This window comes from Myxococcus sp. AM010 (assembly GCF_013372585.1).
Taxonomy (GTDB): domain Bacteria; phylum Myxococcota; class Myxococcia; order Myxococcales; family Myxococcaceae; genus Myxococcus; species Myxococcus vastator.
In genome coordinates, this window is sequence record NZ_JABXEO010000002.1 from 115,090 (window position 1) to 171,745 (window position 56,656).

Annotated in this window: 48 protein-coding genes (2 of these 48 running past the window's edge); 30 read left to right on the forward strand and 18 right to left on the reverse strand. The window is 70.4% G+C overall.

Annotated elements, in window-relative coordinates; genetic code table 11:
- Positions 1–2,407, forward strand: the 3' portion of a protein-coding gene (locus HV826_RS02070) for a choice-of-anchor D domain-containing protein (protein ID WP_176415332.1). 539 nt of this gene lie to the left of the window's left edge; the window shows 2,407 of its 2,946 coding nt (coding positions 540–2,946); the start codon falls outside the window, past its left edge; its stop codon occupies positions 2,405–2,407.
- 126 nt (positions 2,408–2,533) lie between these two features.
- On the opposite strand, the gene ogt is transcribed toward HV826_RS02070, so the two are convergent.
- Together ogt and HV826_RS02080 are read right to left on the reverse strand one after the other, a co-directional pair.
- Positions 2,534–3,046, reverse strand: a complete 513-nt coding sequence (ogt, locus tag HV826_RS02075) for a methylated-DNA--[protein]-cysteine S-methyltransferase (protein ID WP_176415333.1) — start codon at positions 3,044–3,046, stop codon at positions 2,534–2,536.
- On the reverse strand, positions 3,000–4,592 hold the full coding sequence (locus HV826_RS02080; RefSeq protein ID WP_176415334.1) for an AlkA N-terminal domain-containing protein: 1,593 nt from the start codon (positions 4,590–4,592) through the stop codon (positions 3,000–3,002). Before HV826_RS02080 ends, ogt begins: the two co-directional genes overlap by 47 nt.
- A gap of 195 nt (positions 4,593–4,787) precedes the next feature.
- On the opposite strand from HV826_RS02080, the gene HV826_RS02085 reads away from it, so the two are divergent.
- Positions 4,788–5,696: a metallophosphoesterase gene (locus HV826_RS02085; RefSeq protein WP_176415335.1), complete on the forward strand. Its 909-nt coding sequence runs from the start codon at positions 4,788–4,790 to the stop codon at positions 5,694–5,696.
- Between the two features lie 20 nt (positions 5,697–5,716).
- Here the strand turns inward: HV826_RS02085 and HV826_RS02090 are convergent, their stop codons facing one another.
- Positions 5,717–6,625 (reverse strand): phosphatase PAP2 family protein, encoded by a 909-nt coding sequence (locus tag HV826_RS02090; RefSeq protein WP_176415336.1) that lies wholly within the window; start codon positions 6,623–6,625, stop codon positions 5,717–5,719.
- An 87-nt stretch (positions 6,626–6,712) separates the two neighbouring features.
- Between HV826_RS02090 and HV826_RS02095 the strand changes: the two genes are divergently transcribed.
- The 6 genes from HV826_RS02095 to HV826_RS02120 all read left to right on the forward strand — a co-directional run bounded on the left by HV826_RS02095 (position 6,713) and on the right by HV826_RS02120 (position 17,812).
- Positions 6,713–7,534, forward strand: coding sequence for a GNAT family N-acetyltransferase (locus HV826_RS02095; RefSeq protein WP_176415337.1), 822 nt, complete (start codon positions 6,713–6,715; stop codon positions 7,532–7,534).
- Between the two features lie 162 nt (positions 7,535–7,696).
- Positions 7,697–10,936: a PD-(D/E)XK nuclease family protein gene (locus tag HV826_RS02100; protein ID WP_176415338.1), complete on the forward strand. Its 3,240-nt coding sequence runs from the start codon at positions 7,697–7,699 to the stop codon at positions 10,934–10,936.
- Positions 10,933–14,595 (forward strand): UvrD-helicase domain-containing protein, encoded by a 3,663-nt coding sequence (locus HV826_RS02105; RefSeq protein ID WP_176415339.1) that lies wholly within the window; start codon positions 10,933–10,935, stop codon positions 14,593–14,595. Before HV826_RS02100 ends, HV826_RS02105 begins: the two co-directional genes overlap by 4 nt.
- A gap of 12 nt (positions 14,596–14,607) precedes the next feature.
- Entirely contained in the window at positions 14,608–15,918 is a 1,311-nt protein-coding gene (locus HV826_RS02110) for an adenylosuccinate synthase (protein ID WP_176415340.1), read from the forward strand.
- 92 nt (positions 15,919–16,010) lie between these two features.
- The gene (locus HV826_RS02115; RefSeq protein WP_176415341.1) at positions 16,011–17,315 is read left to right on the forward strand and encodes a tetratricopeptide repeat protein; all 1,305 of its coding nucleotides are present in this window, start codon (positions 16,011–16,013) and stop codon (positions 17,313–17,315) included.
- Between the two features lie 62 nt (positions 17,316–17,377).
- Positions 17,378–17,812, forward strand: a complete 435-nt coding sequence (locus HV826_RS02120; protein WP_176415342.1) for a PH domain-containing protein — start codon at positions 17,378–17,380, stop codon at positions 17,810–17,812.
- Positions 17,813–17,820: 8 nt separating this feature from the next.
- Here HV826_RS02120 and HV826_RS02125 read toward each other — a convergent pair whose 3' ends face one another.
- From HV826_RS02125 to HV826_RS02135, 3 genes are all read right to left on the reverse strand, one after another.
- Entirely contained in the window at positions 17,821–18,681 is an 861-nt protein-coding gene (locus HV826_RS02125) for an FHA domain-containing protein (protein WP_176415343.1), read from the reverse strand.
- 132 nt (positions 18,682–18,813) lie between these two features.
- Positions 18,814–19,584: a YqjF family protein gene (locus HV826_RS02130; RefSeq protein ID WP_176415344.1), complete on the reverse strand. Its 771-nt coding sequence runs from the start codon at positions 19,582–19,584 to the stop codon at positions 18,814–18,816.
- Positions 19,585–19,749: 165 nt separating this feature from the next.
- A complete protein-coding gene (locus HV826_RS02135; RefSeq protein WP_240358752.1) occupies positions 19,750–20,373 on the reverse strand; it encodes a hypothetical protein in 624 nt (207 codons plus the stop codon).
- Between the two features lie 167 nt (positions 20,374–20,540).
- Between HV826_RS02135 and HV826_RS02140 the strand changes: the two genes are divergently transcribed.
- Entirely contained in the window at positions 20,541–21,743 is a 1,203-nt protein-coding gene (locus HV826_RS02140; RefSeq protein WP_176415345.1) for a carbohydrate-binding family 9-like protein, read from the forward strand.
- Between the two features lie 12 nt (positions 21,744–21,755).
- Here the strand turns inward: HV826_RS02140 and HV826_RS02145 are convergent, their stop codons facing one another.
- Together HV826_RS02145 and HV826_RS02150 are read right to left on the reverse strand one after the other, a co-directional pair.
- On the reverse strand, positions 21,756–22,010 hold the full coding sequence (locus HV826_RS02145) for a hypothetical protein (RefSeq protein ID WP_174258753.1): 255 nt from the start codon (positions 22,008–22,010) through the stop codon (positions 21,756–21,758).
- Positions 22,007–24,475: a DNA internalization-related competence protein ComEC/Rec2 gene (locus HV826_RS02150; RefSeq protein WP_176415346.1), complete on the reverse strand. Its 2,469-nt coding sequence runs from the start codon at positions 24,473–24,475 to the stop codon at positions 22,007–22,009. The genes HV826_RS02145 and HV826_RS02150 overlap by 4 nt, the downstream gene beginning before the upstream one ends.
- Positions 24,476–24,658: 183 nt before the next feature.
- On the opposite strand from HV826_RS02150, the gene HV826_RS02155 reads away from it, so the two are divergent.
- A complete protein-coding gene (locus HV826_RS02155) occupies positions 24,659–25,153 on the forward strand; it encodes a CarD family transcriptional regulator (protein WP_163787447.1) in 495 nt (164 codons plus the stop codon).
- An 89-nt stretch (positions 25,154–25,242) separates the two neighbouring features.
- Positions 25,243–25,890 carry a hypothetical protein gene (locus HV826_RS02160; RefSeq protein WP_176415347.1) on the forward strand — a complete coding sequence of 216 codons (648 nt, stop codon included), beginning with the start codon at positions 25,243–25,245 and terminating at the stop codon, positions 25,888–25,890.
- Here the strand turns inward: HV826_RS02160 and HV826_RS02165 are convergent.
- On the reverse strand, positions 25,868–27,400 hold the full coding sequence (locus HV826_RS02165; protein WP_255217005.1) for an FHA domain-containing protein: 1,533 nt from the start codon (positions 27,398–27,400) through the stop codon (positions 25,868–25,870). The genes HV826_RS02160 and HV826_RS02165 overlap by 23 nt on opposite strands.
- A 98-nt stretch (positions 27,401–27,498) precedes the next feature.
- Between HV826_RS02165 and cysS the strand changes: the two genes are divergently transcribed.
- From cysS to HV826_RS02195, 6 genes are all read left to right on the forward strand, one after another.
- A complete protein-coding gene (gene cysS, locus HV826_RS02170; RefSeq protein ID WP_176415349.1) occupies positions 27,499–28,992 on the forward strand; it encodes a cysteine--tRNA ligase in 1,494 nt (497 codons plus the stop codon).
- A gap of 47 nt (positions 28,993–29,039) precedes the next feature.
- Positions 29,040–30,719 (forward strand): M28 family metallopeptidase, encoded by a 1,680-nt coding sequence (locus tag HV826_RS02175; protein ID WP_303623413.1) that lies wholly within the window; start codon positions 29,040–29,042, stop codon positions 30,717–30,719.
- Positions 30,720–30,772: 53 nt separating this feature from the next.
- Positions 30,773–32,887 (forward strand): excinuclease ABC subunit UvrB, encoded by a 2,115-nt coding sequence (uvrB, locus tag HV826_RS02180; protein ID WP_176415350.1) that lies wholly within the window; start codon positions 30,773–30,775, stop codon positions 32,885–32,887.
- Positions 32,888–32,899: 12 nt separating this feature from the next.
- Positions 32,900–34,840, forward strand: coding sequence for an excinuclease ABC subunit UvrC (gene uvrC, locus HV826_RS02185; RefSeq protein ID WP_176415351.1), 1,941 nt, complete (start codon positions 32,900–32,902; stop codon positions 34,838–34,840).
- 137 nt (positions 34,841–34,977) lie between these two features.
- Entirely contained in the window at positions 34,978–35,496 is a 519-nt protein-coding gene (locus tag HV826_RS02190) for a DUF507 family protein (protein WP_013939209.1), read from the forward strand.
- Between the two features lie 67 nt (positions 35,497–35,563).
- Positions 35,564–37,021, forward strand: a complete 1,458-nt coding sequence (locus HV826_RS02195; protein WP_176415352.1) for a hypothetical protein — start codon at positions 35,564–35,566, stop codon at positions 37,019–37,021.
- 127 nt (positions 37,022–37,148) lie between these two features.
- Here HV826_RS02195 and HV826_RS02200 read toward each other — a convergent pair whose 3' ends face one another.
- The 4 genes from HV826_RS02200 to HV826_RS02215 all read right to left on the reverse strand — a co-directional run bounded on the left by HV826_RS02200 (position 37,149) and on the right by HV826_RS02215 (position 41,094).
- Positions 37,149–37,523, reverse strand: coding sequence for a hypothetical protein (locus HV826_RS02200; RefSeq protein ID WP_176410758.1), 375 nt, complete (start codon positions 37,521–37,523; stop codon positions 37,149–37,151).
- A gap of 138 nt (positions 37,524–37,661) precedes the next feature.
- Positions 37,662–38,558 (reverse strand): DUF3108 domain-containing protein, encoded by an 897-nt coding sequence (locus HV826_RS02205; protein WP_176415353.1) that lies wholly within the window; start codon positions 38,556–38,558, stop codon positions 37,662–37,664.
- A 17-nt stretch (positions 38,559–38,575) separates the two neighbouring features.
- On the reverse strand, positions 38,576–40,264 hold the full coding sequence (locus tag HV826_RS02210) for a DUF4091 domain-containing protein (RefSeq protein WP_176415354.1): 1,689 nt from the start codon (positions 40,262–40,264) through the stop codon (positions 38,576–38,578).
- Between the two features lie 26 nt (positions 40,265–40,290).
- A complete protein-coding gene (locus HV826_RS02215) occupies positions 40,291–41,094 on the reverse strand; it encodes a DUF3108 domain-containing protein (RefSeq protein ID WP_176415355.1) in 804 nt (267 codons plus the stop codon).
- Between the two features lie 306 nt (positions 41,095–41,400).
- Between HV826_RS02215 and HV826_RS02220 the strand changes: the two genes are divergently transcribed.
- Positions 41,401–41,622 (forward strand): hypothetical protein, encoded by a 222-nt coding sequence (locus HV826_RS02220; RefSeq protein WP_176415356.1) that lies wholly within the window; start codon positions 41,401–41,403, stop codon positions 41,620–41,622.
- On the opposite strand, the gene HV826_RS02225 is transcribed toward HV826_RS02220, so the two are convergent.
- Positions 41,609–42,292, reverse strand: coding sequence for a YggS family pyridoxal phosphate-dependent enzyme (locus HV826_RS02225; RefSeq protein WP_176415357.1), 684 nt, complete (start codon positions 42,290–42,292; stop codon positions 41,609–41,611). The two genes, HV826_RS02220 and HV826_RS02225, sit on opposite strands and share 14 nt — an antisense overlap.
- Positions 42,289–42,885 carry a nucleoside triphosphate pyrophosphatase gene (locus HV826_RS02230; protein ID WP_176415358.1) on the reverse strand — a complete coding sequence of 199 codons (597 nt, stop codon included), beginning with the start codon at positions 42,883–42,885 and terminating at the stop codon, positions 42,289–42,291. The genes HV826_RS02225 and HV826_RS02230 overlap by 4 nt, the downstream gene beginning before the upstream one ends.
- A 53-nt stretch (positions 42,886–42,938) precedes the next feature.
- On the opposite strand from HV826_RS02230, the gene HV826_RS02235 reads away from it, so the two are divergent.
- Positions 42,939–44,033, forward strand: coding sequence for a diguanylate cyclase (locus tag HV826_RS02235; protein ID WP_176415359.1), 1,095 nt, complete (start codon positions 42,939–42,941; stop codon positions 44,031–44,033).
- Between the two features lie 106 nt (positions 44,034–44,139).
- Here HV826_RS02235 and HV826_RS02240 read toward each other — a convergent pair whose 3' ends face one another.
- Positions 44,140–45,705: a SurA N-terminal domain-containing protein gene (locus HV826_RS02240; protein ID WP_176415360.1), complete on the reverse strand. Its 1,566-nt coding sequence runs from the start codon at positions 45,703–45,705 to the stop codon at positions 44,140–44,142.
- Positions 45,706–45,916: 211 nt separating this feature from the next.
- Here HV826_RS02240 and mreC point away from each other — a divergent pair, with 211 nt between their 5' ends.
- The 5 genes from mreC to HV826_RS02265 all read left to right on the forward strand — a co-directional run bounded on the left by mreC (position 45,917) and on the right by HV826_RS02265 (position 51,261).
- Positions 45,917–46,777 (forward strand): rod shape-determining protein MreC, encoded by an 861-nt coding sequence (gene mreC / locus HV826_RS02245; protein WP_163780063.1) that lies wholly within the window; start codon positions 45,917–45,919, stop codon positions 46,775–46,777.
- Positions 46,774–47,274, forward strand: a complete 501-nt coding sequence (locus HV826_RS02250; RefSeq protein ID WP_163780062.1) for a hypothetical protein — start codon at positions 46,774–46,776, stop codon at positions 47,272–47,274. Before mreC ends, HV826_RS02250 begins: the two co-directional genes overlap by 4 nt.
- Positions 47,271–49,310 carry a penicillin-binding protein 2 gene (gene mrdA, locus HV826_RS02255; protein WP_163780060.1) on the forward strand — a complete coding sequence of 680 codons (2,040 nt, stop codon included), beginning with the start codon at positions 47,271–47,273 and terminating at the stop codon, positions 49,308–49,310. The genes HV826_RS02250 and mrdA overlap by 4 nt, the downstream gene beginning before the upstream one ends.
- A 7-nt stretch (positions 49,311–49,317) precedes the next feature.
- The gene (rodA, locus tag HV826_RS02260; RefSeq protein ID WP_176415402.1) at positions 49,318–50,445 is read left to right on the forward strand and encodes a rod shape-determining protein RodA; all 1,128 of its coding nucleotides are present in this window, start codon (positions 49,318–49,320) and stop codon (positions 50,443–50,445) included.
- A gap of 126 nt (positions 50,446–50,571) precedes the next feature.
- Positions 50,572–51,261, forward strand: a complete 690-nt coding sequence (locus HV826_RS02265) for a PilZ domain-containing protein (RefSeq protein ID WP_176415361.1) — start codon at positions 50,572–50,574, stop codon at positions 51,259–51,261.
- 55 nt (positions 51,262–51,316) lie between these two features.
- On the opposite strand, the gene HV826_RS02270 is transcribed toward HV826_RS02265, so the two are convergent.
- Positions 51,317–51,652: a hypothetical protein gene (locus tag HV826_RS02270; RefSeq protein ID WP_176415362.1), complete on the reverse strand. Its 336-nt coding sequence runs from the start codon at positions 51,650–51,652 to the stop codon at positions 51,317–51,319.
- A gap of 210 nt (positions 51,653–51,862) precedes the next feature.
- Here HV826_RS02270 and HV826_RS02275 point away from each other — a divergent pair, with 210 nt between their 5' ends.
- Positions 51,863–52,531, forward strand: coding sequence for a polyphosphate kinase 2 family protein (locus tag HV826_RS02275; protein WP_368670820.1), 669 nt, complete (start codon positions 51,863–51,865; stop codon positions 52,529–52,531).
- A 74-nt stretch (positions 52,532–52,605) separates the two neighbouring features.
- Here HV826_RS02275 and trxA read toward each other — a convergent pair whose 3' ends face one another.
- On the reverse strand, positions 52,606–52,938 hold the full coding sequence (trxA, locus tag HV826_RS02280) for a thioredoxin (RefSeq protein ID WP_163780053.1): 333 nt from the start codon (positions 52,936–52,938) through the stop codon (positions 52,606–52,608).
- A 103-nt stretch (positions 52,939–53,041) separates the two neighbouring features.
- Here trxA and HV826_RS02285 point away from each other — a divergent pair, with 103 nt between their 5' ends.
- The 5 genes in view from HV826_RS02285 to HV826_RS02305 are tightly spaced (at most 34 nt apart) and all read left to right on the forward strand, a layout consistent with a single transcriptional unit that may run on beyond the window.
- Positions 53,042–53,503, forward strand: a complete 462-nt coding sequence (locus HV826_RS02285; RefSeq protein ID WP_176415364.1) for a hypothetical protein — start codon at positions 53,042–53,044, stop codon at positions 53,501–53,503.
- Positions 53,504–53,537: 34 nt separating this feature from the next.
- Complete coding sequence (locus tag HV826_RS02290) at positions 53,538–54,353, forward strand: inner membrane protein YpjD (RefSeq protein WP_176415365.1); 816 nt, start codon at positions 53,538–53,540, stop codon at positions 54,351–54,353.
- Positions 54,354–54,355: 2 nt separating this feature from the next.
- On the forward strand, positions 54,356–55,681 hold the full coding sequence (hemA, locus tag HV826_RS02295) for a glutamyl-tRNA reductase (RefSeq protein ID WP_176415366.1): 1,326 nt from the start codon (positions 54,356–54,358) through the stop codon (positions 55,679–55,681).
- Positions 55,678–56,622 carry a hydroxymethylbilane synthase gene (hemC, locus tag HV826_RS02300; protein WP_176415403.1) on the forward strand — a complete coding sequence of 315 codons (945 nt, stop codon included), beginning with the start codon at positions 55,678–55,680 and terminating at the stop codon, positions 56,620–56,622. The genes hemA and hemC overlap by 4 nt, the downstream gene beginning before the upstream one ends.
- A gap of 12 nt (positions 56,623–56,634) precedes the next feature.
- Positions 56,635–56,656 carry the 5' portion of a uroporphyrinogen-III synthase gene (locus tag HV826_RS02305; protein ID WP_176415367.1) on the forward strand. The gene runs 749 nt beyond the window's last position, so only the first 22 of its 771 coding nucleotides appear in the window; it begins with the start codon at positions 56,635–56,637; its stop codon lies off the right edge, out of view.

Sequence of the window (56,656 nt, forward strand, 5' to 3'; positions counted from 1 at the left end):
CGCCGGGCAGGGGCTGCCCTCCTCGCTGGCGCCGGGCGAGGCGTTGATGGTGCCGGTGGCCTATGCCCCGCGCCGGCTGGGCGCGGCCGAGGCGGCGCTGCACGTGGTGGTGTGCGACGGGTGTGAGCCGGCGGTGGTGCCGCTGATGGGCACGGGCGTGGCGTCCAAGCTGGAGGTGACGCCGCTGCGCGTGGACTTCGGGCGCGTGGCGCTGGGGGCCACGGCGGAGCAGGTCATCACCGTGCGCAACCAGGGCACGCAGCCGTTGAGCTTCTCGGGCTCGCAGCTCGTGGACAGCTCGGAGGGCGTCTTCCACATCGCCAATGAGCCGGTGGTGGCCAACGGGCAGTTGGCACCGGGCGCGGCGGTGGAGCTGCGCGTGGCCTTCACGCCCGCGGCGGTGGGCAAGGTGCGCGACGGGCGGGTGGAGATTGGCGTGCGCGAGCAGGGCTCCAGCGCCCCGGGCCCCAAGGTGTCGCTGGCGGGCGAGGGCGGCGGCTCGTGCGTGACGGTGCTGCCCCGGCGGCTGGCGTTTGGCACGGTGGCGGAGGGCATGACGGCGACGCGGGAGGTCACCGTCTACAACCGCTGCCGCGAGGACGTGAGTGTCACCGACCTCCAGCTCGACACGCAGCAGGGCGGCTACTTCACCCTGGCCCAGGCGCCCGCCAGCGTGATGGTGCCCGCGGGGCAGAATGCCCGGGTGAGCGTCACCTTCCGGCCCAAGGCGGGGAACCCGGACGCCAGCCAGGGACAGCTCTCCGTCACGGTGCGTGACAGCGGCTCCGCGGCCACGGAGGCGGTGGCGCTGGAGGGCCGGGGCCAGGTGTTCGCGCCGTGCCAGTACGCGCTGCCCCAGCAACTGGACTTCGGCAAGGTGCCGGTGGGCGCGGAGGTGGCGCTGGGGGTGACGCTGCGGAACACGGGCGCGGAGGCGTGCTACCTGGCGTCGATGCAGCTCGCCCAGGGGTCTGACGGGGGCTTCTCCGCGGCTCCGGTGCGCAACGGCGTGCTGGAGCCGGGCGCGAAGGCGACGCTGGTGGTCCGCTTCAAGCCGTCCGAGGAGGGCGGCTTCTCCGGGCTGGCCGAGGCCTGGGTGAACAGCCCTACGCAGGGGCACCCGCTGGTGGAGCTGCGGGGCGAGGGCGTGGTGGGATGCTTCGCGGTGCAGCCCACCACGGTGGACTTCGGCGTCACCAAGCTGGCGTGCGGCCCGCGCACGCGGGAGTTGGTGGCCGTGAACTCGTGCGTCGGGCCCGTCCAGGTGAGCCAGGTCGCGTTCGACGCGGACGCGGGCGAGTTCTCTCTGGACGGTAGCGGCAATGCGCCTTGGACGCTGACGGGCCAGGGCACGCGAACGCTGACGGCGACGTATGCGCCGGTGGATGAGGGCCATGACGCCGCGGCGCTGCGCTTCACCCTGGCGGATGGCTCCGTCTACACGGCGGGCATGGTGGGGCAGGGCGTGACGAAGGCGGAGCAGACGGACCGCTTCTTCCAGGAGTCACAGGCGAAGGTGGACGTGCTCTTCGTGGTCGACAACTCGGGGTCGATGATGGAGGAGCAGCAGAGCTTGGGGCAGAACTTCGCGGCCTTCTTGAGCGCGGCGGACGGCGCCGCGGTGGACTACCGCATCGGTGTCACCACCACGGGGCTGGACCCGTCTCCGGGTGGCTGGTCCGAGTGCCCGGGCGGCGCGCAGGGCGGGGAGAATGGCCGCCTGTTCCCCGTGGATGGCTCCCGGCCGCGCATCATCACCCCGGCGACCCCGGATGCCGCGGGCGTCTTCGCCAACAACACCCGCGTGGGCGTCTGCCATTGGAACGAGCAGGGGCTGGAGTCCGCCTACCGCGCGCTGGCGGATCCGCTGCTCTACCACGAGGATGACCCGCGCACCGCGCAGCCCAACGACGGCAACGGCGGCTTCCTGCGCGAGGACGCCCGCCTGGCCATCATCTTCGTGTCGGACGAGGAGGACTTCAGCGCGCAGCCGGTGTCCTTCTATGAGACGTACCTGCTGGCGCTGAAGGGCAACGACCGCTCGAAGCTGAGCGTCAATGCCATCGTCGGGCCGTCGGACCTGGCCAGGTGCCCCACGTCCAGCAGCTCGGGCAGCCGCTACAGCCAACTGGCGGAGGCCACGGGCGGCGTGGTGGACAGCATCTGCACGCCGAACTGGGCCAGCTCGCTGGAGAAGCTCTCCGACAGCACCTTCGGCGCGAACCGCAAGTTCCCCCTGTCCGAGACGCCGGAGGACCCGGGCCGCGTCGTCGTCGACGTGGACGGCGTCCGCGTGACGTCCGGCTGGGAGTACGACGCCCGCGAGAATGCCATCCTCTTCGACCGCCCCGCTGCGCCCGAGGCGGGCTCCCTGGTGGAGGTCACGTACCCGCTGGGCTGCGGCTGAGCCGGAGCACGGTGCCGCCGGGTGGCTTGTCCTCAGGACGAGGCGTCCGACGGCATCAGCGCGTTGATGGCCGCGTAGTCCATCCGGCCCTGGCACAGCGGTTCGGCGCGTCCGTCGTGCCGCGCCTCAGGCCACGGAGCGCGATGCATGGCGGCGCTCGTGGTCGAGCAGCCACTGCTTGCGCTCCAGCCCGCCGCCGTAGCCCGTCAGTGACGCGTTGGCCCCCACCACCCGGTGGCAGGGGACCACCACGCCAATGGGGTTGGCGCCGTTGGCCATGCCCACGGCGCGCACGGCCTTGGGGCGGCCGATTCGCTGGGCCAGTTGGCCGTAGCTCGTGGTGGCGCCCGCGGGGATGTCGCGCAGCGCGTGCCAGACCTCTCGCTGGAAGGGCGTGCCCGCGGTGGCCACGGGCAACGCGTCGATGATGCTGACGTCTCCGCGCAGATAGGTCTGCAGCGCCGTCGTCCGGCCAAACGGGTCGCTCGCGGGCTCGAGCACATGGCCGTTCGCGCCGTAGTGGAGCCGCAGCAGCCGGAGCATCCGGGGTTCGTACTCCTCCCAGTCGACCGCGCGAAGGCAGCCCGCTTCGTCACAGACGACCAGCATCAAGCCGATGGGCGTGGGGGCGCGGTCCATGAGCAAGCGCAGCGGCGGGGGCATCGTCATCTCTCTGTCGCGAAGGGGAATGGGGAAGGTGGGGTGTGGGCCCGGGCCGGGCGGCATCCGCGGCCCAGAGGTGCTGCGCGGCATAGGCGCGCCAGGGGCTCCAGGCTCCGGAGCGGCGGAGCGCTTCCTCCGGGGAGGGCCGCACGCCATCCGCGCTCGTGAGTGCGCGCAGCAACGCGACGTCCGCCGAAGGGAAGGCATCCGTTTCGCGCACCGCGCGCAGCGCGATGTACTGCGCCGTCCAATCTCCGATGCCGGGGATGCGCTTGAAGTGTTCGACCGTCTCTTCCAGCGTGGCGCGCGGCTGGAACAGCCTCGGGTCCGCGACGGCCGCGGCGGCCAGGCTCGACAAGGTCCGTGCCCTGGCGGCGGGCATCCCGAGCGCGCTCAAGTCCTCCCGCGCCAGCCGCTCCGGCCGGGGAAAGGTGCGCGTCAGCCGGGCGTCTCCCGTTGCTTCGACGCCCATGGGCTCGCCATACGCGGTGACCAGCCGCGCCCCGAGTCCTCGCGCCGCGGCGACCGTGACTTGCTGACCCAGCACGGCCCGGACCGCGAGCTCGAAGCCGTCCCAGCCTCCCGGTGCTCGCAGCCCCGGCCGCAGGGACACCAGCGGAGCGAGCCGCGCGTCCCGGGACAGGTGTTCCCGGATGACGTCCATGTCCGCGCCCACGTCGAAGACGCGCCGGACCTGCGCCACCACCGTGGGCAGGGCTTGAACCTGGGGGAGGCGGAGCGTCGCGAGCAACCCGTCGCGTCCAGGGGCGCGGAAGACCTCGACGGTGCCCTGACCGCCCGCGGTCGCCACGGTCCGCCGGTAGCGTCCGGCCTCGAGGTGCTCCAGGCCCGGCAGGGCCCGTGTCTCCAGGTGCGCCAGCATCGCGTCCCAGTCATAGGGAGGCTGGTAGGGGATGAAGAGCGTGACACCCGCGGCGGCACCGCCCACGGGGGCCCGGCTCCGGCGGAGCGCGCTGGGAGGCCGTCCATACAGCGCGCGGAACACGTCGTTGAAGCGGCGGACGCTGCGGAACCCCGAGGCCAGTGCCACCTCGGCCATGGGCAGGGTCGTCTCGTGCAGGAGCTGCCGGGCGAACATCACGCGCCGCGTCTGGGCGACGGCCACCGGCGAGGCCCCCAGGTGCTGCTGGAACAACCGCCGCAGCTGCCGGTCCCCGACGCCCAGCCGGTCCGCGAGCGCCTCCACCCCGGCGCCGTCGTCATCCAGGCCGCCCTCGGCGATGAGCGCCAGGGCCCGGGCGACGGTGTTGGAGGTGCCCCGCCAGAAGGCGAGGTCCGGTGACGTCTCCGGGCGGCAGCGCAGGCAGGGCCGGTAGCCCGCCTCCTGCGCCCCGGCGGCGCTCGGATAGAAACTGCAGTTCTCGAACCGGGGCGTCCGGGCCGGGCAGATGGGCCGGCAATAGATGCGCGTCGTCCGGACGGCGGTGAAGAACCGCCCGTCGAAGCGGGCATCTCGGGTCTGCATCGCGCGGTAGCACGCGCTGGCGTCCAGGCCGTTCATGGGGGGCAAGCTCCCATACCCGGTGGCCGCTGTCTGGCCGCTTTCGGACCTCAATGGCACGGGTTGGTCGGGGTGCGTCATCCACCGCGAGGCGGGGATTGGCCGGCAGGAGAGGCTGCGTTCTGTCAGCCATTGGCGACATGGGATGATCTCGACTCGACAGGGCGGTATGGCGCGTGCAGCCTTTCAAGCAAGATGCCGGAACCCCTACTTGTCGCGGCCGTGGGCGACATTCATGGCCGCTTCCACCGTGTGGAGACGTGGCTGGACGCGCTGGAGCAGGCACGAGGCCGCCGGGTGGACCTGGTGTTGGCGGTAGGCGACGTGGAGGCCTTCCGCCGCGCGGATGACCACCGGCGCAAGGCCGCCAAGCGCGCCATGCCCGCCGAGTTCGCGGAATACGCGGACGGGCTCCGGCAGGTGAAGCGGCCCCTGTACTTCATTGGCGGCAACAACGAGGACTTCGAGGCGCTGCACGACCTCCAGCAGGGCGGCACGCTGGCGCCGAACGTGACGTACCTGGGCCGCGCGGGCGTTCGCGAGCTGAGCGGACTGCGGGTGGCGTACCTGTCGGGCATCCACGCGCCGCGGTTCATCGACCAGCCGCTGAAGCCCCCCTCCACGCCGGACATGGTGAAGCAGGCTGGCTACTTCCGCACGCCGGAGGTCGAGCAGGTGGCGGCCTTGTGCGACGTGGACCTGATGCTGGTCCACGAGTGGCCGCGAGGCATCGTCCAGCGCGCGCGGGAGGAGAACCCGTCACCGCCGAGGCCGTTGCCCTCCTATTGGATTGGCAATCCCGTGACGCGGCGGCTCGTGGACACGGTGTTGCCGAAGTGGATGCTGTGCGGCCATTCGCACAAGGGCTTCGCGGTGACGCTGGAGGGCCCGGGGCGTCCGGCCACCCGCATCGCCTGCCTGGACCAGGCGGCCAAATCCCAGGAGTCCATCTTCTGGTTGGAGTACGAGGACCGTCAGGCCCTGCGCGCGGGCTGGGGCCTGTCGGGCGCCGTGTCATGGACCGCTGGCCAGCGCTGGGACATGAGCTCGCTGCCACCGCTGGCCTCGGAGGGAGAGGGCGCCCCCGCGGAGTTCGGCCTCTGAGCAGCGGCGCCGGCGCGGCGCTAGAAGGTGCCGGAGATGCCCATCATCCGCGCGCTGGCCACGGGCGTCATCTGGACCTTCCCTGACTGGACGCTCGGCGTGTCCTCGCCCTTCCGGCCATGGAGCAGCAGGGGCACGGCGAGGCCGACCGCCGAGCCGAGCAATGCGCCGGTGGCCACGTCCGTGAGGTAGTGCTTGTCGGCGCCCATGCGCAGCAGGCCCACGGAGGTGGCCACGGGCACGCCCACCGCCCAGATCCACGCCTGGTGCTTGTAGCCGCGCAGCGCGGCGACGGTGCCCGCGGACACCACCAGTGAGAAGGCGAGGTTGGTGTGGCCGCTGTAGAAGGAGAGGTTGTTGTCGCTGGGGTGGTCGGTGAGGCCCTTCTGGTCCTCGGGCAGCACATGGACGAAGGGGCGCTCACGGCCGGCGATGAACTTCACCGTCTGGTTCGCCAGGGAGGCGAGCACCGCGCTCTGGACGATGATGGTGGCGTCCTGGGCGAAGTAGCGCGTCGGCGCGCCAGAGCCCTGGCCCATGGCGTACTGGATGCCGAGCACTCCCGCGGGCAGCGCGCCGAAGCCGATGATGTTGCTCCAGTTGTGGGCCCGTTTGCGTGCGGACGGCGTCGACCCGGCGAGGCCCCGTCCCCAGCGGTCCAGCCGGTTGAGGCGGTCCGTCCCATCTGGCGCGCGGTCGCACCAGCGGCACTGCGCCGGGGCCAGGTCGTCCTTGAAGAACGCCTCACTGGAAATCCACAACACGCCGGCCGCGCCGGTGATGACGCCATCCCGGGTCCAGTCGAAGCGGAGCTCATGGAGCCGCGGCGCGTCCGAGCCGTCTTGCGCGGCGGCGGGGAAGCAGGGGACGACGGCCAGCAGGACGGCAATGGCAAACGCTCGATAGGGGAGGCGCACGGGTGGCAGCATACGGGCGCAGTCCCGTCGGGTTCCAGCGCTGTTCCATGACTTCGTGCGTAGACTCGGCCGCGCATGTCTTTGGAGGCGTGCCCCGTCATGCAATTGACTCCCGCGTCGGAACTGTCGCTGCGCGCCCTCTCCACGCTGTTCGCCCGCGCCTTCGAGGGCTATTTCGTCACCGTGCCGGACGCCCCTGGCTTGTTCGACGCGCGCGTGCGCAGCGAGCACATCTCGCTGGAGGAGAGCCGCGTCGCGCGCGTGGACGGGGAGCCCGTGGGACTCGTGTTGATGGCCCGCCGGGGACGGGAGCGCCGCGTGGCGGGCATGGGGGTGGTGCCCGCCTGGCGGAATCGCAAGCTGGGCGGCGCCATGCTGCGTCCCTTGCTGGCGGACGCGCGAGCGCGGGGCGACACCCGGCTGCTGCTGGAAGTCATCGAACAGAACGCGCCCGCGGTGAGGCTCTACGAGCGGCTGGGCTTCCAGCGCGTGCGCCGGCTGGTGGGCTTCATGGGGACGCCCGAGCCCTTGGCGGGTGCATCCGCGCTGGAGGAAGTGGACCCGTGGGAGTGCGCGCGGCTGCTGCCCCAGGGGTTGCCCTGGCAACTGGCCCCCGCGACGGTCATGGGGCTGGCGTTACCCGCGCGTGCGTTCCGGCTGGGCCCCGCGGTGGCGGTGGTGGCGGACGTGTCGGCGCCCACGCTGGGGGTGCGGTCCGTGGGCGTGGAGCCCTCGGCTCGGGGGCAGGGCGCTGGCCGCAGGCTCCTGGGCGCGCTGACCGCGCGGTGGCCTGGGAAGCCGCTGGCCGTGAGCGCCGTCGTTCCGGAGGGCCCCCTGGCGCGCTTCTTCCTGGGCGCGGGATTGGGGGCGACTCCGCTCACACAGCTCGAGCTGGAGCTGCCACTGGAGGCGCGTTCATGAGCCCCCGAGGCTCGCCGTAAGCCCGGGGGGCCCGGCGCGGATATCGATGGACTGACCGGGAATACGTGGACAGCGGCCGGGCAGGCACGGAAATGACCTGTGCGGCGGGCCTTGAATGGAGCATGAAAGTCACCCGCCCGGTCGTTCTAGAGTCCACCTCGCATGTCCTTCCGCTTTGGCCGCACCCTCCACGTGTTCCCCGACGCCGGCCGGCGGCAGGCCGCGTTGCGGGCCATGGGCGACGCCAGTGGACTGAGCGTGGGCGCGCACCTGCTGACCTGGGAGGAGCTGCTGCAGGCGATGGGCGGCGCGCGCGAGCTCAACCGGCGTCCGTGCCCGGCGGTGGCGGCGCGAGCGGTGGTGGCCTCCCTGGGGTTGGAGCTGGGGCCTACGCCCTTCGGCGACTATGTGCGAGAGCCCGCCTTCGCGCGCGCCGCGTTGGACGTGGTGCTGGACCTGAAGGCCGGGCGCCTGTCCGCTCGGGAGCTTCAGGACGCGGTGGAAATCCTGCCGCAGGAGCGCAGGACCCGGGTCCGCGTGATTGCGCGCCTGTACCACCTGTACGAACAGCGGATGGCGGAGCTCTGTCTCGCCGACCGCGAGGACGTGCTGCGCGGCGCGCGCGAGGCGCTGGGCCGAGGCGCGTGGCCCGTGGGGTGGGAGGGGCTGCGCACGCTCGTGCTGCACGGGGTGTACGACGTGCGGCCCTCGGGGTTGGAGCTGCTGCTGGCGTTGGCGGCGGCGTGTGAGTCCCGCGGGGTGACGTTGCGCGTGGAGACGCCGGTGGGTGGCTCGCCAGCGGCGGACGCGGCGCTGACGGCGCTGTTCCGCGCCTTCGAGAACCGCGGCGACGCCATGACGCACGTGGACCTCTTCAAGGCGGACGTGACGTTTGAAGGCCGGCCTTTCATCGACTTGGGACGCCACCTCTTCTCGCCTGGGGCGCCGCGCGACGTGTTGAAGGACGCGGTGCCGGCCCTGCGCGTGTGGAGCGCGGCCACGGCCCGTGACGAGGCGCGGCTGTTGGCGCGGGACGTGCGGCGCCTGCTGGCCGAAGGCGTGGCACCCGGCGACATCGCGGTGGCGTACCGCGAGCTGGGGCCGGAGGCTGGCTGGCTCGCGGAGTCGCTGGGGGAGCTGGGCGTGCCGGTGCGCCTCCCTTGGGGCGAGCCGCTGGGGCTCGCCGGGCCCGTGCGGCTGGCGCTGGACCTGCCGCTGCTGGTGGAGGATGGCTTCCCGGTCGAGCGCATGGCGGACCTGATGGGCAGCCGCTACGCGCCCACGCTGTCACGCGGTGGTCCGGACGCGCCCGCGACGCTCTTCGCCCAGGCCGCCGTGCGTGATGACCGGCTGGGCGCGGTGCGAGGCCGGGGCGCCTACGACGTGCGGCTGGACGGGCTGGCCCGGCGACTGCTCGCGCTCAGCGGGATGCGGAAGGCGCAGGACAGCCGCCGCGCCGACGCCGTGAAGCTGCTGCGTGAGCGCTGTCTGATGTTGGTGGAGGCCTGTCGCCGCATCCCCGAAGAAGGCACCGCCGTGGAGCTGCTCGCGGCGTGGTGGCAGGTGGTGGAGCGGCTGGGCCTCGTGGCCTCGGAGGGCGCGTTGGCGCCACGCGAGGAGGGGGGGCTGGGCGCGCGCGCGGCGGATGCGCGGGCCCGGGACGACGCCGCGCGCGAAGCGCTCCGCCTGCGGGTGCAGGGCCTGACGCGGATGATGAAGGCGGTGGGCGGCGGACCGAAGATGCGCCGCCGGACCTTTGGCCGTTGGCTGCGTGACGCGATGGCGGACGCGCACCTTCCTCCGCGCGGACCTCGTGGCGCCGCCGTCGAGGTGCTCGACGTGGCCGAGCTGCCGGGCCGCTCCTTCCAGCACCTCTTCCTCGCGGGGCTGACGGAAGGCCGCTTCCCCGGGCGTGACGCTCCGTCACCGTTGCTGGCGGACGCGGAGCGCGCCGCGCTCAACAAGCACCTGGGCCGCGACGTCTTCCGGCTCACGGGCGGCGAATTCGACGACCGCGCGGCGTGGCGCCTCACCGAGGACCGCCTGCTGTTCGCCAGCGCGCTGGCGGCCTCCGAGGCGACCGTCAGCCTGTCCTTCGCGGTGGAGTCCGCGGGAGGTCAGGAGCAGGTGCCGTCGGCGTTCCTGGAGGAGGTGCGCCGGCTCACGGCGCTGAAGTGGTCGCCGCGCTCGCTTGCGCCCATTCCGCCGCTGGACGAAGTGCTCACCGAGTCCGAGCTGCGCCGCTGCGTGGCGCTGGAAGCCCTGTCCCAGCCGAAGCTGCGCGTCACCGAACCCGACGCGGCGGCCTCGGTGCTCCGGCGTCGCTTCGCGCCCGAAGCCTGGTACGCGGGCGCGCGCGAGCTGTCGGAGGTGGAGCTGGAGCGCCTGTTCTTCTTTGGCGATCCGAAGGTGCAGCCCGGCCCGTACTCCGGCTCGGTGGACGTCGACACGCAGCGCGAGTCCCTGCGCGAGACGTTCCGTTTCGACATCACCCGGCCGCTCTCCGCGTCGGCGCTGGCGCGCTTCGGCAACTGCGGCTTCCAGGGCTTCCTCTCGTATGGCCTGAAGGTGGCCGAGCCGGACGTGCCGGGCGAGGAGTTCGACGCCCGGGGCCGCGGCACCTTCTGGCACAAGGTGGTGGAGGAGGTCTTCGCGGCGCTGAAGGAGAAGCAGTTGTTGGGCAAGGCGCCGGAGGAGGTTCCGGACGAGGTGCTGGACGCCGCGCTCAAGGCCGCCATCAAGGACTTCGAGCGCATGCACCACGTGGGGCATCCGGAGCTGTGGAAGCTGGCGCACGAGCGGGCCCGGGCGATGGCCCGCCGAATCCTCGTGGATGAGCGGCGCGGCCTGCCCTTCGACGCGATGACGCCGGAGAACTTCGAGTTCCGCTTCGGCCCCGCCGCCCGCGACGACAAGTGGAGCAACGTCGTGCTGCACGCGGGCGAGGAGCCCGTTTACTTCGAGGGCACCATCGACCGGCTCGACAAGTCGGGCGGCGAGGTGGGCGTCATCGACTACAAGTCGGGCAAGCTGGAGAAGCGTTCGCTGAAGGAGCGGCTGTTGACGTCGGATTTCCAGCTCCCGCTGTACCTGTACGCGGCGCGGGAGAGCGGCCACGCGGACGCGCGGCAGGCCGCGTGGTTCTCCCTGCGCACGGGCATGGCCATCCGCCTGTCCGACGTCATCTCCGACGTGGAGCTGGACGAGTTGCTGTCGAAGGACCCCGAGGTCCGCGCGAAGGTGGCGGAGAAGGAAGGCCTCAACCTGCCCAACGCGGTGGAGGCGCTGGTGGGCACGCTGCGGCAAGGCCAGTTCGCCGCGCGGCCCCAGGACTGCGGGACGTGTGGCTATCGCGCGGTGTGCCGGATTACGGACCGGCGCGTGACGGAGGATGGGGGATGAGCGCCGAGCCGTCCCTCTTCGCGCTGGAGCGCAACCTCGCCCTGATGGCGGGCGCCGGCGCGGGCAAGACGTACAGCCTGGTCACCATGACGTTGCACCTGCTGGCCGGCGCGCGCGAGGCCGGTGGGGCGGTGCGCCCGTCACGGCTGTGCATGCTCACGTTCACGGACAAGGCCGCCGCGGAGATGCGCTCGCGCGTCCGTCAGCGCCTGGACGGGCTGGCGCAGGGCGAGACGCGTCTGGACCAGGAAGAGGCGCTGCGGGCGTCCCTGGCGCGGCTGGACAAGCCGTTCCCGCTGCCGGAAGCCTGGCGGCAACTGCGCGAGGAGCTGGGCGCGGCCACGGTGGGCACCTTCCACTCGCTGTGCGGCCAGTTGCTGCGCCGCGCGCCGCCCGCGGTGGGAATCGACCCGAACTTCGAGGTGCTGGACTCGCTCGAGGCGACGGGGCTGGTGCAGGACGTCTGCGAGCGCGTGGTGCTGGACGCGCTGGAGGCCGGTGACGCGCAGGTCCGGGAGCTGTGCCAGGAGCTGGGCTTCTCCGGCTCGGGCTTCTCCGACGGGCTGGTGGCCGCGCTGGGGGCCGTCTACGGCAAGCTGCGCGAGGAAGGGCTGCGCGCGGAGAAGGCCGCCGTGAGTGACGCCGCCGAAGCGCGCGCGGAGCTGGAGTTGTCCATCACTCGGTGCCTGGAGCTGTGCGCCGAGGCGCGGGGCCTGGACGCGAAGGGCGAGTGGAGCCGGCTGCTGGGCGGGCTGGAGCGTGCGCTCAACGGCATGACGCCGGAGAACTTCGGGCAGGGCGAGCGCTTCCCGTGGCTGCGCGCGTGCTTCAAGGCGGACGGTCGCAACTTCGCGCGGCTCAGCAAGGGCGCCGCGGGGCCCTTGCGAGAGCTCTACTGGCGCGTCTTCGGCAAGAGCGATGGCTCTGTGCCCCGGTTGGATGATGCCTGGGCCGCATGGCGCACCGCGCCCTTCGAGGTGACGTTCCGCGAGCTGCTGACGCGCGTGGAGACGCGGCACGACAAGGAGTTGTCCCGCCGCAACGTGCTGGACTTCACGTCCCTGCTGGTGAAGTCGCGCGACCTGCTCCGCGCGCACCCCGAGTTCCGCCGCCAGGCGCAGGAGCGCATCGGGGCGCTGCTGGTGGACGAGTTCCAGGACACCAACCGCCTCCAGTTGGAGCTGGTGCTGCTGCTGGCGGAGCGGCGCGAGGACGGTCCTCGCGAGCTGACGCCGGACGCGGATTTGGTGACGGCGCTGCCGCTGGAGCCCGCCTTCCTCTGCGCGGTGGGTGACCGCAAGCAGTCCATCTACGAGTTCCGCGGCGCGGACGTGTCCGTCTTCTCCGTGCTGGCGACGAAGCTGGTGGAGGAGGGTGGCACGCGCGGCTTCCTTCAGAACAACCGACGCTCCGTGCCCGGGCTGCTGTCGTTCTTCAACCGCGCCTTCGCGGGGGTGCTCGTCGCCGCCGACTCCCGGGCGCCCCGACCCTTCGAGGTCATCTACGTCCCGGAGCAGGACGACCTCACCGCGGTGAGGCCATCGCTGTCGGACGCGCCGGTGGTGGAGCGGCTGCAGTTGGAGGAGGCGGACACGGCGGCGGACCTGCGCTGGCTGGACGCGGACGCGATTGCCCGCCGGCTCCGGTGCCTGCTGGCGCCGGGAGCGCCTGCCTCCGTGGCGCGCGAGGATGGCGAAGGGCTGCGTCCCGCGCGAGGCGGTGACGTGGCCATGCTCTTCCGGACCTTCACGCACCTGGAAGTGTACCGGCAGGCGCTCATCCGCCACGGTGTCCCCCACCGCGTGCTGCGCGGCCGTGGCTTCTACGGCGCGCAGGAGGTGCTGGACCTGGCCTCGCTGCTCGCGCTGCTGGCGGACGCCGAGGATGCGCTGGCCTTCGCGGCGGTGCTGCGCTCACCCCTGGTGGGGTTGAAGGACGCGTCGCTGTTCCTACTGGCGGGAGACGCCCCGCTGTCCTTGGCATCGCCCCGGCTGACGGACGCGCAGGTGTTGGCGTCGCTGTCCGAGCGAGAGCGGCAGCGCCTGGAGTGTTTCCTCGCCGCGCTCCCTGGCCTGAGGCGCGAGCGTGACCGGATGGGCGTGAGGGCGTTGCTCGTGGCCGCGCTGGACGTGACGGGCTACCGGGAGGCGCTTGCGGGTTCGCCCTACGCGGAGCAGGCCAGCGCCAACGTGGAGAAGCTGCTGGCGCTGGCGTCGCGGCGGGACGAGCGCGGCACGGGCGGCTGCGTGGCCTTCGCGCGCGAGCTGCGGATGCTGGCGGAGAACAACCCGACGGAGGCCCAGGCGGACCTGTTGGACGCGAGCGACCCGCGCGCGGTGCAGCTCCTCACCATCCACAGCGCCAAGGGGCTGGAGTGGCCGGTGGTGGTGGTGCCTTCCATGGGCGGCCGGAGGCGCAGCACCTCGGGCCGCGCCCACTTCGAGCGCACGCATGGCATCTCCCTGCGGCCGTGGGTGCCGGATTCGCTGGATGAGTACACCTCCAGCCGCTTCAACGGGGTGCGCGCGGAGCTGAAGGCGCGCGAGGACGCCGAGTACCGCCGCCTGCTCTACGTCGCGCTCACGCGCGCCAGGGACAGGTTGGTGCTGGCGGGCGGCGCGGAGCCACGCGGTGGCAAGGACTCCTGGTGGCACCTCATCGACGGCCGCCTGGAAGTGGACGCCGAGCTGCGGGGCCTGGTCGATGAACTGGACGTCGACACGCTCCCTCCGCCGACCGACCCGGAGCCGCCCGGTCCAGAGGCCCTGTTGCTCGCCGAGGCGCGCGTCGAAGCCGCGCTGCTGCGGGTGCGGGGACAGCGTGTCGCGCAAGCCGAATCCCTGGGCGCCGCGGTGGCCTCCGCGGAGGCGCTGCAGGACTTCATCGCCTGTCCGCGCCGCTTCCACTACGTGCACCGGCTGGGGCTTCGTGGTGCGCCATGGCCCTGGGAGGTGCTACCCCGTGGCGCGCCGCCGCTGGTGGAGCCCGACGGTTGGCTTCCCGCCGAGCGGCCCGAGGACCTGATGCAGCGGCTGCTCCGCGCCGTCGACCTCCGACTGGCGGCACCGGAGGTGGACGCTTCGGAGCGGCGGGCCCACCTGGAGACGCTGCTGCGTGACGCGGGCGCGCTGTCGGACGAAGAGGGCATGGGCGCGGTGCTGGACACCGTGGAGCGCTTCCTGACGTCGGCGTTCGCACGTGAACTGGCGGAGGCGCCGTCACAGACAATTCACCGGGGCTTGCCCTTCATGCTTGCCCTGGAGGGGGAGGTGGGCGTCGAGGGCGCGGTGGACCTGCTGTGGGAATCACCCTCAGGGGAGGCGGTGGTGGTGGCCTTCAAACACGGTGGGCGTCATCCGCTGGGAGCGGCCGCGTACACCTACGAGCTGGCGGCCCTGGGGCTGGTGGCCCGGCGGATGGTGCGAGAAGGGGTGCCGGTGCGGGTGGGAGTCGTCTTCCTGCGCGAGCCCCAGCCGGAGCCCGAGTGGCTGTCCGGGACGAGGGGCCTGGAGGAGGCCGCCGGGCGACTCGCGGGGGCAGCACGGGCAGTGGCACGCGGTGAGGCCAGGGGTGAATGGGATGGGAGGGAGAAGGCAGCCTGCCAGGCCCTGCATTGTGGCTTCGCGGAACACTGTCACCCGGCCCCCCCCGCGTGCTAAGCGGCGAGCACCATGCCGAACGTCGTCGTCATCGGAGCGCAGTGGGGAGATGAGGGGAAGGGCAAGGTCGTTGACCTGCTCACCGAGCACGCCCAGGTCGTCGTCCGTTTCCAGGGCGGCAACAACGCGGGCCACACGCTGGTGGTGGGCGGACAGAAGACCGTTCTCCACCTGATTCCCTCGGGCATCCTCCACCCTGGTAAGACGTGTGTGATTGGCAACGGAGTGGTGGTGGACCCTGCCGTCCTCGTCGGGGAGATTGACGCGCTGAAGGTGCGCGGCTTCCTCAAGGACGACGCGCAGCTCCTCATCTCCGACAATGCCCACGTCATCTTCCCGTGGCACAAGCTGCTGGACAGCTTCCGCGAGAAGGCGCGCGGCGGCAGCGCCATTGGCACCACGGGCCGGGGCATTGGCCCCGCGTACGAGGACAAGGTGGCCCGTCGCGGCATCCGCATGCGGGACCTGCTCAACGCGGACCGGCTGCGCACGCGCATCGAGGCCCGGCTGCCGGCGGCGCTGGACGAACTGAGGGATTTGTGCGCGCGGGCGGGCGACCCGGTGCCGCAGCTGGAGGTGCCGCAGGTGCTGGCGGAGTTCACCGCCCTGGGCGAGCGGCTCAAGCCCTTCGTCCACGACGCCTCGCTCTACCTGTCTGGCCAGGTGCGCCGCGGCGCCCGCATCCTCTTCGAGGGCGCGCAGGGCACGCTGCTGGACGTGGACCACGGCACCTATCCCTTCGTGACGTCCTCCAACTGCGTGGCGGGCAACGCGGCGGTGGGCTCGGGGCTGGGCCCCACGGCCATCGACAAGGCGATGGGCATCAGCAAGGCCTACACCACGCGCGTGGGCGGCGGCCCGTTCCCCACGGAGCTGAACGACGCCACCGGTGACCAGCTGCGCAAGGTGGGCGACGAGTTCGGCGCCACCACCGGCCGGCCCCGTCGCTGCGGCTGGCTGGATGGCGTGGTGCTGCGCTACGCCTCGCGCGTCAACGGCCTGTGGGGCATGGCCCTCACCAAGCTGGACGTGCTCAGCGGCCTCAAGACGCTGCAGATCTGCACCGCGTACGAACTGGACGGCCAGAAGGTGACGGAGCTGCCCGGCGACTACGAGGACCTGGAGCGCGTCAAGCCCATCTACGAGACGCTCCAGGGCTGGGACGAGCAGATCGCCGGTGTGCGGACCTTCGACGAGCTGCCGGAGAACGCCAAGCGCTACGTGCGCCGGGTGGAAGAGGTCAGTGGCGTCCCCGTGGTGTGCGTCTCCGTGGGCGCCGACCGTGGTGAGACGGTGCTGCTCCAGAACCCGTTCCGGAGCTGAGCGGAGGCGAAGGGCTGGCGTCGCTCGCGGGCGTGCTGACGCGGCCCTGGTTTTTCTGCTACGGCTTCCGGGTCGATACCCCGGGAGCCGTCATGGTCGTCTTGCGCAGGTTCGTCATCGCGCTGTCCGCGGCCCTGCTGCTGGGCGCCGCGGAGCCGTCCGCCGCGGCCCGGGCCGCCTTCCTTCGCGGGGAGTCGGCGCTGGCGCGTGGTCGCTGGGATGACGCGGCCGCCGCCTACCGCGAGGCCCTGTCCGACACGCCCGGCTATCCCGCCGCCCTCAATGGCCTGGGCAGCGTGCTCTTCCGCAAGGGGCAGGTGCGGGAGGCGCTCACGCACTTTCGTGACGCCACGCAGGCGGACCCCGGCTTCAAGATGGCCTGGTTCAACCTGGGCTACGCCGCGCGCAAGACGGGGGACGCGGCCACCGCGGCGCGGGCCTACGAGCGCTACACCGAGCTCGAGCCCGGCGACGCGGACGGCTTCTATGGGCTGGGGGAGAGCTACCGTCAGCTCGGCCAGAAGGAAAAGGCGATTCCCGCGTACCAGGCGTACATCGCCCGTGAGCAGCGCAAGGGAGAGCAGGTCTGGGTCCGCAAGGCGACCGAGCACCTGAAGGCCATGGGCGCCGAGCCGCTCCCGGTGACCACCGCGCCGCCCTCGCTGGCGCCTGCCGCGGAGGCCTCGACGTCCAACCCGGCGCTGGCGGCGTCGCGCATCCGTGACGGCGACGCCTTGATGAAGGAGCGCCGCTACCGCGAGGCGGCCTTCGCCTTCCTGGATGCATCCCACGCGGATGCGAGCCACGTGGAGGCCCTGTTCAAGCTGGGGAACGCGCTGGCGGTGCTGGGCTACTACGGGCAGGCGGTCGCGCAGTGGGAGCGTGCCACCGCGCTCACGACGGACGCGGCCATCCAGCAGAGCGCGAAGGAGAACATCGACCGCGCGCGGGCGAAGCTGGCGCAGGCGGGCGCTTCTCCCCAGGCCGCGGGACAGGCGCCGGGCTCCGGCCCCGTGGCCGACACGACGCGCGCGCTGGCGCGCCGGGCGTATGAGCAGGGCGTACAGCGCATCGGGGCCAAGGACTTCAGTGGCGCGCTGACCAGCCTCACCCAGGCCATCCAACATGAGCCCATGCTGGCCGTGGCCTTCGTCGCGCGAGGCAGCGCCAACATCGGCCTGCGCCGCTACGCGGAAGCCGCGGCGGACTATCAGTACGCCTTGGAGCTGGAGCCCGGCTCGGCGTCACCGCTTTACGGGCTGGCCGAATCTTTCCGTGCCATGGGACGCACGCTGGAGGCACGCGACCTCTACGAGCGCTATGCCGCCTCCTCCGCCGAAGACGTCCGCCCCCAGCTCCAGGAAGAATCCCGACAGAAGGCGGCGCGCCTGCGTTGACCGGCAGGCAGGAAGCCTGAGGGCAGGTGGACCGTGTCAGCCCCAAGCATTAGCTTCCATGAATGATTGGGCGCGACGCGGAACCGAACGGACGGCAGGTCTTCAGACCCCGACGGGTCCTCGCAGCGGCCATGGCCGCCGCGGGTCTCCTCTGGGTTGCCGTGCTGGTGTACCTCCTCCGATTCTTCGATGAGGTCCCGCTCAAGACCTTCCTCTCAGCGGGCTTCTTCGTCCTCTTCTTCGCCGTGTCGCTCATGTACTACGGGCGCACGCACATCGTCGTGGACGCCCGGGGCCTGACCTACCAGGGCATGGTGCGGACGCGGCGCTTCACCTTCGCGGACATCCGCAAGCTCGACGTCCTGCCCGGGCCCGTGACGGTCTACGCCATCCGGGGCAAGGCGGGGCTCGTCCACTTCACCAGTTTCTTCCGGCATCATCAGCAGCTCGCCCGGCTCCTGGTGGAGCGCGCGGGGCTGGGGCCCGTTCCCGGCTGAGCCTGCCGTCAGCTCCCCGTCGCGAGCAGCCACGTGACGGTTACTCCCGCGCAGGCCGCCACCGCGCCCAGGCCAATCAGCCACCATTCGCCGCGAGGCCTGGGCACGCGGGGAGGCGCCTCTTGCGTGGGTTCCTCCGTGGCTTCGGCGGAAGGAGGGCTGACCGTGTCGGAGGGCGTCTCCTGCTCGCCAGCAGGTGGGGCGGGGGGTGGGGGCTCTTCCACGGCGGCCTGGAAGCGGAGCAGTGAACGGCCCATTTCGATGACGTCGCCATCCGCCAGCGGAACCCGGGATTCGATGCGCTGGCCGTTGAGGAAGACGCCGTTGGGGCTGCCCAGGTCCTCCAGGGAGAACCCTCCCCCTTCATGGAAGACGCGCGCATGTGTCCTGGACACCGCCCGGTCTCTCAGCCGCATCGCCACGTCGCTGCCTCGGCCAATGTCCGTCTGGGGCTCCGCGAGCGCATGGACGCGCCCGACATCCAGGCCCGTGAGGCAGGTGAGGGTGGCCGCGCGCGACGGGACCGGTTCGTCCGTTCCTGTCAGCAGTCCCTTGAGGAGCGCCACGGTGCCCAGCCCACGCTCACTGACGGCCTCTTGAAGCACGCGCAGGCCCATGTCGTCGGGCAGGCCCAGCGCCTCTCCGGGAATCACCAGCCTCGGGACCCCCGGGGGGACGAGCACGCCATTGACGGAGAAGGTGCGCGCGGCCTCGACCATGAGCCGCTGCGCCTCGATGCGCAGGCTGAGAAGGCTGGGGGGCAGCCCCTCCAGCCGGATGTGGTCATCCGGGCCGCCGCCCAGGAGGTGGATGCCATCGGCGAGCTCGAAGGGGGTGGTGGAGCCCAGGTGTTCGAATTCAAAGCGCATGAGCCAGCCGAGAGCAACGGGCCGGCCGTCTCGGGAGGCCAGGGTTCCGCGGACTTGCCGTCCGCGTGCGTCCCGGTGGCGATGGGGGCCGTCCGAAGCGCGAGACACCCGCGGAGGAGACGCGGCGCCTGCTCAGGCGGCGCGGGGCGTCTCGGAGGCTGACGACTGGCCGGCATCGGGGCCCGTTCGCGTGCCGGGATACACGGCCACGGCCGAGCCGTCCGCGACGAAGGCGGAGCTGGGCTCGCCGCGCAGGAAGGGGACGAACCTCGCGCCGTACAGGCCTCCCACGTCGACATCGAGCGCGGTGGTGTCCACCTGCCACACGGACCAGCGGGGGTGCTCCACGCGGTACTCGGCGCAGCCGCCGTCCCGCTGCGCGGTGTAGCCCCAGTAGTGCTCGGTGATGAACTCCGCCTCGGAGTCAGGGGCGCTGGCCCGCGGCGGCCCGAGCGTCGTCGCCGCCAGGTGCTGCCACCGTCCCCCCGCCTTCCACGCATATTCGGCGCGGCCAGGGGCGCCGGTGTGCGCGCCTTCCATCTCCACGACGTGTCGCATGGGCAGCGCGACATACGGCTCGTTGTAGAGCACGCGCGCCACGGTGGCGATGGCCTGTCGCGGGACGATTTCCTTCACGAACACCACGCCTCGCCGCCAGCCCTCGGGGCCGAGGCGGCGCACGTAGAAGCGCAGGTTCACCTCGTCGAAGTTCCGGTGGAACGGCACGGGCAGGCCCCGCACGCGCGTGTCCAGGAACCGGAAGCCCACCATGCTGGCGAAAGTCTGGCCCTGCCAGGTGTCCAGCTCCGTGTCGCGGGGGACGAGGGGCCGGAGCACCTCCGGGTCCACCTCGTAGTTGAGCATGACGAGATACCGCCACTCCGCCGTGAGGAAAGGGCGCATGCCTTCGTCCTAATGCGGGGCCTTCTCCCAACGCCACTCAGCCTGGGAGGGCGGGCGTGCCTCGCGCTCACCCCTCGCAGAAGCCGGCATTCTGCGACAGGGGAGCGCGACGCGGAGGCCAGGTGCCCGGGCATGGCGCGTGCCCAGGCACCGGCGGCCGCGTCGCTACCAGGTCGCGCCGATGTTCACGGTGCCCGCGTAGCTGCCGCCGCTGCTGAAGTTCCGGTCGCCAATCGTGACGTCGCCGGGCGGGACGTTCGCCGCGAACTGCTGGTCCAGGAGGAAGCTGTACTGGAGCCGGGCATCGGCGGTGAAGTTGCCCCTGTGGATGCGCAGGCCTCCGCCCACCGGGATGTTGCCCACCGTGTCATCCGCGAAGGCGAGCGTGGGCGCCCGCACGTTGTACCGGCTGAGGCCCACGCCGCCCAGCACGTAGGGCTGCACGGGCGCGGCACCCAGGCCCAGCGTGGCCACCACGTGCGCGCCGTTTCGCACCAGGTCCGGGCCGCCCCGGGCGCCCGTCACCACGCGCTGGTCGAATTCGTTGAGGGCGCCCGAGTAGCCCAGCTCGAGGCCCAGCACCTTCGTGGGCTTGATGGCCACCGTCACGCCATAGCCGAGGCCGGGGTTGATGTCGGACCCCAGCGCGTTCGTGTAGCCCTCCACACCGCCGCCCACGAGGAACGTCAGTCCGCGCATGTCCGCGGAGGACTCCAGTCGCTCCTGTGCCATGGCGCTCCCTGCTCCCAGCACACCCACCACCGCACCCACCTTGAGTAGAGTCTTCATTCGCGCCTCCCTTGGGCCTGAACCACCGGTTGAGGCGAGAAGATGGGAGCCACCGCCCGGCATGACAATTGCCGGGACTCCAGGGCGAGCGCGTCACGAGGGTTGCCTGCTCGCTCACCTCGGGGTGAACCCATTGGACGCGAAGCCCGCTAGGATGCGCGGCCCCGATGCGTCTCCCGTCCTCCGCCCTCGCTCCGCTGCTGGCTGTCACCTTTCTCGCCGCCGCCTGTCGTGATGAGCAGGCCGGGCCGCGTCAGCAGACGCCCCGCCTTCCCGGGCCCACGCAGCTCCGCTCCCTGGACGCGGCGCCCGCGGACCTCACGTTCCGCAGCGGCGCGACGTTCGCCGGTGGAGCGGTGGTGTACCTGGGCTCCAAGGTGTCGCCGGAGAAGGCCGCGCCCGGCACGCAGGTGCGGTTGGCCCACTACTTCCAGGCGGTCCGCCCGCCGCCGCGGGGCTTCGCCTTCTTCGTCCACGTCGTGGACCCCGCCAGCGGCGGCATGCTCACGAACGCGGACCACGAGGTACAGGGTGGCGCCGCGCCGCTGGCGTCATGGCCGGTGGGCAAGGTCATCGAGGATGTCCACTCTGTGCCCATGCCAGGCACGCCCGCGCGCGTGATGCTCGGCTTCTGGCGAGGAGACTCCCGGCTGCCCGTGGACGACGCCAAGGCGCATGATGGCTCGCAGCGCATGCTGGGGCCGCAGTTGGGAGGGGCCGCGCAGGAGCTGCCCGAATACGCCGTCCCGCGCGTGAGCCAGCCGCCCACCATCGACGGTGTGCTCGACGACGCGGCGTGGAAGCAGGCCAGGCCGGTGGTGCTGCGCCGGAGCTTCGACGGGAGCGCCGCGCGCCTGCGCACCGAGGCGCGGCTCGTCCATGACGGCACGTTCCTCTACGTGGCCTTCGACCTGGATGACCCGGACGTGTGGGGCACGCTGCGCAAGCGCGATGACCCCATCTACGAGGAGGAGGTGGTGGAGATCTTCCTCGACGCCAACGCGGACGGACGCACGTACAACGAGCTCCAGGTGTCACCGCACAACGTCATCTTCGACGCATACTTCCCCGCCCGCCGGCAGGGCATGGACCGCTCCTGGGATTCAGGGATGACGTCCGCCGTGAAGGTGCGGGGCACGTTGGATGAGGGCGCGGACCGCGACGAGGGCTGGTCAGTGGAGCTGCGGATTCCCTTTGACCGGCTGGCCGAAGTCCCGCACCTCCCGCCCCGGCCGGGTGACCGCTGGCGCTTCAACCTCTACCGGCTGGAGCACCATGACCGCCGCACGGTGGAGGGGCAGTCTTTCTCGCCCCTCTTCGTCGGCGACTTTCATGCGCTGCCGCGCTTCGGTTGGCTCGTTTTCGAGTAGGGAGGGCCGCGCTCACGCGTGGGGGCTGATGTCCCAGTGTGCGTCCGCGACGGAGCGCTCGGTGGGGTCCCCCAGGAAGCGGAGGAAGCCGCGAAGCTCCATCGTGTCGATGAGCTCCTCCGCCTCCAACTCCGAGAAGCCCCGCATGTCCACGAGCAGGTTGCGCATCACCGACTTGCCGCGGAGGTACCCGATGGGTTCTCCCGGGCCGAGCGCGTTCTTCAGGTCGGCGGTGAGCTGCTGCAGGTCGATATCCTCTGGAATCATCGACCCCAATCTGGTGACGAGCCCTCCGCCCGCGCAACCGGCATGACCCGGGGGGAGGGCTCGTGGGGCAGGAAGGTGAGCATGCGGACGTCCTGGCCGTCGCTCTCCACGGTGATGGCGCCATGGTGGTCGGTTCTCCAGCACTCGCTTCCCAGCGCCCGGTATCTCGCCTCCACGTCTTCGTGGGGAAAGCCGTACCGGTTGCGCCGGCCCACGCAGAAGACGACGTGCCGTGGGCGCGTGCGTGCCAGCAGGGCCTGCGTGGACGAGGTCCGCGAGCCGTGGTGAGGGGCCTTCATCACCGTCACCGGACCCAGCCGTTCCGCCAGGGCCTCCTCTCCATCCGCCTCCACGTCGCCCGTGAGGAGCACGGTGACGTCGCCGTGGCGCACCAGCAGCACCACGCTTCGGTCATTCGCGCCTTCCAGCAGCTCGCGCGCTTCCAGCTCCGGTGGCCCGAGCACTTCGATGGTCGCCTCGCCCAGGCGCAGGGGCGGGCGGCCCACCTCGACCTCCTCCACGAGCGCCGTCCCCGCCGCGGCCACCACCTGCCGTGATAGGGGGCCGTCTCCATCGCCCGCGGGCATCCACAGCCGCTGGGTGGGAACCTGCTTCAGCGCGGAGGCCAGCCCCAGCGCATGGTCCGGATGCGGGTGTGACAGCACGGCGAGGTCCAGCCGGGAGATGCCCGCCTGCTTCAGGTACGGGAGGATGTAGCGCTCCGCGGTGTCCATGCCGCCTGGAACGCCGCCGCCATCCACGAGCATGTGCTCACCTCCGGAGCTGACGACCACGGCGTCGCCCTGCCCCACGTAGAGAAAGGTGACGCGCAGCCCGGGCTGCGGCGTGAGCGCCGGCGCCAGGATGGCGGCGACGACGGCCGCGGGCGCCAACAGGCCTCCCAGCCGCCAGCGCCCCGTGCCCAGCGCCCACGTCAACAGCCCCGCCGCGTAGAGCGCCGACAGGACGCCCAGGGACGGCACCTCGACCGAGGCCAACGGCGCCGCCGCGAAGAGCCGGGTGATGACCAGCAGCAGCTCGGACGCCCAGGCGCCGGCCCACAGCACCGGTGTGGCCAGCACGGGGGCCACGACGAAGAGCGCGGCGCCCCCCGCGGCCAGGCCCGTGAGCAGCCCGCACAAGGGCAGGGCGACCACGTTGGAGATGAGCCCCGCGAGACTCACCCGTCCGAAGGTCGCCGCGACAATGGGGAGCCCCGACAGCGTCGCGGCGGCGCTCGCGCACAGCGTCTGCGCCACCGTCTCCTGGGCTTGCCCCCACCAGCGCCGGACGCGGTGGGGCTCGGACGGGTCGGGCTCGGCCAGGGGCAGCGCCTGCCGCAGCGGCGGGGACAGCAGCACCAGTCCCAGCACGGCGAGGAACGACAACCGCAGCGACAGGTCGGCCACGCTGGAGGGCGCCCAGGCCACCAGCACCACGGCCGCCGCGGCCAGGCCGTTGAGTCCGTCCGCGCGCCGCCACAGCGCCAGTCCCAGCAGTACCACCGTGGCCATCACCGCGGAGCGCACCGCGGGAGGCTGGTTGTCGGTGAACACGACATAGGCCCAGACGAAGGGCACCGCCGCGGGGGCCGCCACCTGCCGCGCATCCAGCATGCGCCACCGCTCCCCGGTGCGCACCACCAGCCGCCGCAGCACCGCGAGCGTCATCAGCGCCAGCGCCGCCACGTGCAGCCCGCTGACGCTCAACACGTGCGCCAGTCCGGCGCGGGAGAAGGCCTCCTCCCATGAATCATCCAGCGCCGCGCGTTGTCCCGCCGCCAGGGTGAGGAAGAGCGCCGCCGCGTCCGTTGACGGCGCCACGGAATGGACCGCCGCCGCCAGCCGCGTGCGCGTGTCCTCCAAGGACACCCGCCACGCCGGGGCAGCGGAGAGCACCACCAGGCGCCGCGCGTCCATGCCTCCGGTGAAGGCCACGCCCTGTCGCCGTCGCGCTGCTCCGAAGTCCTTCTCGCCCGGGTTGGATGGAGGCGCGTCGGGCTGCAGCTTCGTCTCCGCCCGGACACGTTGACCGGGCAGCAGCGGCGGCGGGTCGCCGCGCAGAGACAGGTTCATCCGGAACCGGACGGGCGCCAACGGTCCGGGGGCGACGCCAGCCCGCGCGACGGCCAGGCGGACACGCGTCGTCCCGTCGAAGCGGTCCACCCGCTCCGCTTCTCCCTCGATGACGATGGCGTTGCCTCGGGTCAGCTCCGCCGGCACCTCCACCTGGGATTCCCAGCGCGCCAGCCCCACGCCCGCCGCCCAGAGCGACGCCAGCACGGCGAGATGCGCACCAGGCAACCTGGCAAGCGCCAGCCCGAGTGTTCCCAGTAAAAGCCCGCAAACGAGAAATGGTTCCGCGTACGTGCTTGTTACCGGGGCGCAGAGGGCTCCGAGTGACAGGCTCAGGGCGGGAAAGAAGAGAGGACGCGCGCCCAGGTCGCGCCAAGCATGACGTTCCACCTTCCAACCCCCACCCGCCGCCCGTCACACTGGTGCACACATCTGCCGACACCGCGTGTAGAAACCGACAACGTAGTCGGGCGCGTCCTGGGTGGTCAAGGCGTTATCGTTGCCCGTGGATGTGGTTTGTGGTAGTAGTGCCCGGCTGAGAGGCCGGGAACGAGTCTTTCAAGGAGGCAGTGAGTGCAGACCAGCTTCAAGACTGGTGACAAGGCGGTCTACCCGGGCCAGGGCGTCGGTGAGGTGATGGGTATCGAACACACCGAGGTGGCCGGGCAGCGCCAGTCCTTCTACGTGCTGCGCATCCTGGAGAACGGCATGCGGATCATGATTCCGATCAACAAGGTCGGGTCGGTCGGTCTCCGGGAGATCATCAGCGAGGAGGACGTCAAGCAGGTCTACTCCATCCTCAGGGAGAAGGACATCTCCGTTGACTCCACGACGTGGAACCGTCGTTACCGGGAGTACATGGAGAAGATCAAGACGGGCTCGGTGTTCGAAATCGCCGAAGTGCTCCGCGACCTCTACCTCCTGAAGGGCGACAAGGACCTCTCTTTCGGCGAGCGCAAGATGTTGGATACGGCGCGCTCCCTGCTCATCAAGGAGCTGTCGCTGGCCAAGGACTGCACCGAGGATGAAATCGAGTCGGACCTGAAGAAGATCTTCAATCTGGCCTGAGCCGCGGGACTGCCGTCCAAGACTCGTCGCCCCGGGTTCCCAATCAGGGAGCTCGGGGCTTCGTCTTTCATGCCACATCATGTCCGCCCATGAGTGAGCCGCTGCCACGGTCCCCCACGGAAGAGGCGCGAGCGCGCCGCATCGCGGAGCTCGAGGCCCGGTTGTCACGCCGCCGCGTGGGCGTGCGTCCCGTGGCCGCGGTCATGGCCATCGCCGTGGGCCTGGCGCTGCTCGGCATGCAGTGGAAGGACCTGTCGTATTTCCTGTCCCCGAGCGTGCCGCTGACGTTGGGCGCGGAAGGGGCCTACCGCTTCGAGTCGCTCGTCTCCAACCGCTACGCCCAGGTGCATGGGGTGCCCACGGTCCGGGGCGCCTATGAGCGCGCGGACGGAGCGCTGTATGTCCTCGTGGGGCTGCGCGACTCGCCCTTCGTGGTGCGCCGGCCGGCGCTCCCGGGGGAGCAGTGGACGGAAGGCCGTCCACCACCGCAGCCCGACCAGCGCCCCTTCGCGGTGCGAGGGCGGCTGCTGGCGCAAGAGGAGGCCGCTCGTTATCGCGAGGCCCTGGCCTTGATGGAGCGCATGGGCGAGCTCCAACCGCGGGACGGCCGGTTGTGGCTGCTCATCGAGGGTGAGCGTCCCGGCGCGGACAGGGGATTGCTGCTCGTGTGCCTGGCGCTGGTCACCTTCGTGGTGCTCAACGCGATGCTGTTGGTCAGGGGGCTGAAGCGCCAGTGAGCCGGCCGAGCCGCTCGCGGGCCTCGCGGTTGCCGGTGTCGTACTTCAGGGCCTGCTCGAAGGCGGCGCGCGCTTCGTCCACCCGGCTCGCGGCGGCATGCTCCGCGCCGACCTGGACATGGAGCCGCGACAACTGCTTGCGCAGGGGCGGGCCGTGTTTGCTCCAGCCGTGCGCCAGGGCATCGTCCACGGAGAGGGCAACCGTTAGCTGCGCGATGGCCTCCGGAAAGTCCCGCTTCGCCAGTGCCTTCTTCGCCTGTGCCTCGGCTGTCTCGAAGCGGATGAGCTGTGCGTGCAGCGCGGTGAGCTTCTCCGCCTGGGCCAGGTCCCGGGCCGCCGCCACGTCCCCCGCTTCGTAGCGGCGCAGGACCTCGATCTCCTTCGAGGAGTTGGCGTCGGATGGCGTCGCCGCCGAAGCGAGCGCCCCGGCCGTCCGCTTGTTCGAGGGCGCTGACTCCGGGCTGCGCACCCGGTGCTGGGCGTTCGCCGCCGATTCACTGCTCCCCGTCGTGCGCTCGTTCGAGGGGGCCACTGCCACGGGGCGCACCTGCTTCGTGGTGCCCCGAGCCACGTTCAGGGCGCTGATGCCCGTGGCCTTGGGCGTCAGGGGCGCGTTCTCCGCTTCGAGTGGTGGATTTCCCGACGTGGCCGGCGCGGCGCCAACCGCCGTGTCGCCTGTCTTCTCGGCGCTGTTCGCGGCGGGCGCTTCCGCGGCGACCCGCGAGGGCGCACCCGACACGACCACCGCCGGCGAGGCGGGGGCCGCCGGTGGCGGAGCGGGGGGTGTGTGCTCCGCTCCGTCGGCCATCCGCATGGAAAGCAGCGCGATGAGCGCGGCCACCCCCGAGCCCAGCGCCGCGGCGCCCAGGGCCACCCCCACCGCGCTCAAGGCCCTGCGCGAGGGCGGCTTGTCGCCGTGGGAGACGGCGGGCACCCCGTGGGCGGGTGTTCCACCGGGGCCGCGCAGGCGCAGCAGGGCATTGCCGAGGGAGACCTCGTCCCCTGGCATCAGCTCGACCTCCGAGGCGAGGCGATGGCGGTTGAGGAAGGTGCCGTTCTGGCTGCTGAGGTCCTTCAGGAAGAAGCGGTCGCCGCGGCGGGTCAGGTGCGCATGTCGGCGGCTGATGGATGGGTGCTGCAGGCGGAGGTCGGACGAGGAGGACCGCCCGATGACCAGCGCCCCCTGTTTGATGGGCACCAGCTGCCCGGCGCCGGGGCCTCGCTCGACGTACAGGAAGGCAGGCGCGTACCCGGGGTCCGAGTACTCATTCGAGGTGTCGAAGCGGGAGGCGAGCTCGCGGTCGCTGTTGGCGCGCTCTCCGGGGCCCTGGCGCCGGCTGCGGCGAGCGCCGGCGGGAAACTGGGGAACCCGCTGGGGACGCGGGTCGTCCGCCTGGAGCGGGTCCACCTCGTCGTCGTCGAAGGGCAGCTCCACGTCTGAATCCTGGGGCGCCTGCGTACCGGGCGGGCGGGGCGGTCGAGGAGGCCGCTTGGGGTTCGGTGGAGCCATGATGCCCATTCTCCCAGATTGGGGGCGGCGACGAACCCCTTGCGAATACTGGCCTGTCCGCGACCCGAGACTCTAGAGTGAGGGACACACCCACGCCTATGGACCCGAGAGGATTGCCGCACGTGACCCCGCCCGCTATTCGGCTCTTCAACACGATGACCATGCAGAAGGAGCTGCTGCAGCCCGCCATTCCTGGCGAGGTGGGGGTCTACGTCTGTGGTCCTACCGTCTACAGCTACATCCATATCGGGAATGCCCGCACCTTCACCTCCTTCGACGTGGTGGTCCGCTACCTCCGTCACCGGGGCCTGAAGGTCCGGTACGTCCGCAACTTCACGGACGTGGACGATAAAATCATCAAGGCGGCCGCGGAGACGGGGGAGCCCCCGGTGGCGCTGGCGGCGCGCTACGTGGAGATCTTCCGGGAGGACACCCGGGCGCTCCACCTGCTGGAGCCGGACTTCTCGCCGCGGGTGAGCGACCACCTCCCCGAAATCATCGCCATCATCCAGAAGCTCGTGGACAAGGGCCACGCGTACGCCTCCCAGGGCGACGTGTACTTCTCCGTGAGCAGCGACGCGGACTACGCGAAGCTGTCCAAGCGCAACCTGGACGAGCTGTGCGTGGGCGACCGCGTGCAGCCGGGTGAGCAGAAGCGCGAGCCGCTCGACTTCGCCCTGTGGAAGGCGGCCAAGCCGGGCGAGCCCGCGTGGGAGAGCCCCTGGGGCCCCGGCCGTCCGGGCTGGCACATCGAGTGCTCCGCCATGAGCGCGAAGTACCTGGGGGAGACGTTCGACATCCACGGCGGCGCGCTGGACCTCATCTTCCCCCACCACGAGAACGAAATCGCCCAGAGCGAGTCCGCCAACGGCGTGACGTTCGCCCGGTATTGGATGCACTGCGGCTTCCTGGACCTGGAAGGCGCGAAGATGTCCAAGTCGCTGGGCAATGTGGTGCGCCTGCGCGACGCGCTGACCAAGGTGGACCCGGAGGCGCTGCGCTTCTTCTTCCTCGCCACGCACTACCGCCACCCGCTGTCGTTCTCCGACAAGGCGCTGGCGGATGCGGAGACGCGCATGGAGTACTTCTACGAGACGCTCCGCAAGGTGGACGAGCGCATCTCAGGGAAGGACTTCGGCAAGGGGCCCCTGCACGGCGACCCGCGGCGCTTCTTCGCCGAGTTCGAGGCCGCCATGGACGACGACTTCAACACCGCGGGCGGCCTGGGCGCGCTGTCGGGCCTCTTCGGGATGATGAACGAGCTGACCGACAAGCCGCCCGTGAAGGACAAGGCCCTGGTGGGCCGCACCCTGCAGGCGCTGCGTGAGGACGTTCGCGGAGTGTCCGGCGTCCTGGGCCTCTTCGAGGACGCGCCCGAGGCGTGGCTGCTGCGCCGCCGGGCGCGCGCCGTGCGCGAGCGCGACATCGACGTGGCGGAGGTGGAGCGCCTGCTGGGCGAGCGCACCGCTGCCCGCGCGGCGAAGGACTTCGCCGCCGCGGACCGGGTGCGTGGCGAGCTGAAGCAGAAGGGCGTGGAAATCATGGACACGCCTGCTGGCACGACGTGGAAGGTGGCGCCGCTCCAGGGCTGAGGCGGTGCTTCGGGTGTCCCGGGCTTCGTGTTAGGGCTCCGGGCACCATGATGCGCTCGCTGCCCCTGCTCTTCGCCCTCTGCTCCGCTCCCGCGCTCGCGCAGCGCGTGCAGCTGACGACGCCCGCGGAGAAGTCCGCGTCCGGTGTCATCGCTCCGGAGGTGCTGCGCGCGCACGTGCGCTTCCTCGCCAATGACCTGCTGGAGGGGCGTGGTCCCGGCACACGGGGCGACGCGCTCGCGCAGGCGTACATCGCCGCGCAGTTCGAGGCGCTGGGGCTCAAGCCGCTGGGCACGGACGGCTCGTACCTGCAGCCCTTCGACCTGATGGGCGTCACCAGCAGCCCCAAGGCGTTGTCGTTCCAGGCGCCCGAGGGCGCGGTGCACCTGAAGTTCCACCAGGACTTCATCGCCGTGTCCGGCGTGCAGGCCCCCGAGTCGAAGCTGGAGGCGTCCGAGCTCGTCTTCGTGGGCTACGGCATCCAGGCGTCCGAGTACCAATGGGACGACTTCAAGGGGATGGACCTGCGCGGCAAGACGCTGCTCATCCTCAACAGCGACCCGGAGGATGACCCGCGGCTCTTCGCCGGGAAGACGCGGCTCTGGTACGGCCGCTGGGATTATAAGTACGAGCAGGCCGCGAAGCTGGGCGCGGCGGGCGCCATCATCATCCACACCACGCCGAGCGCGGGCTACCCGTGGCAGGTGGTGCAGACGTCGTGGACGGGAGAGCAATTCGAGCTGCCCGCAGCGGAGGGGCCGCGCCTCCAGGTGAAGGCCTGGACGACCGAGCAGGCCACGCGCCGGGTGTTGCAACTGGCGGGCAAGGACCTGGGCGCGCTGTACGCCGCCGCGCAGCAACGCGACTTCCAGCCCGTGCCGCTCGGGGTGACGGTGTCGTCGCGCCTCACCAACACGGTGCGCCGCAGCCCCACCGCCAACGTGCTGGCGCTGCTGCCCGGGAGCGACCCCAAGCTGTCCCAGGAGGTGGTGCTCTACACCGCGCACCATGACCACCTCGGCAAGAAGGAAGGCGGCAAGCCGGGCGAGGACACCACCTACAACGGCGCGCTCGACAACGCGTCTGGTGTGTCGGCGATGCTCAACATCGCCAAGGCCTTCAAGGCCCTGCCCAAGGCGCCGCGCCGCTCCGTCCTCTTCGCCGCCGTGGCCGCCGAGGAGCAGGGGCTGCTGGGCTCGCAGTACCTGGCCGAGCACCCGCCCGTGCCCCACGGCCGGGTCGCCGCCAACATCAACATCGACGGCGCCAATGTCCATGGCCGCACCCGCGACCTCACCGTCATCGGCCTGGGCAAGTCGAGCCTGGACGCCACGCTGGTCGCCCTGGCGAAGACGCAGGGCCGGGTGGTGAAGGCGGACCAGCTGTCGGACCGGGGCTTCTTCTACCGGTCGGACCAGTTCAACTTCGCCAAGCGCGGCATTCCCGCCGCGTACTTCGGCAGTGGGATGGACTTCATCGGCAAGCCGGAGGGCTGGGGCAAGCAGCAGCGGGAGGTCTGGGAGTCGAAGCACTACCACCAGCCGTCGGACGAGCTGCGCCCGGACTGGGACTTTTCCGGCGCGGTGGAAGACGTCCGCCTGTTCTTCCTGCTGGGGGCCCATGTCGCCCGGCAACCGAGGCTGCCGCGCTGGAACAAGGGGGATGAGTTCGAGGCTGCCCGGCTGCAATCCCTGGAAGCGCTGCAGCGGCAGGACACTTCGAAGTAGCGCGGTCACGAACATCCGGCCTTCCCACCCGCGCGGTGTTAAGTCTCGCGGTTATGTCGGACTTCCAGCTCGTCAGCGAACACAAGCCCGAAGGCGACCAGCCGAGGGCCATTGGCGAACTCACGCAGGGCCTCCTGCGGGGTGACCGCTACCAGACCCTGCTGGGCGTCACCGGGTCGGGCAAGACGTTCACGATGGCGAACATCATCGCCAACGTGCAGCGGCCCACGCTGGTGATGGCCCACAACAAGACGCTGGCCGCGCAGCTCTACGGCGAGTTCAAGTCGCTCTTCCCGAACAACGCCGTCGAGTACTTCGTCTCGTACTACGACTATTACCAGCCCGAGGCCTACGTTCCGTCGACGGACACCTTCATCGAGAAGGACTCGTCCATCAACGACAACATCGAACGGATGCGCCACTCGGCCACCCATTCGCTGCGCACGCGGGACGACGTCATCATCGTCGCCAGCGTGTCCTGCATCTACGGCCTGGGCGCGGCCCGCAGCTACGTGGACCTGGCGGTGCGCGCGGCGGTGGGCGAGGAGATGGGCCGCGACACCTTCATGCGCAAGCTGGTGGAGGCCCAGTACAAGCGCAACGACTTGGACTTCCACCGCGGCACCTTCCGCGCGCGCGGCGACACCGTCGAGGTGTTCCCCGCCTACGAGGAGGAGCGGGCCGTGCGCATCAGCTTCTTCGGCGACGAGGTGGAGCGCGTCACCGAGTTCGATCCGCTGCGCGGCGTGACGCTGGGCGCGCTGGAGAAGATCGTCATCTTCCCCGCCAGCCACTACGTGGCCGAGGAGGACGTGCGCCGGCGCGCGATCCAGACCATCCGCGACGAGCTGTCCGAGCAACTGCAGGCGTTCAAGCGCGAGGGCAAGCTGCTGGAGGCGCAGCGGCTGGAGCAGCGCGCCATGTTCGACCTGGAGATGATTGAGCAGGTCGGCTACTGCAGCGGCATCGAGAACTACTCCCGGCACTTCTCCGGCCGCGCGGCGGGAGAGCCGCCGCCGTGCCTCATCGACTACTTCCCTCGCAACTTGCTGGTGATGCTCGACGAGAGCCACCAGACGGTGCCGCAGATTGGCGCCATGTACCGTGGCGACCGGGCGCGGAAGGAGACGCTGGTGGGCTTCGGCTTCCGCCTGCCCAGCGCGCTGGACAACCGCCCGCTCAAGTTCGGTGAGTTCGAGGAGCTGGTGCCCCAGGCCATCTTCGTCTCCGCGACGCCCGCCGAGTACGAACTGCAGAAGTCGCAGGGCGTGGTGGTGGAGCAGATCATCCGCCCCACCGGCCTGACGGACCCGGAGGTGGAGATTCGCCCCGTGGGCAACCAGGTGGACGACCTGCTGGAGGAGGTGCGTCTGCGCGTATCCCGCGGCGAGCGCGTCCTGGTGACGACGCTCACCAAGCGCATGGCGGAAGACCTCACGGAGTACTTCGCCGACGTGGGCGTGCGCGTGCGCTACCTGCACTCGGACATCGACGCGATTGAGCGAATGGCCATCATCCGTGACTTGCGCAAGGGCGAGTTCGACGTCCTGGTGGGCATCAACCTGCTGCGCGAGGGCCTGGACATCCCAGAGGTGTCCCTGGTGGCCATCCTGGACGCGGACAAGGAAGGCTTCCTGCGCAGCCACGTCTCCCTCATCCAGACGATTGGCCGCGCGGCCCGCAACGTGAATGGCCGCGTCATCATGTACGCGGACAACGTCACCGACTCCATGAAGAAGGCCCTGGAGGAGACGACGCGCCGACGCGACATCCAGCGCGCGCACAACCAGGCGCACGGCATCACCCCGCGTTCGGTGAAGAGCAACATCACCGACCTGTCCGAGCACGCGGCCTACGAGGCGGGGGATGCGGGCGCCCTGCCGATGGCGGCCGAAGGCGAGGACGACGTCCTCCAGCCGAAGGAGCTCAAGCGGCTCATCGAGGAGTTCACCAAGGAGATGCTCGCCGCCGCGGATGAGATGCAGTTCGAGAAGGCGGCCGAGTACCGCGACCGCGTGCAGCTCTTGAAGGACATGGACCTGGGGCTCAAGCCGGCGTCGCGCTCGCTGCTGCGGGCCCCGGCGAAGGGCGCGGAAGCGGAAGCCCCGAAGAAGGGCCGGGGGCGCGGGGGCGGAGGACGCTCCTCGCGGGCCAGGAGCCGCAAGTAGGCGGGGGTCGTCATGGACGCGAAGCTCCTGGAGAAGCTGGACGCGCTGCCCACCGGGCCCGGCGTGTACCTGATGAAGGACCGCCGCGGCCAGGTCATCTACGTCGGCAAGGCCATCAACCTGCGCAGCCGGGTGCGCTCGTACTTCAACCGCACCGGCGACACGCGCGTCTTCGTGTCCTTGTTGGACCAACTGCTGGGTGACCTGGAGACGGTGCTCGTCAGCAACGAGAAGGAGGCGCTGCTCCTCGAAAACGAGCTCATCAAGAAGCACCGGCCGCGCTTCAACGTCCTGCTCAAGGACGACAAGCAGTTCATCTCGCTTCGCCTGGATCGCACCCAGGCCTATCCGCGCCTGGAGGTGGTGCGCAAGTACGAGCGCGACGGCGCGCGCTACTTCGGGCCGTACTCCAGCGCGGGCGCCATTCGCGAGACGCTGCGGGTGGTCAACCGCTTCTTCCGCCTGCGCACGTGCACCGACCACGTGCTGGCCAACCGAAAGCGGCCCTGCCTGTTGCACCAGATTGGCCGTTGCCCCGCCCCCTGCGTGTACCCGGTGCCCCAGGAGGACTACCACCACAGCGTGGACGAGGTGGTGATGTTCCTGGAGGGCAAGGCGGGGGAGCTGGTGGAGGGCCTGCGCCTGCGCATGAAGCGCGCCGCGCAGGAGCTGAAGTTCGAGGAGGCCGCGCGGATTCGCGACCAGCTCAGCGCCATCGAGCGGAGCCTGGAGCGCCAGAAGGTCGCCACCACCGACTTCAAGGACCAGGACGTCTTCGCCTTCCACCGGGAGGGGGACCGCATCCTGTTCTACGTCCTGTGGGTGCGGCAGGGCCGGCTCAACGGCGGGCAGGCCTTCCCCTTCGGCAGCCAGGAGTTCCCCGATGAGGAGCTGATCGCCTCATTCGTCAACCTCTACTACGACCAGGGCAGCTTCGTGCCGGAGGAGGTGCTGCTGCCGCTGGAGCTGGAGGACGGCACCGGGGGCCTGGAGGCGCTCCTCACGGAGCGCAAGGGCGAGCGCGTGCGGGTCCTGGTGCCCAAGCGCGGGGAGAAGCTGGACCTGGTGAAGATGGCGGCGAAGAACGCCGAGCAGGCCTTCGTGGAGCGCCGCCGCACGAAGGACGAGACGGACACCGTGCTGTCCCGGCTCCAGCAGCGGCTGGGCCTGCGCAACTTCCCGCGCCGCATGGAGTGCTTCGACATCTCGCACTTCCAGGGTTCGGCCATCGTCGCGTCGCAGGTGGCGGTGACGGACGGGGACGCGGACAAGTCGCGCTACCGGAAGTACAAAATCAAGACGCTGGAGAAGCAGGACGACTTCGCCAGCATGTACGAGGTCATCTCCCGCCGGCTGAAGCGGGGCCTGGAGGAGCAGGACTTGCCGGACCTGCTCGTCATCGACGGTGGCAAGGGGCAGCTGGCCAGCGCGCACGCGGCGATGAAGGACGTGGGCGTGGAGTCGGTGGACGTGGTGGGTCTGGCCAAGAGCCGCGACCTGGAGGTGTTCGACCGCGACGCGGAGAGCGCCCGGAGCCCCGAGCGCGTCTTCGTGGTGGGGCGCAAGGACCCCATCGTCCTGTCCCAGAACTCGGCGGAGCTGTTCATGCTCACGCGGATGCGGGACGAGGCCCACCGCTTCGCCATCACCTACCAGAAGCAGGTGCTGCGCAAGAGCCGGGTTCGTTCGGCGCTGGAGGACATCCCTGGCGTGGGGGAGACGCGGCGCAAGCAGCTGCTGCGGCACTTCGGCTCGCTCAAGCGGGTGGGGGACGCCTCCATCGAGGCGCTCGCGGAGGTCGTCGGGCCGGCCATGGCCGAACGCGTCCATGCGGGCCTCCACGGGCATCCAGAAGAGGATGCGGAAGATCCCGTACGGGAGGCTTCCCTTGACGACGCGCACGAACCCGTCGACGAAAAAACGCAGGGAGGGTCGCCACCCGGGGCGGCGTGATTAATTTCCGCTGCAGACCTGATGGGAAGTGCGCTGGAAGCGCGACGTTCCTGGGGTTTTTCATTGCGACTGGGCTCGGCGCTGAACTATAGCGGTTGACGATTCCGAGCACGTTTCACAGAGGGCGAGGGACCGACATGAGGCTGTATCCGAAGGTGATCCCGATCATCTCGCGCGAGGCCATTCAGCAGCTCATGCAGGACGGGGACATCGAGGTGGAGCCGATGCGCGTGGCCGACGCCGAGATGGACCTGTCAGCCATCATGCGTGAGTACCTTGCGAACGAGGAGCGTGTGAACCAGGCGACGCGTGAAGCGCTGGAGCGTCGCGGCTACGACTATTCCAAGTTCAACCAGGTGAAGCGCGAGATGGCGGACGTCCGCGGCTTCAAGATGGGCGACGAGGGCATCGAGTACGTCATCAACCAGATGATTGAGTTCCTGCTCATCAGCCGGAACGTCGAAGAGGTGTACTCGGCGGATAACGGGCTGCGTCAGAAGATCTTCGCCGTCATGAAGCGTCACCTCGACGTGGACGACGAAATCGACAAGGAAGCCCGCTCCCGCCTGAAGCACCTGCAGGAGGGCACCAGCGCCTTCGACATCGAGTACAACAAGACGGTCGAGCAGATCCGCAGGGCGCGCGGCCTCATCTAGTTCGCAGGGGTGGGGCATGCCGTTCCCCGCTCCGCTGCCTACCTTGTAAACCAAGGAGGCAGCGTCGATGGCGGGACCCTTCACCACGTTCGTTCTGTCCGGTTTACTGGCGGCGGCGCCAGGCGGGTTCACGTTCGAGGGCCGCGAGGCCAGCGCGAGGACCGAACAGCCAGACGGCTTCTTCATCCAAGGCTCACTTCCCTTCACGGACCTCGCCGAGCGCGGCACGGGGAGCGCGTCGCTGACGGTGGAGGACCGCGTGTCCCCTCCGGGCGCCACCTATGGCGACAAGGGGACGCTGGAGGCGTCCTTCCGGCTGGGGGCCACGGAGTTCCGGGTGGAGCTGACGCGGCCTGGTTTCCCTCCGGAGCAGGGGCAGGGGGGCTCGGGCCCGCTTCCTCGCCCGCCTCAACATGCCATTGGCGGCGGCGTGCTGCTGGACGTCCCCCTCTATGGCGACAGTGGCCTGGGCTGGACGGCGATGACGCGCACCCACGCCGCGGTGGCGGTGTGGGGCGTGGGCAGTGTCTGGCGCAACGGGCAGCTGCTGACGGACACGGCCTTCGTGCACGCGGCGGCGCTGGCCGCTGGCGCGTACGCGGATGACGACACCCACCGGCTCCTGCGGCAGGCGCGCTACGACGACACGGAGCTCGTGGTGCTGGTGTGGAACCTCCCGCCGCGGGTCGAGCCGCGTGGCTTCATCCAGTTCGTGTTCGAGGACGTGGCCATTGACGTGGGCGGCGCCGCGGTGAGCTCGCGGCCCTTCGTGGAGAACACGGGCAATCCGCCGCTGAGCTGGCGCTCGCTGACGCCGGTACCGCCCTCCGCCACGGTGGGGGCGCCCGTCACCGCTTCGCCTCCACCCGCGCCGTCGGCCAGCGGAGGCAGCGGGACGGCGGGGTTGGACGGAGCGGCGAGGACAGGGGCCGTCACGCGGGTGCCGGTGCCGGCGACGGCTCCAGGAGGCCTGGCGACCACGCCCGTGCCGACCCCGGCGGTGCCAGGAGCGCCGGTGACGCCCGAGGTCATCAGTGGGGAGCTGCCGGTGCCGGCGGTGACGAACACGCCCGCGACATACTCGGGACAGCTCCCGGTGGCGCCGTTGGATGGGACCACCGTGGTGGTGGGGGCGCCCGGGAGTGGCACGGCGACGGGGGCGTTTGCGACGCCGCCCACGTCCACCTTCGGTTCATTCACCGTGCAGCCGCTGGCGCCGGGCTCGTTCGATGCGTTCGTCGGCACGGGGCAGTCCAGCGCGGGAATCATCGCCACCGAGCCGCCACTCAACTCGAATCCGGCCGTGCCGCTGCCGGGGCTGCTGACCACGCCCGCGCCGCTGAATGCCGGACCTCCGGCGCCGTTGCTGGGGACGCCCGCGCCGCTCAACGCCGCGCCTGCGCTCCCGCTGCCGGCGACGCCTTCTCCCGTGTCGGGGCCCGCGACGGCCGGGGCTCCAGCCGCTCCCGCGACGACTGGTGCTCCCGCCGCGCCCGCGCCCGCGCCCGCCGCGCCTGGGCCTTGAGCGCGGGTGGGCGGAGCGACAAGGCTTCGCCCTTCAGGTTGGCGCGGCCACGCGCTGGCGGGGGGGCACCATGAGGCAGTGGACAGGCGTTCGCGGCGGGGAGGGGACCGCCGAACCGACGCGGCTGTCAGCGGCCGCGGACCACCGGCGCCTGTGCGAGCCGGCTCATGCCCGCGGCCTGGGACAGGCGCTTGCGCAGCCGCACGACGGCGTCATGGAGTGAATCCAGCTGCTGAAGGACGCGCAGGTCATCACCCGAGTCCACCAGCGCGGCCGGTGTCAGCGCTTCCGTGCGAAGCGTGTCGAGCAGGTCCGTGAAGTGGGCTTCCACCTCGCCGAGCGCGTCCAGACCCTCGCGGAGGTCATCCTCCAGCAGGTCCACGAGCACCGCCGCGTCAGTGCGCGCGGGCAGTGAGCGGGCGAGCTGCTCCACCGCCACCCGGACCGGGTCTGCACGGCGCGACGGCGTAGGGGCGACGAGGGTCAGGGCCGGAGGGGGCATGGCCTCGACGCTACAGGCAGGTAGCACTCCGTCAATTTTCCAGTCAGGCCCGAAGCCAGGCGCACCGGCACCTGCGCAGGCCCGCGGCACCTGGCCACGGGCCTTGGGTGTTGCGACAGGGTGAGGCGTCCGCCGCGCTCACCACTTCATCGTTTCCTGACCTTCACTCTTCTGGGGTTTCTCACCCGGGCGCGATACGGAGGTGAGGGTGGCGCGCACGGCGCCCAGGTCGATGGTGCCCACGGCGGCCAGCGGCAGGCGGCGCGCGTCGTCTGAAATCCAGACGTGGACTTCACGCTTCTGCTTGGGTCGGTCCAGGCGCACGGCGGTGCCCGTCATGTGCCAGGCCTTGAACTGGCCCAGCGGCGTCGTCACCTGTTCGCGCTTCACCACCGTGCCCTGCATGCGCCACATGCGACGCACGCCGTAGACATCGAAGCAGACCTGGAGGTTGTCCTTGAGCGGCAGTTGGCGCAGCAGGTAGATGGCCCCGGCCACGTCCAGGCCGTCCTTGTCGAAGGTGTAGTTGAACTGCCCCTTGGGGCGCTGGCCGTACTGGTAGTCCACCTTGACGGTGCGCTCCTTCTGGCCGAACGCGACGTCCACCTTGCGGCGCTGTTCGTTCTCCAGGGTGTCTTCCACGTAGCGCTTGGGGCGCAGCGTGCGAGGGTGGAGGTACGCGGTGGCGCTGCCGCGCACGCGCCGCACCTTGGAGAAGAAGGTGTTGGTCTGCGCCTCCACCTGGATGGGCAGGTGCCCATCCTTCTGCTTGTGGACGCGCATCGTCATGGTGCCCGCTTGCGCGCCCATGGCGTCGAGGTCGAACTCGAGCACCTCACCCGGCATGAACGCCATGGGCGTGCGCAGCGCCGGCAGCGCGGCGTTGCACGGCGCCACGGTGAGGGGCGCCGTGGGTTCCTCGGCCTTGGCGCTTTCGGCCTCCGGCGCGTCCGTCTCCGCGTCTGGCAGCTGGGCCCAGGCGCTTGCGCTGGACAGTGACAACAGGGCCGCGAAGAGGGTGCGCAGGGGGCTCATCCTTTTCCTTCCAGGGACTACGGGGTGCTCTGCGGCGTCTGACGGTCCGGGCGCTTCGCATATTCCGATTCCGCCCACCGCTTCCGGAGCCGGGCGGTGACGTCCTCGCGGACCGCCTCCCATTCTCCCGCATCCGCGTTGATGTCCCAACCGGTGCGCGCCAGCTTGCGCGCGGCCGTCCGGGCGAAGGCGGCGTCACCCAGCTCGGCGAGCAGCCGGAGGTACTCGTAGTCCTCCAACCCGTCCCGGATGTGCTTCAGCCTCAGCGTGAGGATGGGCTGGTGGCCAGAAGGACCCACCCTGGCGGGTGTCCCCGGATAGAAGAGGGTGCCGTCGCCGTTGCCGCCGAACTCGAAGACGTCCTTCCAGGGGTCCTTCTTCGTGTTGTAGGCGAAGACGGTGTCGAAATAGAGCTCGCCGTCCACGCCAGAGGAGAAGGCGAGCGCGCCCATGGCCCGGTTGAGCGGGGCGGGGTGGTCCACCATGTACGAGGCCCAGCCGCTGTAGGCCCTGTCCACCGCCTTGTCCGCCGGGGGGCCGCCGTTGCAGCCGTGCGAATTGCAGCTCTGGTACCACCACACCCGGGTGTCACCTGCCAGCCGTTTGCGCAGCGCGCTCGCCTCCACCACGCTGCGGCACGTCTGCGGCCCGGGCCGTGGATAGAAGCAGTTGAGCGTGGGCGTGAGGATGTCCGCCGAGCCGTTCAGCGCGTCATCCAGCGGGCTGGTGACGAGCACGGGAATCGCGCCCGCCGCGCGCACCCGCGTGGACTGGGCCTTCACCAGCGGCACGTCCTCGGGCTTGGGTTCGTCCTTGGCGTAGAAGAAGAGCTGCGCGGGCCAGCCCTTCTCGCGGAAGTGTTCGGCGAAGGCGCGGTAGTACGCCGTCTTCTGCGCGTCCGTCTTCGCGTGCTTGCTGTCGCGCACGTCGGTGCTGGTGAAGCGCGCGCCGGAGGGCAGCAGGCTGCCGTCCAGGAAGGGCGCCAGCTCCGCGTCGTACTCGCGCCAGTCCAGCACCGCGCGGCCCTTCTCGAAGCGCACCGGGGGCGGCGTCATGCTCATGCCGTGGGCGCTCACCCGGTGCTCCAGGAGCGCGCGTCCATAGTCCCGCAGCAGCTTGCGCGCCTCCGCCGACTCCGGCTTCACGCCGTGGCCCCGGGCGATGCTGTACAGCGACACCCCAAAGCTGTTGGGCAGCGAGGACGTGGCGGGCAGGGCGAAGGGCTGCACCTCGGCGGTGAACGGCACCGGCCGGACCTTCGCGCCACCCACCTTCACGAGCAGCTGTCCCCGGTACGTCCCCGGCTCCTGCTTCTCCGGGGCGCACACCTCCACGTAGAAGACGGTGGGCAGCTTCGGGTCATGTCCCGGCGCGTCCACCGGAACCAGCGCGTCCGGCCACGGGCCCGTGCGGCCCTGGCCGTTGGACGGCGTCTTCACGTCGATGAATGCCTCGCGCCAGACGCTGGTTTTCAGCGCCGCGCCCGGCCCCTTCAGCGTCAGCTTCTCCACGGCGGGGCGCTCCACCCGGCCGGGAAGCGCCACCTGCACGGCCTCGCACTCACCGCGCGCGAGGCTGAGGCGCGCCTCCTTGCGTCCCTTCACTGCTTCGCCCGGCCGGACCTTGACCAGGGGCGACACCACCTGAGGCTCCTGCGTGGCGGACATCGCCGCCGCCACCACCGCCCACGCCCATCCCGCTCCCATCCGCCCCCTTCACTCTCCGGCGGGTGCTACCCGCCATTCTCGGCGCGGGCCACCGCCATGCTCCGGCCCGGCTTGTAGTCGGTTATCTCCGCGACGATGGTGCCCAGCGCGAACTCCGCCTCCACCCGCACCGGCACGTGGCTGGGGTCCGTGGTGAAGTAGACGAACATGTCCCGCTTCGAGGCGAGGTTGCCGCCGAACTCCGTCTTCACGCTGAGCTTGAAGACCTCTTTGTCGCCCAGCGCCGTGTCCAGGAGTTCACGCCCCTCCACCTTCGCGCGGAGGGTGAACTGCTTGCTGCCGGTGAAGACGGGATAGGCATACTCCTGCCCCACGGCCAGCTCCCGGTTGCGCAACGCGAACGTCGCGCCCGTCACATCCAGCGTGCCCTCCGTCACCTCGCGGGTGGACTCGTACGGGGACTCGCCTTCCTTCTGCTTCACCACGAAGGCCGTCTTGCCATCCGGCTCCATCTTGATGCGCTGCCGGCGGCGTGAGCCGTTCTCATCCGCGTGCAAGTCACTGCCCACCACGTGCTGGCGCTCCGGCTGCCAGTAGGACACGAACTTGTCCTTGATGGGCCACACGCCCAGCATGTCGTTGGAGCGTGCCACCGCGACGATGGGCCACACGTCCTGGCCCCATTGCTTCATGTGGGCGCCCACCGTCACCTGCGCGGTGCCCGCAGTGATGCCCAGGTACCTGACGCGGTAAGAGCTCTGCTCCCCGGGGCCGAACGCCGGGTTCACGGATTCCTGGGCCATGGCCGTCGCCGACCAGACCAGACCCGCGAACGCCGCCGCGAACCCCCACTTGGACTGCGTTTGCATCGGGTGAGCTCCCTCGCTTGGAAGTTAGGTAGCCTGGCCGCACCGCGCCAGACCCGGCTTGGAACCATTCCCGCCACCGCCCATTTCCACGGACGCGGTGGTGGGCCCGCCATTCAAATGAGGGCCGCTCACTGGACGGGGAGGGACACCTTCCCACGTCACACTCCCACGCGCCTCTTCCCGGCCAGGGCCTGTTCGCCCGGCGGGCGGGAGTGCCGCGCAGCGGCGTGTCCACTCGACGACACCGCTGGTAGCCTTCGCGCGGGGCAGCCCGCGGTGTCGGGCGCCATCCCGCAGGAGGGGCACATGTCTGGTGGTGGCGGTTCTTTCGACTTCGACGATGACGAGAAGGAGTCCGCGAGCGGAGGTGGCAGGGCGCACAAGGACTTCGACTGTCCTTCGTGCAACGCCAACAACCCCGTGGATGAACCGCTCGCCCATGGGGACGAGGTGCGCTGCCACTACTGCGGCTCCGAGTTCAAGGTCAGCGTGAACTCGGAGGGGCGGGTGAAGCTCAAGGAGATTTGAGCGCGCGCTCGCCGAAGATGGCGGTGCCCACGCGGACGACGGTGGCCCCTTCTTCAATGGCCCACTCGAAGTCATGCGTGGTGCCCATGGACAGGCCCGGCAGCCCGTGGCCACGGGCCAGCTCGCGCAGGGACTGGAAGTCCGCGCGGGCCCGGGCCTCGTCCTCCGTGGGGGGCGGCAGCGCCATCAGCCCCACCGCCTGGAGGCCGGGCAGGGCGCGGACTCCGTCCAGGAAGGCGCCGAGCGCGCCGGGTGCCAGGCCGCTCTTGGTGGCCTCGCCGCCCACGTTGACCTCGACGTAGACGGGCAGGGGCGGGGCCTCTTCGCGGCGCTTCGACAGCTCGCGGGCGACCTCCAGCCGGTCCAGGGCGTGGAAGGCTCCGGCCGCCCGCGCCACGTACTTCACCTTGTTCGTCTGGAGCGCGCCAATGGCATGCCAGCGCAGGCCGTCCAGGTCCGCCAGCTCAGCGGCCTTGTCCCGCAGCTCCTGGGCGTAGTTCTCCCCGAAGTCGCGCTGGCCGGCGGCGTAGGCCTCGCGGATGAGGTCCGCGGGCTTCAGCTTGGACACCGCCACCAATGTCACCGACTCCACGGGCCGCCCCGCGCGGGCACAGGCCGCCGCCACTCGCTCCCGCACCGACGCCAGCCGCTCCGCCACGCTCCCGTTCATGAGGCCCTCCAGGGCAGGGGCACGCCGGCCCGCTCCAGCAGGGCCACCGTCTCGCCCAGCGGCAGGCCCACGACGTTGGAGGTGCTGCCCTCCACGCTGGCCACCAGGAAGCCGCCCCGGCCCTGGATGGCGTAGGCGCCCGCCTTGTCCAGGGGCTCGCCGCTGTGCGCGTACCAGGACAGCTCCCCGGCGCTGAGTGCGCGGAAGGTGACGCGGGTGCGGACCACCAGCGTCTCCTCATGCCGGCCGGCCAGGGCCACGCCCGTGTAGACGTCATGCGTCCGCCCGGACAGGCGCGTGAGCATCGCCTGGGCTTCCTCGGCGTCCCGGGGCTTGCCCAGCAGCTCGGCGCCCAGGGCGACGGTGGTGTCGGCGGCCAGCACCCAGGCGCCCGGGTGGCGGGAAGCCACCACGCGGGCCTTCTCCCGGGCGAGCCGCCCGACGTAGGCCTCCGCCGCCTCGCCGGCACGGGGCGTTTCGTCGATGTCCGCCGCCAAGACGGTGAAACGGAGGTCCAGCTGTGACAGAAGTTCCCTGCGTCGCGGCGACGCCGAGGCCAGGACGAGCAACGTTTGATCTGCGTTCATGTGCATGTTACGGCTCGGCCCGGCCTTACCAGACTTGTGCCCCGGAGTGGACTCTACGGATGAATCCCGCGGACCTCCTGTCGGCCATGAAGCGGACAGTGGAGCAGTTGGCCGCCTTCAACGAGATGGCCAAGGCCCTGACGTCCACGCTCGAGCTCCGCGAGGTGCTGGCGCTGGTGATGCAGAAGGTCAGCAGCCTGCTGCTGCCTCGCAACTGGTCGCTCATCCTCCAGGACGAGCGCACCGGAAAGCTCTACTTCGAAATCGCGGTGGGTGACGGCGCGGACGTGCTCAAGGGCCTCCAGCTCAACCCGGGCGAGGGCATCGCCGGCGCCGTCTTCACGTCCGGCGCGGCGCGGCTCGTCCATGACGTGGGCGGGGACCCCAGCTTCTCGCCCCGCTTCGATGAAGCCTCCGCCTTCCACACCCGCTCCATCCTCGCGGTGCCGCTGCTGGCCCGGGGCCGGGTGCTGGGCATCATCGAACTGGTGAACGGGCCCATGGACCCGCCCTTCACCAACGAGGACCTCACCATCCTCACCGCCATCGCGGACTACGCGGCCATCGCCATTGAGAACGCGCGCAACTTCCGGCGGGTGCAGGAGCTGACGATTACGGACGAGCACACCGGCTGCTACAACGCCCGGCACCTGCGCGCCCTGCTGGACCAGGAGGTGAAGCGCTCGGAGCGCTTCAGCCACTCGCTGTCGCTCGTCTTCCTGGACCTGGACCACTTCAAGAGCGTCAACGACACCCACGGGCACCTGGTGGGCAGCGCCACCTTGAAGGAGGTGGGGGACCTGTTGATGACGTTGGGCCGGCAGAACCTGGACGCCGTCTTCCGCTATGGCGGCGACGAGTTCGCCATGCTGCTGGTGGAGACGGACCCGGAGGGCGCGGCCATCATCGGCCAGCGCGTCTGCGAGGCCTTCCGGGGGCAGGGCTTCCTCCACGAGCAGGGCCTGGACGTGCGCCTCACCGCCAGCGTGGGCGTGGCCACCTACCCGGACCATGCCTCGTCCGCGTTGGACCTCATCCGCGCGGCGGACTTCGCCATGTACGCGGCCAAGGGCCGCGGCCGGGACGCGCTCTGCGTCGCCGAGCCCATGGCGCCCAGCGGCGGCACGGGCTCCCACGAGTTCCCGGAGCGGTAGCCGGTGCCCCGGCCCGTGTGGCCGCCGAGCCCGCAATGAGCGAGGGCCGGGGAGGGGAGTCCCCTCGGCCCGGCCCTCGGGGGGCGTCACGGTTGGACGCCGGGGCTCACCCGGTGCCCACCACGGAGTCGATGGCGGCGGTGTTCGTGTTCACCGTGCCCTGCTCACGCAGCGCCTTGAGGAACGACTCCGTCAGCTCAATCTGCTTGGCCTGACGGGCCTGGGTGCGCAACTCCTCCTTGCGCTTCTCGAAGCCCTCGGTGTCCGGCTTCTGGCGCTCCACCACCTGCGCCACCACGAAGCCCTCGCCCATGGGGAACACGCTGTCGAGCGCCTGCGGGGCGCCGACGGCGAAGGCCGCCTTCACCAGCTCCGGCGCGGGGCCCAGGTGCGGCACCGCCTCACCCTCGGCGGTGAAGCTGTCCGTCTCCACGGCCTCCGGGCGCGTCTCCGTCTCGAAGCGCAGCAGCGCGGGCTGCTCCTTCTCCGGCGGGAAGAGCGTCTTCAGGGCCTGCCCCGACTTGACGGAGGCCAGCGCCTTCTCCGCCTCGGCGCGGGCCTGCTGCTTGGCGCGGTCCTGCTTGTAGAGCGTGGTGGCAATCTCGTCCTGGACGTCCTCGAGCTTCTTGTCCTGGGCGGCCTGCTTCTCATCCACCTTCACCAGGTGCACGCCGAACTTCGTCTCCACCGGCTGCGTCACCTCGCCCTGCTTCAGCGCGAAGGCGGCGTCCGCCAGCGCCGGCTCCCAGCTGCCGCGCTCCACCCAGCCCAGGTCGCCACCGCGCGCCTTGCTGCCCGGGTCCTCGCTGCTGTCACGCGCCACCTGGGCGAAGTCCTTGCCGCCCTCGATCTCCTTGCGCAGCGCCTGCGCCTTCTCCAGGGCCGCCTTCTTCTGGTCGGCGGTGGCCTCCGGGGACAGCTTCACCAGGACCTGCCGCGCACGGATGCGCTCCGGCTGCTGGTACACGAAGCGGTTGGCCTCGAAGTACTCCTTGATCTCCTTCTCGTGCGCCTTCTTCCACTCCGTCAGCTGCGCCGCGGTGGGGGCGGGGACGGTGTCGGCGTACATGGCCGGCAGGAAGCGCGCGAAGACGACCTTCGCCTGGTTGCCTTCCTTCTCGAAGCGGGCGCGGACCTCGTCGTCCGAGACCACCGCGTTGGCGCGCACCACGCCCATCATCTTCTGGGCCGCCAGCTGGCGGCGCAGCTCCACCTCGAAGTCCTGCGGCGTCTTCCGGTAGAAGTCGCGCAGCACCTGCTGGTAGCGCTCGAAGTCGAACTGGCCCTCCTTCTGGAAGTCCGCGTTCTGGTGGATGAGCTTGCGCAGCTCTTCGTCGGACGGGGTGATGCCGTGGCGCTCGGCCGCCTGGGCCAGCAGCTCCGTGTTCACCAGGCGGTCGAGCACCTGGTTGTGCATGCCGAACTGGCGGGCGAGCGACTCGGGGACCGGGCTGCCCTGCGAGCGCAGGAAGCTCATCTGCTGGGCCCAGGCCGCCGCGAAGTCACGCAGCGGGATTTCCTTGCCGTTCACCGAGGCCACCGAACCAGGCGCCGTCGTCCCACCCGTGGCGCTGAAGCCGGTACTGCCCGGGCCGAAACTGAGCGTGAACACCACCGCGATGCCGATGATGAACAGGAGCGAGGCAACCTTCCGGGGATTCAGACCGTCCATTGTCGTCACTTCTGGGGCAAACGCGCCGAGAAAAGCCGTGTGGAAGGACTCGCGACGCGGTGTTGTTGGTAGCCCGGCCGGTGGGTGGTGGACCAGGAACCGCCCCCCATGCAGGCCTTGACTGCCTAGGATAACGCACCGGAAAATGCAAGCGATTTAGAGCCCTTAGCCAGCCCCTGCTCCCCCGTCACACCCCCGGAAACTCCTGCCTGTGTGGTCGCTCCTGAAGCGGTACTACCGCCCCCTCATCGTGGGCTTCCTGCTCCTTTCGCCGCTGGTGGCCTTCCTGCTCGGTGGCCGCAAGGCCAGGGAACCCAACTTCGTCGACCGGGCGGTCATCGCCGTGGCGTCCCCCGTGCAACAGGGGCTGACGGCCCTCATCGAAGGCGGAGGCGCCGGGGTCCAGAACTACCTGGACCTCCGGGGCGTGCGGCAGGAGAATGACGCGTTGCGACTGGAGAACCTCCAGCTGCGCGCGGCGGTGCAGGCCCTGGGGGAGTCGCGGATGGAGAACGAGCGGCTGCGCAAGCTGCTCAACTACGCGGAGGCGGAGGCCGGGCCGGAGATCCCCGCGCGGGTGGTGGGCGTCAATCCGGTGGCGAAGCTGCTGTCGGTCCGCATCAGCAGCGGGGAGCAGCAGGGTGTCTTCCGCGGCATGTCCGTGGTGACGCCGGACGGAATCGTGGGACAGGTCATCCGGGCGACGGGCGGGTATGCGGATGTGGCGCTGGTGACGGACCCTCAGAGCCGGGTGGCGGTGCGGGTGCAGCGCTCGCGGGCCCGGGGCACGGCGGCGGGAACCGGAGGCGGGCCCCTGAAGTTGGAGAACATGCTGCGCACCGAGGATGTGGAGGACGGTGACCTCATCATCACCGCGGGCACGGACGGCATCTACCCGCCCGGCGTGGTGGTGGGACGCGTGACGAACCTGGAGAAGAAGGAGCACGGCATGTTCCAGGGCGCAGACATCGTTCCGGCGGTGGATACGAGCAAGCTGGAAGAGGTGTTGGTGGTGGGCAGCCCCTACAGCGCCATGGCGCCAGGCAGCACCGCGGAGGGCGCGTCGAAATGAAGTTCCTGGTGTCTGTCGCACTGGCGCTGGCGTTGCTCACGCTGGAATCGGTCCTGGTGAAGCAGGCCGGCCTGGAGCTCGGCCGGATTGACGTCACCGTGGTGCTGGTGGCGTTCCTGGCCCTGCGGGCCTCGCTGTTGGAAGGGGCCTTCTCCGCCTTCTCGGTGGGGTACCTGCTGGACCTGATGAGCGGGCAGCCCACCTGGCTCTACACCTTCCTGGCCGTGTTCATCTTCCTGGTGGGCCGGCTGGTGCCGACCTTCGTGGAGGTCCGGGGCCCGCTGGCCTTCGCCTTGTTCGCCATGGGCGCGGACGTGGGCCATTCGCTGCTGGCCACCTTCTTCACCTGGCTGACGGTGAAGGAGGACGGTCCGGGCGCGCTGCTGGCGGAGCTGCCGCTGCAGGTGGCGCTCACGGGCATCGCGGCGCTGGCGCTCTATCCGTTGCTGCGGCGCTTCGAGGCGTCTCAGGAGCGGCCCGCGGGGTTGCTGCGGTGACGCCGCCCACCTTGGGCAACACGACGCCGGGGCGCGAGCTCAAGCGGCGCTTCCTGTGGCTGGGCCTGGCCATGGTGCTGGGCCTGGGGCTGCTTTCCATCCAGCTCTACCGGCTGCAAATCACCCGGGGCGAGGAGTACGCCGCCAAGAGCGTGGCCAACTTCGTCAAGGAGGTGCGGCTGCGCGCCGACCGCGGCGTCATCAAGGACGCGCGTGGCACCATCCTGGTGGACAGCCGTCCGTCCTTCGACGCCTTCATCACCCCGGCCTTCTGCACCGACTGCTACGAGCAGGTCATCCCTCGCCTGGCGGAGCTGCTCCAGTGGGACCCGGACCAGCGCAAGAAGGTGGAGGACCTGGTGCGCATGGGGCGGCGCAATGCCCCCTTCCAGCCGGTGCCGGTGCGCGTGGACCTGTCGCGCGACGAGTACGACAGGCTGGCCGCGCGCCGGGACATCCTGGACGGCGTGGAGGTGGCGCCCGTGCCGCACCGGCACTACCGCACCAACTCCGTGCTGTCGCACGTGCTGGGCTACATGAATGAAATCACCCAGGAGGAGCTGGAGCGCCTCAACGGCGACGGCGCCCGCTACGCCCTGGGGGACTACATTGGCCGGCGCGGGCTGGAGCGCTACTTCGAGCAGCGGCTGCGCGGCACCGACGGCGTGCGCAAGGAAGTGGTGAACGCGCGCGGACAGACCATTGAGGAGCTGAACGACAAGCTGGGGGACAACGCCGTGGTGGCGCCGCGTCCGGGCAACAACCTGGTGCTGTCCATCGACATGCGGCTGCAGGAGGAGGCGGAGCGGGCCTTCCCCGGTGTGACGGGCGCGGTGGTCGCCATCGACGTCAACACGGGCTTCATCCGCGCGCTGGTGTCGCGCCCGGGCTTCGACCCCAACCTGCTCACCGGTCGCGTGACGCCCGCGCAGATGGCGCTGCTGTCGCGAGATCCGCTGGACCCGATGATCAACCGCGTGGCCGCCGAACACTACAGCCCGGGCTCCACCTTCAAGGTCATCACCGCCCTGGCCGCGTTCAAGTCGGGCGCCTTCCGTCCGGAGACGGTGGTGAACTGCCCGGGGGGCTACCGCCTGGGCGCGCGCACCTGGCGTTGCCACAAGGACGCCGGGCACGGGCACATGGATGGGCTCGCCGCCATGAAGACGTCGTGCGACACCTGGTTCTACAAGGTGGCGGACACCATTGGCCTGGACCCCATTGGAGAGATGGGCAAGGCCCTGGGCTTGGGCAGCCCCACGGGCGTCAACGTGGTGGCCGAGGTCCCCGGCATCATGCCGACCAGCGCCTACCACGACAAGGCGTCGCCCGGCGGCTACACCAAGGGCATGGCGCTCAACAGCTCCATTGGCCAGGGCGACAACAACGTCACCCCGCTCCAGTTGGCGCTGGTGTACGCGGCCATCGCGAACGGCGGCACGCTCTACAAGCCGCAGATGGTGAACCGCCTGGAGAACCTGGACGGGCAGACCATTGAATCGTTCCAGCGGGAGGTGGTGCGCAAGGTGGACCTTTCGCCCGCGCACCTCAAGGCGGTGGTGGAGGGACTGGTGAAGGTGGCGCACGAGCCGGGCGGCACCGCCTACCGCGCGCGGATGAATCACATGCGGGACAAGGACATCCTGGTGGCGTCCAAGACGGGCACCGCGCAGGTGGCCCGCCTGGGCGCGATTCGCCTGAAGACGCACCAGATGAGCTTCTTCGAGCGCGACCACGCCTGGTTCGCGGGCTTCGCGCCAGCGGACAAGCCGGAGATTGCCATCGTCGTGCTCAACGAGCACGGCGGCCACGGCGGTTCGGACGCGGCGCCCACCGCGATGGCGGTGTTCCAGAAGTACTTCGACTTGAAGAAGCTGGACGCCACGGCGCCGCCGCCGCGTCCCAACCAGCCCTACACGCCGTCCTCCGTGACGCGCGCGCCCGGTCCTGACGAGGCGGCGCTGACGCGGGGGGTACGGCCACCGGCCCGGCTGCCGGGCGACGACGAGGAACGCACGCGTGCAACTGCGGATTGAGCGGCGGATGGTGCCCCACATCCCCTGGGGCCTCATCTTCTCCGTGCTGGCGGTGTGCGCGCTGGGCATCTGGAACCTGGCCTCGGCGTCGCGGCCCCCGCATTCGCCCGTGTGGGGTTCGCAGATGCTGTACCTGGGGGTGAGCATCACCGCCGTGCTGGTGGTGTGCCTGGTGGACTACCGGTGGATTCAGCGCATGGCGGCGCCCATCTACGTCACCAACATCCTCCTGCTCATCGCGTTGCGGTTCTTCGGGCACACGGCCAAGGGGGCAGAGAGCTGGTTCGCCATTGGCCCGTTCCGCATGCAGCCCGCGGAGTTCATGAAGATTGGCGTCGTGCTGATGCTGGCCAAGGTCTACCACGACGACTTCCAGCCCAATGAGCCCTCCTATGGCCTGACGCGGCTGTGGAAGCCGCTGCTCGTCGTCTTCGTCCCCTTCGCGCTGGTGCTGGTGCAGCCGGACCTGGGCACCGCGCTGATGATTGGCCTGTCGTCGCTCACCATCATCCTCTTCGGCAAGGTGCGCTGGTACCTGGTGGCCACGCTGGTGACGGCCGTGCTGGCCGCGGGCATCGTCATCTGGAACGACTACATCCGCGACGTGCCGGAGCCTCGGCCCACCATCGTCCGGCACCACCTGAAGAAGCACCAGAGCCAGCGCATCTCCGGCTGGCTGGACCCCGAGGCGGACCTGCGCGGCAGCGGCTATCACGCGGCGCAGTCGAAAATCGCGGTGGGCAGCGGCGGCGTGTCCGGCAAGGGCTGGCGCGAGGGCACCCAGACGGGCCTGCGCTTCCTGCCCGAGCAGCACACCGACTTCATCTTCTCCGTGTGGGCGGAGGAGCATGGCTTCGTCATGTGCCTCGTCCTGCTGGTGCTCTACGGCGCCATCTTCATCTTCGGCCTGGGCGTGGGTTTCAACGCGCGTGACAGGTTCGGCGCCTTCGTCGCCGTGGGCGTCGTGGCGATGCTCTTCTGGCAGGTGTTCGAGAACATCGGCATGGTGATTGGCCTGCTGCCGGTGACGGGAATCACCCTGCCGTTGATGAGTTATGGCGGCTCATCCCTGCTTTCCGTGATGCTCAGCATCGGCTTGTTGGTGAACATCAGCATGCGCCGTCACATGTTCTGAGAATTTCCGGATTTATCCTCGCGGGCCGGGCGCAAGCGTTTCTCGGCGCGCGGCATGGGGTGGTGTATGAATCACCCCACCAACACACGTGGAGGGCGAGTCCTCCCGGGCAGATGAGGACGCGTCATGCAGAGGAAGGGTGGCCAGAAGGCAGTCGGGAGCACGCGGGTGGAGGCGCCGGTGCGCGCGCCCGCGCGAGCGTCAGCGCCGGCCGCGGCGCCGGCGAAGGAGGTCCGCCCCGCGGTGGTTCCGGCGCGTCCTGGTGGCAACGTGGCGGCGGTGAGCCCCGAGCCGAGGCCGGCCTTCGCGCCGTTGATTGAGATGAATCAGGGCGAGGCCGAGCACCGCCACTTTCCCCGCGCCCAGCTCGCCACGCGCTTCGAGGTCTGGGTGGATGACGAGGCGGGCGAGCGCCGCTTCGAGGCGAGCCTCGTGTCCGTCAACGTCAGCGTCAGCGGCGCGTTCCTGGAGAGCACCTTCTACCTGCCGCTGGGCACCGTGCTCGGCGTGCGCTTCGCGCTGGAGCCGGGCGCCGCGCCCGTGCAGGCGCGCGCGGAAATCGTGCGGGAGGAGCGGGAGAACGGGCCGGAGGGCCGCAGCGGCTTTGGCGTGCGCTTCCTCGATTTCAGCGGTCAGACGGAGGTGGCGCTGGCGCGGCTCTTCGTGGGGATGCGGCTGAGGGCCTTCGCGGAGGACTATCTCAAGTCCCAGCGGGCTCGCTCCCTGCCCAATGAAGTGGAACGCGTGGTGGACGTGCTGGCGGCCTGGGAGCTGCTCAAGGCGACGTCGTCCGTTTCGGACCCCTGGCAGGGCTGAGGCATTGGACCGGTCATCGCCCAGGGCCGTGGGCGGGTGTCCGGTGGGCAGGCACTCAGGCCGACTTGCCGCCCGAAATCTGGCGGCGGCGTTCGGCCTGATAATGCGCGGAGCACAGCCCCTTCGAGCGCTGCTCGCGAGTACAGCCCTCCATCGTGCAACGGCGATCCATTGAAACCAGGCTGGCGCCCGCCATCACCTTCGGCGGCCGGCCGCGGCGCCGGCCCGCGGTGAGCGCGGTGGAGCTGGGCGAGGCGCTGCCCAGCCTGGGCATCCCGTCGTTGAGCGCGCGCAGCATGCCGCGTCCAATGGCGTCTCCCAAGGCTTCGGCCCAGTTCACCATGGCCGGCGTCAGCGGGACGGTGGACAATTCTTTTCGTGGTCGTGCCATGAATACTCCAAGTGAAAACAGTCAGCCAACACAGACACTGCTATGTGCCTATTTGGCGGTTGAAGTCATCGCTGTCAATACAACCTTGGAGGGTCTGTCTTGACTCGTAAACGATCTCAGAAAATTGATGACAAGACTGCAAATGGATACGTATTTCCCGTATGTCCTCACGGCACTGTGACACTCGCAGCGGTCGACCCGTCTGTCTCGGTGGGTGAATCCGCGAAGTATGAGAAGACGCTCAAGACGCTCCAGGAGCGCGTCTTCGCGCTGCAGATCCAGAACTACCTGGCGGGGCGGAAGGCCGTCGTCGTCTTCGAGGGCTGGGATGCCTCTGGCAAGGGCGGCGCCATTCGCAGGCTCACCACGCTGATGGACCCGCGTGGTTACAAGGTCTGGCCCATCTCCGCGCCGTCAGAGGAAGAGCGCAGACACCATTACCTGTGGCGCTTCTGGCGCAAGACGCCGGGCGCGGGCGAGGTCTGCATGTTCGACCGGAGCTGGTACGGCCGGGTGCTGGTGGAGCGGGTGGAGGGCTTCGCGAAGCCGACGGAGTGGCGGCGCGCCTACGATGAAATCAACGCTTTTGAACACATGCTCACCGCGGACGGTGTGCGGATGGTGAAGTTCTTCATCCACATCGACAAAAAGACGCAGCTGCAGCGGTTTCGCGAGCGCGAGGCGGACCCGGCCAAGCGCTACAAGCTGGGGGAGGAGGACTGGCGGAACCGGGCGAAGTGGAAGAAGTACGAAGCGGCCATCCAGGAGATGCTGGACCGCACGCACCGCCCCGACGCGCCGTGGCACGTGGTGCCGGGAAACGACAAGCGCTACGCGCGGCTGGAGGTGCTCCGCCGCTGCGTGGCGTTGCTGGGCTGAGACAGGCTGCCGCGGAGGGGGCGCGAAGAGCGCAGCAGGCGCGCGCTCTCTCGCCCGGCCCCGCGGCGGCGAGGCTACGTCAGGGCCTTCTTCACGGCGTCTTCGATGCGGGCCTTGGGCACCGCGCCGACAATCTGCTCCACCACGCGGCCGCCCTTGAACAAGAGCAGGGTGGGGATGGAGCGGATGCCGTACTCCTGCGGCGTGTCCTGGTTCTCATCGATGTTGAGCTTGGCGAACTTCACCTGCCCCTTGTACTGCGAGGCCAGCGCTTCGATGGAGGGCGCGATGGCGCGGCACGGCGCGCACCACGTCGCCCAGAAATCCACCAGCACGGGCTCCTGGGAGTCCAGGACCTGCTGCTTGAAGTCGCCATCCCCGATGTTCGTCACGTCCGCGCCTGACATGGTGTCTCCTCGTGCCCTGTCCGGGCACCGCCGCCGCGTCCTCTAGTACGCGTCCGGTGGGCCTGCAAGGATCGGCCGACCATCAGCCAATCTGGCGGCTCAGATGCGGCTGGATGGCGCCTGTTTCAACCATTTCCCCCAAGCGTCCCCCCGGGGGCGGGGTGGCTGGTGTAAGCTGGCGGGCGTGACGAAGCTCTTCCTGCCCCAGGCCCAGCTCGAGGAGTGGGCGCTGGCGGACAAAGCAGACCTGCGCGAAGGCCGGCTGGTGGTGATGGCGGAGGGCGGCGTGACCTTTCCCGTCACGCCCGCGGTCCACTTCGTCCAGCTCGTGTCGGGCGAAGACACCCAGGGGTTGGTGGCCCGGGTGAAGACCGAGGAGCAACTTGCCCGACTGGGTGCCGAGCAGATGGCCGACTCGGTGCTGGTGGGGGACAACGCCTATGAGGTCGTTCCAGGGTATGTAGCGGAGGTCGCCGCCGGCGCGCCCAGGCCAGAGGGCGCGGACACGAAGCCGGACTCTGAAGCAGACCTTCTGGCTGCCTTCATCCTCAACAAGATGGGCTGATTCGTCCGTCTTCCGTGGTTATGAGCCTGCCCCTATGAGCCACACGCTCGTCTCGCTCGCCTGCCACGCCTATGGCATCGCCGCCGTCGTCTACCTGGCCTACCTGGTCCGCCAGTCGGACGCCCTGGCCACGGCCGGGCGCGTGCTGGTGGGCGGCGGCCTGGCGCTGCATGGCGTGGCGCTCTTCGAACTGCTCGGGGTGCAGAGCGGGCGGCCGGTGGGCCTGGCGCAGGGCTTCTCCGCGCTGGCCTTCCTGCTGCTGGTCATCTTCCTGTTCCTGGACGTGCGCTACCGCCGGCCCGTCATCGGCGCCTTCCTCACGCCGCTGGCGCTGGCCGCGCTGCTGCCCGGGCTGCTGATGCAGGGCGGGCAGGCGCCGCTGCCTCCCGGGGTGCGTCAGCCGTTGTTGCCGCTGCACATCACCCTGGCGCTGCTGGGGCTGGCCGCGTTCGCGGTCGCCGCGGGCGTGGGCGTCATGTACGTGCTCATGGAGCGGCAGGTGAGGGCGAAGCGCTTCGGGCTCTTGTTCTCCCGCCTGCCCTCCCTGGAGTTCCTGGACACGCTGAACCGACGCCTGGTGCTGTGGGGCTTCCTGGCGCTGTCCATTACCCTCGCCACGGGGGCCTTCTTCGTGGGCACCGCGCCGGGCCCCTGGACCGTGGATGGGAAGACGCTGGCCACCCTGGTCGCGTGGGCCGTCTTCGCCGCGCTGCTGGTGGCGCGCTCCGTCGCGGGCTGGCAGGGGCGGCGGGTGGCTTTCCTCACCATGGCGGGGTTCTGCCTGGTCATGGTGTCCTTCCTGTCTTCGTATGACGTGTCAGCGCCCTCGGCGGCCATGAGGATGCCCTGAGTATGGAGCTCATCTGCATTGGCCTGTCCCACCGGACGGCGCCCCTCACCGTCCGCGAGCGGCTGGCCTTGCCGGAGTCGCGTCAGGTGGACGTGCTCCAGCGGCTGGCCCAGGCGCCCGTGGAGGCCCTCTGGGTGTCCACCTGCAACCGCGTGGAGGTGTACCTGTTCGCGCCGAACGCGGCGCTGGCGCGGCAGCGCGCGTTGACGGAGCTGCAGGCGCTGGGCGGCGTGGAGGCCCTGGAGCACCTCTACGAGCACCAGGGCGAGGCGGCGCTGGTGCACCTGTTCCGCGTGGCGTGCAGCCTGGACTCCATGGTGCTGGGCGAGGCCCAGATCCTGGGCCAGGTGAAGGACGCCTTCGAGCGGGGCCAGGGCGCGGGCGCGGTGCGCGGTGAGTTGATGCGCGCGTGCGCGGCCGCCTTCAGCTGCGCCAAGCGCGTGCGCACGGAGACGGCCATTGGCCGCGCGGCCACGTCCATGGCGGCGGCGGCGGTGCAGCTGGCCAGCAAGGTGTTCGACGGGCTCGCGGGAAAGACGGTGCTGGTGGTGGGCGCGGGAGAGATGGGCGAGCTGGCGGCGCGCCACCTGAAGCAGGCCGGTGCGTTGAAGCTCTACGTCACCAACCGCACCCTGTCGCGCGCGGAGGCGCTGGCGGCGGAGGTGGGCGGACAGGCGCGGCCCTTCGAGGAGCTGCTCAGCCTGGTGGCCGCGGCGGACATCGTGGTGTGCAGCACGGCGTCGCCGGTGCCGCTCTTCACGCGGGACAACGTGGGCGCGCTGGGGCGTGGGCGCCGGGGCCGGCCGCTGTTCATGGTGGACCTGGCGGTGCCGCGCGACATCGACCCGGCCGTGGGCACGCTGGACTGGGTGCACGCCTACGACGTGGATGACATCCAGAAGTTCGTCGCGGACAACGCCGCGGCGCGCGCGGAAGAGGCGCAGAAGGCGGGCGTGCTCGTCGCGCAGGAAGTAGCGCGGTTCGTCAAGGAGCGCGCGCTGCGTGAGGGCACGCCGGTGCTGGCCCGGCTGCGTCAGCGCGCGGAGGCCATCGCCCGCTCCGAGGTGGAGCGCACGCTGGGCGCCCTGGGCGACGGACTCAACGACAAGCAACGAAAGAGCATCGAGGCCATGGGCCGAGCCATCGTCAACAAATTGCTGCATGAGCCCACCGCGCGGCTGCGCGCCGTGGGGCCGGAGGGGGAGGGCAACCGGTTGGCCGGCGCCGCCGCCGAGCTGTTCGGGCTGCTGGAGGAGGAGGTGGGCACCGCCGCCGCCGCGCCCTCCGTCATGGCCGCGCCGATTCAAGCCGCCACGGGGGGCAAATAATGCCGCACGTGCGCATCGCCACCCGGCAGAGTCCCCTGGCGCTCTGGCAGGCGCGCCACGTGGGCGCGCTGCTGAGCTCGCATCATCCCGGGCTGGAAGTGTCCCTGGTGGAGATGACCACCGAGGGAGACCGCTTCCTGTCCGCGCCGCTGTCCGCGGTGGGCGGCAAGGGCCTGTTCGTGAAGGAAATCGAGCAGGCGCTGCTCGACGGCCGCGCGGACATCGCCGTGCACAGCCTCAAGGACATGACGTCCGTATTCCCCGAAGGGCTGATGCTCGCCGCGGTGCCGGAGCGGGAGGACCCACGCGACGCCTTCTGTGGCATGGGCGGGCTGACGCTGGACACCCTTCCCAAGGGCGCGCGCGTGGGCACGTCGTCGCTGCGCCGCAGCTGCATCCTGCGCTCGCGCCGGCCGGACGTGGACATCGTCAGCGTGCGCGGCAACGTGCAGACGCGCCTGGCGAGGACGCGGGAGCAGGGGCTGGCGGGCGCGCTCCTGGCCTCTGCCGGCCTCAAGCGCCTGGGCCTGGAGGACGTCATCACCCAGGTGCTGCCGCCCGAGGTGAGCCTGCCCGCGGTGGGGCAGGGCGTGCTGGCCATCCAGTGCCGCACGGACGATACCCGCGTGCGCGAGCTGCTGGCCCCGCTGGAGCACGCCACCACGCGCATCGCCGTCACCGCCGAGCGCGCGCTGCTGGCGAAGCTGGAGGGGGGGTGCACCGTGCCCCTGGCCGGGCATGCCACCGTGTCGGGTGACACCGTCTTCCTGCGCGGCCTCGTGGGCCGTCCGGATGGCACACACGTGGTGCGGGGCGAGGTGCGCGGCCCCGTGTCGCAGGCCCATGCGCTGGGTGAAGCCCTGGCGGAGGACCTGCTGTCGCGTGGGGCGGCGGACATCTTGCGTGATTTCGCGCGCCGCTCCGAGGCGCGGGAGTCCTAGACTGCCGCGCGCGTGGAACGGCGATTGGAAGGCA

Bases quoted from the DNA above. Each gene is read 5' to 3' on its own strand.
- HV826_RS02225 (WP_176415357.1), bottom strand. From the start codon at position 42,292: ATGAACGGGAGCGTGGCGGAGCGGCTGGCGTCGGTGCGGGAGCGAGTG.
- uvrB (WP_176415350.1), top strand. From the start codon at position 30,773: ATGTCGGACTTCCAGCTCGTCAGCGAACACAAGCCCGAAGGCGACCAG.
- cysS (WP_176415349.1), top strand. From the start codon at position 27,499: ATGGACCCGAGAGGATTGCCGCACGTGACCCCGCCCGCTATTCGGCTC.
- HV826_RS02130 (WP_176415344.1), bottom strand. From the start codon at position 19,584: ATGCGCCCTTTCCTCACGGCGGAGTGGCGGTATCTCGTCATGCTCAAC.
- HV826_RS02095 (WP_176415337.1), top strand. From the start codon at position 6,713: ATGCAATTGACTCCCGCGTCGGAACTGTCGCTGCGCGCCCTCTCCACG.
- rodA (WP_176415402.1), top strand. From the start codon at position 49,318: ATGGTGCCCCACATCCCCTGGGGCCTCATCTTCTCCGTGCTGGCGGTG.
- HV826_RS02285 (WP_176415364.1), top strand. From the start codon at position 53,042: ATGCGGCTGGATGGCGCCTGTTTCAACCATTTCCCCCAAGCGTCCCCC.
- HV826_RS02250 (WP_163780062.1), top strand. From the start codon at position 46,774: ATGAAGTTCCTGGTGTCTGTCGCACTGGCGCTGGCGTTGCTCACGCTG.
- HV826_RS02235 (WP_176415359.1), top strand. From the start codon at position 42,939: ATGAATCCCGCGGACCTCCTGTCGGCCATGAAGCGGACAGTGGAGCAG.
- HV826_RS02205 (WP_176415353.1), bottom strand. From the start codon at position 38,558: ATGAGCCCCCTGCGCACCCTCTTCGCGGCCCTGTTGTCACTGTCCAGC.
- HV826_RS02240 (WP_176415360.1), bottom strand. From the start codon at position 45,705: ATGGACGGTCTGAATCCCCGGAAGGTTGCCTCGCTCCTGTTCATCATC.
- HV826_RS02200 (WP_176410758.1), bottom strand. From the start codon at position 37,523: ATGCCCCCTCCGGCCCTGACCCTCGTCGCCCCTACGCCGTCGCGCCGT.
- HV826_RS02160 (WP_176415347.1), top strand. From the start codon at position 25,243: ATGAGTGAGCCGCTGCCACGGTCCCCCACGGAAGAGGCGCGAGCGCGC.
- HV826_RS02115 (WP_176415341.1), top strand. From the start codon at position 16,011: ATGGTCGTCTTGCGCAGGTTCGTCATCGCGCTGTCCGCGGCCCTGCTG.
- HV826_RS02290 (WP_176415365.1), top strand. From the start codon at position 53,538: ATGAGCCACACGCTCGTCTCGCTCGCCTGCCACGCCTATGGCATCGCC.
- uvrC (WP_176415351.1), top strand. From the start codon at position 32,900: ATGGACGCGAAGCTCCTGGAGAAGCTGGACGCGCTGCCCACCGGGCCC.
- HV826_RS02190 (WP_013939209.1), top strand. From the start codon at position 34,978: ATGAGGCTGTATCCGAAGGTGATCCCGATCATCTCGCGCGAGGCCATT.
- trxA (WP_163780053.1), bottom strand. From the start codon at position 52,938: ATGTCAGGCGCGGACGTGACGAACATCGGGGATGGCGACTTCAAGCAG.
- HV826_RS02120 (WP_176415342.1), top strand. From the start codon at position 17,378: ATGATTGGGCGCGACGCGGAACCGAACGGACGGCAGGTCTTCAGACCC.
- ogt (WP_176415333.1), bottom strand. From the start codon at position 3,046: ATGGACCGCGCCCCCACGCCCATCGGCTTGATGCTGGTCGTCTGTGAC.
- HV826_RS02265 (WP_176415361.1), top strand. From the start codon at position 50,572: ATGCAGAGGAAGGGTGGCCAGAAGGCAGTCGGGAGCACGCGGGTGGAG.
- HV826_RS02165 (WP_255217005.1), bottom strand. From the start codon at position 27,400: ATGGCTCCACCGAACCCCAAGCGGCCTCCTCGACCGCCCCGCCCGCCC.
- HV826_RS02230 (WP_176415358.1), bottom strand. From the start codon at position 42,885: ATGCACATGAACGCAGATCAAACGTTGCTCGTCCTGGCCTCGGCGTCG.
- hemA (WP_176415366.1), top strand. From the start codon at position 54,356: ATGGAGCTCATCTGCATTGGCCTGTCCCACCGGACGGCGCCCCTCACC.
- HV826_RS02195 (WP_176415352.1), top strand. From the start codon at position 35,564: ATGGCGGGACCCTTCACCACGTTCGTTCTGTCCGGTTTACTGGCGGCG.
- HV826_RS02175 (WP_303623413.1), top strand. From the start codon at position 29,040: ATGATGCGCTCGCTGCCCCTGCTCTTCGCCCTCTGCTCCGCTCCCGCG.
- HV826_RS02110 (WP_176415340.1), top strand. From the start codon at position 14,608: ATGCCGAACGTCGTCGTCATCGGAGCGCAGTGGGGAGATGAGGGGAAG.
- HV826_RS02215 (WP_176415355.1), bottom strand. From the start codon at position 41,094: ATGCAAACGCAGTCCAAGTGGGGGTTCGCGGCGGCGTTCGCGGGTCTG.
- HV826_RS02140 (WP_176415345.1), top strand. From the start codon at position 20,541: ATGCGTCTCCCGTCCTCCGCCCTCGCTCCGCTGCTGGCTGTCACCTTT.
- HV826_RS02145 (WP_174258753.1), bottom strand. From the start codon at position 22,010: ATGATTCCAGAGGATATCGACCTGCAGCAGCTCACCGCCGACCTGAAG.
- HV826_RS02210 (WP_176415354.1), bottom strand. From the start codon at position 40,264: ATGGGAGCGGGATGGGCGTGGGCGGTGGTGGCGGCGGCGATGTCCGCC.
- HV826_RS02220 (WP_176415356.1), top strand. From the start codon at position 41,401: ATGTCTGGTGGTGGCGGTTCTTTCGACTTCGACGATGACGAGAAGGAG.
- HV826_RS02135 (WP_240358752.1), bottom strand. From the start codon at position 20,373: ATGAAGACTCTACTCAAGGTGGGTGCGGTGGTGGGTGTGCTGGGAGCA.
- HV826_RS02080 (WP_176415334.1), bottom strand. From the start codon at position 4,592: ATGAACGGCCTGGACGCCAGCGCGTGCTACCGCGCGATGCAGACCCGA.
- HV826_RS02105 (WP_176415339.1), top strand. From the start codon at position 10,933: ATGAGCGCCGAGCCGTCCCTCTTCGCGCTGGAGCGCAACCTCGCCCTG.
- HV826_RS02270 (WP_176415362.1), bottom strand. From the start codon at position 51,652: ATGGCACGACCACGAAAAGAATTGTCCACCGTCCCGCTGACGCCGGCC.
- HV826_RS02085 (WP_176415335.1), top strand. From the start codon at position 4,788: ATGCCGGAACCCCTACTTGTCGCGGCCGTGGGCGACATTCATGGCCGC.
- HV826_RS02125 (WP_176415343.1), bottom strand. From the start codon at position 18,681: ATGCGCTTTGAATTCGAACACCTGGGCTCCACCACCCCCTTCGAGCTC.
- HV826_RS02090 (WP_176415336.1), bottom strand. From the start codon at position 6,625: ATGCTGCCACCCGTGCGCCTCCCCTATCGAGCGTTTGCCATTGCCGTC.
- HV826_RS02100 (WP_176415338.1), top strand. From the start codon at position 7,697: ATGTCCTTCCGCTTTGGCCGCACCCTCCACGTGTTCCCCGACGCCGGC.